63 protein-coding genes and 1 riboswitch (2 of these 64 cut by a window edge) are annotated in these 57671 nt (G+C 41.6%); of the genes, 19 read left to right on the top strand and 44 right to left on the bottom strand.

The annotated features are described in order from the left end of the window. The 3 genes from ACR65F_RS09030 to ACR65F_RS09020 form a co-directional block, all read left to right on the top strand. Positions 1-796, top strand: partial view of a bifunctional 3,4-dihydroxy-2-butanone-4-phosphate synthase/GTP cyclohydrolase II gene (locus ACR65F_RS09030; protein ID WP_440504156.1) — the 3' portion only. It extends 398 nt beyond the left edge of the window; only the last 796 of its 1194 coding nucleotides appear in the window; its start codon lies off the left edge, out of view; it ends in the stop codon at positions 794-796. Between the two features lie 12 nt (positions 797-808). Beyond that, positions 809-1276 (top strand): 6,7-dimethyl-8-ribityllumazine synthase, encoded by a 468-nt coding sequence (ribH, locus tag ACR65F_RS09025; RefSeq protein WP_440504154.1) that lies wholly within the window; start codon positions 809-811, stop codon positions 1274-1276. A gap of 129 nt (positions 1277-1405) precedes the next feature. Continuing rightward, complete coding sequence (locus ACR65F_RS09020) at positions 1406-1807, top strand: GNAT family N-acetyltransferase (RefSeq protein WP_440504153.1); 402 nt, start codon at positions 1406-1408, stop codon at positions 1805-1807. A gap of 57 nt (positions 1808-1864) precedes the next feature. On the opposite strand, the gene ACR65F_RS09015 is transcribed toward ACR65F_RS09020, so the two are convergent. The 4 genes from ACR65F_RS09015 to ACR65F_RS09000 form a co-directional block, all read right to left on the bottom strand. After that, on the bottom strand, positions 1865-2371 hold the full coding sequence (locus ACR65F_RS09015; protein ID WP_440504152.1) for a QueT transporter family protein: 507 nt from the start codon (positions 2369-2371) through the stop codon (positions 1865-1867). 153 nt (positions 2372-2524) lie between these two features. Further along, positions 2525-3280 carry a 3-oxoacyl-ACP reductase gene (locus ACR65F_RS09010; protein WP_440504151.1) on the bottom strand — a complete coding sequence of 252 codons (756 nt, stop codon included), beginning with the start codon at positions 3278-3280 and terminating at the stop codon, positions 2525-2527. Positions 3281-3335: 55 nt separating this feature from the next. Further along, positions 3336-3557, bottom strand: coding sequence for a DUF2829 domain-containing protein (locus ACR65F_RS09005; RefSeq protein ID WP_039041437.1), 222 nt, complete (start codon positions 3555-3557; stop codon positions 3336-3338). A gap of 21 nt (positions 3558-3578) precedes the next feature. Next, a complete protein-coding gene (locus ACR65F_RS09000; protein ID WP_039041436.1) occupies positions 3579-3953 on the bottom strand; it encodes a winged helix-turn-helix transcriptional regulator in 375 nt (124 codons plus the stop codon). A 137-nt stretch (positions 3954-4090) separates the two neighbouring features. On the opposite strand from ACR65F_RS09000, the gene ACR65F_RS08995 reads away from it, so the two are divergent. Then, positions 4091-4717 carry a nitroreductase family protein gene (locus ACR65F_RS08995; protein ID WP_039041435.1) on the top strand — a complete coding sequence of 209 codons (627 nt, stop codon included), beginning with the start codon at positions 4091-4093 and terminating at the stop codon, positions 4715-4717. Between the two features lie 296 nt (positions 4718-5013). Here ACR65F_RS08995 and ACR65F_RS08990 read toward each other — a convergent pair whose 3' ends face one another. Then, a complete protein-coding gene (locus ACR65F_RS08990; protein ID WP_440504149.1) occupies positions 5014-6462 on the bottom strand; it encodes an NAD(P)H-binding protein in 1449 nt (482 codons plus the stop codon). Between the two features lie 166 nt (positions 6463-6628). On the opposite strand from ACR65F_RS08990, the gene ACR65F_RS08985 reads away from it, so the two are divergent. The 3 genes from ACR65F_RS08985 (at position 6629) to ACR65F_RS08975 (ending at position 8705) form a co-directional block, all read left to right on the top strand. Continuing rightward, positions 6629-7489: a GNAT family N-acetyltransferase gene (locus tag ACR65F_RS08985; protein WP_440504147.1), complete on the top strand. Its 861-nt coding sequence runs from the start codon at positions 6629-6631 to the stop codon at positions 7487-7489. Position 7490: 1 nt separating this feature from the next. Then, a complete protein-coding gene (locus ACR65F_RS08980) occupies positions 7491-7781 on the top strand; it encodes a DUF2087 domain-containing protein (protein ID WP_440504146.1) in 291 nt (96 codons plus the stop codon). 84 nt (positions 7782-7865) lie between these two features. Beyond that, entirely contained in the window at positions 7866-8705 is an 840-nt protein-coding gene (locus ACR65F_RS08975; RefSeq protein WP_440504144.1) for an alpha/beta fold hydrolase, read from the top strand. Positions 8706-8713: 8 nt separating this feature from the next. Here ACR65F_RS08975 and ACR65F_RS08970 read toward each other — a convergent pair whose 3' ends face one another. From ACR65F_RS08970 to ACR65F_RS08950, 5 genes are all read right to left on the bottom strand, one after another. After that, entirely contained in the window at positions 8714-9628 is a 915-nt protein-coding gene (locus tag ACR65F_RS08970) for an aminoglycoside phosphotransferase family protein (RefSeq protein ID WP_440504143.1), read from the bottom strand. 66 nt (positions 9629-9694) lie between these two features. Beyond that, a complete protein-coding gene (locus ACR65F_RS08965) occupies positions 9695-10009 on the bottom strand; it encodes a DMT family transporter (protein ID WP_039041430.1) in 315 nt (104 codons plus the stop codon). Continuing rightward, complete coding sequence (locus ACR65F_RS08960; protein WP_440504142.1) at positions 10009-10350, bottom strand: DMT family transporter; 342 nt, start codon at positions 10348-10350, stop codon at positions 10009-10011. Before ACR65F_RS08960 ends, ACR65F_RS08965 begins: the two co-directional genes overlap by 1 nt. 60 nt (positions 10351-10410) lie before the next feature. Then, positions 10411-10507: riboswitch (guanidine-I (ykkC/yxkD leader) on the bottom strand. Between the two features lie 130 nt (positions 10508-10637). Further along, positions 10638-11360, bottom strand: coding sequence for a GNAT family N-acetyltransferase (locus ACR65F_RS08955; protein ID WP_440504141.1), 723 nt, complete (start codon positions 11358-11360; stop codon positions 10638-10640). A 37-nt stretch (positions 11361-11397) separates the two neighbouring features. Continuing rightward, positions 11398-12015: an NUDIX hydrolase gene (locus ACR65F_RS08950; protein ID WP_039041428.1), complete on the bottom strand. Its 618-nt coding sequence runs from the start codon at positions 12013-12015 to the stop codon at positions 11398-11400. A gap of 251 nt (positions 12016-12266) precedes the next feature. Here ACR65F_RS08950 and ACR65F_RS08945 point away from each other — a divergent pair, with 251 nt between their 5' ends. Together ACR65F_RS08945 and ACR65F_RS08940 are read left to right on the top strand one after the other, a co-directional pair. Next, a complete protein-coding gene (locus ACR65F_RS08945; protein ID WP_440504140.1) occupies positions 12267-12806 on the top strand; it encodes an ECF transporter S component in 540 nt (179 codons plus the stop codon). 119 nt (positions 12807-12925) lie between these two features. Beyond that, a complete protein-coding gene (locus tag ACR65F_RS08940; protein ID WP_039041426.1) occupies positions 12926-13321 on the top strand; it encodes a hypothetical protein in 396 nt (131 codons plus the stop codon). Positions 13322-13367: 46 nt separating this feature from the next. On the opposite strand, the gene ACR65F_RS08935 is transcribed toward ACR65F_RS08940, so the two are convergent. From ACR65F_RS08935 to ACR65F_RS08890, 10 genes are all read right to left on the bottom strand, one after another. After that, positions 13368-14075 (bottom strand): AAA family ATPase, encoded by a 708-nt coding sequence (locus tag ACR65F_RS08935; protein WP_039041425.1) that lies wholly within the window; start codon positions 14073-14075, stop codon positions 13368-13370. A 32-nt stretch (positions 14076-14107) separates the two neighbouring features. Then, positions 14108-14614: a hypothetical protein gene (locus tag ACR65F_RS08930; protein WP_440504139.1), complete on the bottom strand. Its 507-nt coding sequence runs from the start codon at positions 14612-14614 to the stop codon at positions 14108-14110. A 120-nt stretch (positions 14615-14734) separates the two neighbouring features. Beyond that, positions 14735-16369 (bottom strand): hypothetical protein, encoded by a 1635-nt coding sequence (locus ACR65F_RS08925; protein WP_440504138.1) that lies wholly within the window; start codon positions 16367-16369, stop codon positions 14735-14737. Continuing rightward, positions 16362-17156 (bottom strand): ABC transporter ATP-binding protein, encoded by a 795-nt coding sequence (locus ACR65F_RS08920; RefSeq protein WP_440504137.1) that lies wholly within the window; start codon positions 17154-17156, stop codon positions 16362-16364. Before ACR65F_RS08920 ends, ACR65F_RS08925 begins: the two co-directional genes overlap by 8 nt. A gap of 97 nt (positions 17157-17253) precedes the next feature. Next, positions 17254-17475, bottom strand: coding sequence for a hypothetical protein (locus tag ACR65F_RS08915; protein ID WP_440504136.1), 222 nt, complete (start codon positions 17473-17475; stop codon positions 17254-17256). Between the two features lie 17 nt (positions 17476-17492). Continuing rightward, positions 17493-18002, bottom strand: coding sequence for a YoqH family protein (locus ACR65F_RS08910; RefSeq protein ID WP_440504135.1), 510 nt, complete (start codon positions 18000-18002; stop codon positions 17493-17495). 123 nt (positions 18003-18125) lie between these two features. Next, positions 18126-18635, bottom strand: coding sequence for a methylated-DNA--[protein]-cysteine S-methyltransferase (locus tag ACR65F_RS08905; protein WP_052245693.1), 510 nt, complete (start codon positions 18633-18635; stop codon positions 18126-18128). Then, positions 18598-19464, bottom strand: a complete 867-nt coding sequence (locus tag ACR65F_RS08900; protein WP_369795162.1) for a DNA-3-methyladenine glycosylase family protein — start codon at positions 19462-19464, stop codon at positions 18598-18600. The genes ACR65F_RS08905 and ACR65F_RS08900 overlap by 38 nt, the downstream gene beginning before the upstream one ends. Positions 19465-19515: 51 nt before the next feature. Beyond that, positions 19516-20043, bottom strand: a complete 528-nt coding sequence (locus ACR65F_RS08895) for a bifunctional transcriptional activator/DNA repair enzyme AdaA (RefSeq protein WP_440504238.1) — start codon at positions 20041-20043, stop codon at positions 19516-19518. 54 nt (positions 20044-20097) lie between these two features. After that, positions 20098-20868, bottom strand: a complete 771-nt coding sequence (locus ACR65F_RS08890) for an isocitrate lyase/PEP mutase family protein (protein ID WP_440504133.1) — start codon at positions 20866-20868, stop codon at positions 20098-20100. Between the two features lie 226 nt (positions 20869-21094). On the opposite strand from ACR65F_RS08890, the gene ACR65F_RS08885 reads away from it, so the two are divergent. Beyond that, positions 21095-21424, top strand: a complete 330-nt coding sequence (locus ACR65F_RS08885) for a DUF3889 domain-containing protein (RefSeq protein WP_039041457.1) — start codon at positions 21095-21097, stop codon at positions 21422-21424. Between the two features lie 50 nt (positions 21425-21474). On the opposite strand, the gene ACR65F_RS08880 is transcribed toward ACR65F_RS08885, so the two are convergent. The 3 genes from ACR65F_RS08880 to ACR65F_RS08870 form a co-directional block, all read right to left on the bottom strand. Further along, a complete protein-coding gene (locus tag ACR65F_RS08880) occupies positions 21475-22113 on the bottom strand; it encodes an O-methyltransferase (RefSeq protein WP_440504131.1) in 639 nt (212 codons plus the stop codon). Then, complete coding sequence (locus tag ACR65F_RS08875) at positions 22100-22426, bottom strand: hypothetical protein (RefSeq protein WP_440504130.1); 327 nt, start codon at positions 22424-22426, stop codon at positions 22100-22102. The genes ACR65F_RS08880 and ACR65F_RS08875 overlap by 14 nt, the downstream gene beginning before the upstream one ends. 245 nt (positions 22427-22671) lie before the next feature. After that, the gene (locus ACR65F_RS08870) at positions 22672-24210 is read right to left on the bottom strand and encodes a malate:quinone oxidoreductase (RefSeq protein ID WP_440504129.1); all 1539 of its coding nucleotides are present in this window, start codon (positions 24208-24210) and stop codon (positions 22672-22674) included. Between the two features lie 541 nt (positions 24211-24751). On the opposite strand from ACR65F_RS08870, the gene ACR65F_RS08865 reads away from it, so the two are divergent. Further along, a complete protein-coding gene (locus tag ACR65F_RS08865) occupies positions 24752-27751 on the top strand; it encodes an efflux RND transporter permease subunit (RefSeq protein WP_440504128.1) in 3000 nt (999 codons plus the stop codon). Between the two features lie 96 nt (positions 27752-27847). Here ACR65F_RS08865 and ACR65F_RS08860 read toward each other — a convergent pair whose 3' ends face one another. After that, positions 27848-29587: an ABC transporter ATP-binding protein gene (locus tag ACR65F_RS08860; RefSeq protein WP_440504127.1), complete on the bottom strand. Its 1740-nt coding sequence runs from the start codon at positions 29585-29587 to the stop codon at positions 27848-27850. Positions 29588-29712: 125 nt separating this feature from the next. Between ACR65F_RS08860 and ACR65F_RS08855 the strand changes: the two genes are divergently transcribed. The 3 genes from ACR65F_RS08855 to ACR65F_RS08845 are packed head-to-tail and all read left to right on the top strand — an operon-like array spanning position 29713 to position 34483. Further along, a complete protein-coding gene (locus ACR65F_RS08855) occupies positions 29713-31134 on the top strand; it encodes an ABC transporter permease (RefSeq protein ID WP_440504126.1) in 1422 nt (473 codons plus the stop codon). A gap of 13 nt (positions 31135-31147) precedes the next feature. Next, positions 31148-32644, top strand: coding sequence for an ABC transporter permease (locus ACR65F_RS08850; protein ID WP_440504125.1), 1497 nt, complete (start codon positions 31148-31150; stop codon positions 32642-32644). Positions 32645-32671: 27 nt separating this feature from the next. Continuing rightward, positions 32672-34483 (top strand): ABC transporter substrate-binding protein, encoded by a 1812-nt coding sequence (locus ACR65F_RS08845; protein WP_440504124.1) that lies wholly within the window; start codon positions 32672-32674, stop codon positions 34481-34483. 112 nt (positions 34484-34595) lie between these two features. Here the strand turns inward: ACR65F_RS08845 and ACR65F_RS08840 are convergent, their stop codons facing one another. The 7 genes from ACR65F_RS08840 to ACR65F_RS08810 form a co-directional block, all read right to left on the bottom strand. Then, the gene (locus tag ACR65F_RS08840; RefSeq protein WP_039041412.1) at positions 34596-35363 is read right to left on the bottom strand and encodes a 3-hydroxybutyrate dehydrogenase; all 768 of its coding nucleotides are present in this window, start codon (positions 35361-35363) and stop codon (positions 34596-34598) included. A 17-nt stretch (positions 35364-35380) separates the two neighbouring features. Continuing rightward, positions 35381-36145 carry an SDR family NAD(P)-dependent oxidoreductase gene (locus ACR65F_RS08835; RefSeq protein WP_039041411.1) on the bottom strand — a complete coding sequence of 255 codons (765 nt, stop codon included), beginning with the start codon at positions 36143-36145 and terminating at the stop codon, positions 35381-35383. Then, positions 36142-37092 carry a 3-hydroxyacyl-CoA dehydrogenase family protein gene (locus tag ACR65F_RS08830; RefSeq protein ID WP_039041410.1) on the bottom strand — a complete coding sequence of 317 codons (951 nt, stop codon included), beginning with the start codon at positions 37090-37092 and terminating at the stop codon, positions 36142-36144. Before ACR65F_RS08830 ends, ACR65F_RS08835 begins: the two co-directional genes overlap by 4 nt. A 78-nt stretch (positions 37093-37170) precedes the next feature. Continuing rightward, positions 37171-38487, bottom strand: a complete 1317-nt coding sequence (locus ACR65F_RS08825; protein WP_039041409.1) for a GntP family permease — start codon at positions 38485-38487, stop codon at positions 37171-37173. Between the two features lie 32 nt (positions 38488-38519). Then, the gene (gene hisD / locus ACR65F_RS08820) at positions 38520-39797 is read right to left on the bottom strand and encodes a histidinol dehydrogenase (RefSeq protein WP_039041408.1); all 1278 of its coding nucleotides are present in this window, start codon (positions 39795-39797) and stop codon (positions 38520-38522) included. Between the two features lie 157 nt (positions 39798-39954). After that, positions 39955-40941, bottom strand: a complete 987-nt coding sequence (locus ACR65F_RS08815; RefSeq protein ID WP_440504122.1) for a LacI family DNA-binding transcriptional regulator — start codon at positions 40939-40941, stop codon at positions 39955-39957. Between the two features lie 189 nt (positions 40942-41130). Beyond that, positions 41131-42324 carry a DUF4317 domain-containing protein gene (locus ACR65F_RS08810; RefSeq protein ID WP_125101089.1) on the bottom strand — a complete coding sequence of 398 codons (1194 nt, stop codon included), beginning with the start codon at positions 42322-42324 and terminating at the stop codon, positions 41131-41133. 263 nt (positions 42325-42587) lie between these two features. Between ACR65F_RS08810 and ACR65F_RS08805 the strand changes: the two genes are divergently transcribed. Then, entirely contained in the window at positions 42588-43010 is a 423-nt protein-coding gene (locus tag ACR65F_RS08805) for an organic hydroperoxide resistance protein (RefSeq protein ID WP_039041405.1), read from the top strand. Positions 43011-43094: 84 nt separating this feature from the next. On the opposite strand, the gene ACR65F_RS08800 is transcribed toward ACR65F_RS08805, so the two are convergent. Genes ACR65F_RS08800 through ACR65F_RS08790 form a run of 3 tightly spaced genes read right to left on the bottom strand, consistent with a single transcriptional unit; the run spans position 43095 to position 44852 of the window. Continuing rightward, positions 43095-43436 carry a hypothetical protein gene (locus ACR65F_RS08800; protein WP_440504120.1) on the bottom strand — a complete coding sequence of 114 codons (342 nt, stop codon included), beginning with the start codon at positions 43434-43436 and terminating at the stop codon, positions 43095-43097. 14 nt (positions 43437-43450) lie between these two features. Then, entirely contained in the window at positions 43451-44353 is a 903-nt protein-coding gene (locus ACR65F_RS08795) for an anti sigma factor C-terminal domain-containing protein (RefSeq protein ID WP_440504118.1), read from the bottom strand. Then, positions 44340-44852, bottom strand: a complete 513-nt coding sequence (locus tag ACR65F_RS08790) for an RNA polymerase sigma factor (RefSeq protein ID WP_440504116.1) — start codon at positions 44850-44852, stop codon at positions 44340-44342. Before ACR65F_RS08790 ends, ACR65F_RS08795 begins: the two co-directional genes overlap by 14 nt. 199 nt (positions 44853-45051) lie before the next feature. On the opposite strand from ACR65F_RS08790, the gene ACR65F_RS08785 reads away from it, so the two are divergent. Beyond that, positions 45052-45543: a hypothetical protein gene (locus ACR65F_RS08785; RefSeq protein ID WP_125101094.1), complete on the top strand. Its 492-nt coding sequence runs from the start codon at positions 45052-45054 to the stop codon at positions 45541-45543. Positions 45544-45615: 72 nt separating this feature from the next. On the opposite strand, the gene ACR65F_RS08780 is transcribed toward ACR65F_RS08785, so the two are convergent. From ACR65F_RS08780 to ACR65F_RS08765, 4 genes are all read right to left on the bottom strand, one after another. Beyond that, a complete protein-coding gene (locus tag ACR65F_RS08780) occupies positions 45616-46365 on the bottom strand; it encodes an alpha/beta family hydrolase (RefSeq protein WP_440504114.1) in 750 nt (249 codons plus the stop codon). Positions 46366-46395: 30 nt separating this feature from the next. Then, positions 46396-47013 carry an NUDIX hydrolase gene (locus tag ACR65F_RS08775; RefSeq protein WP_440504112.1) on the bottom strand — a complete coding sequence of 206 codons (618 nt, stop codon included), beginning with the start codon at positions 47011-47013 and terminating at the stop codon, positions 46396-46398. 240 nt (positions 47014-47253) lie between these two features. Continuing rightward, the gene (locus ACR65F_RS08770) at positions 47254-48030 is read right to left on the bottom strand and encodes a TatD family hydrolase (protein ID WP_440504110.1); all 777 of its coding nucleotides are present in this window, start codon (positions 48028-48030) and stop codon (positions 47254-47256) included. A gap of 51 nt (positions 48031-48081) precedes the next feature. Continuing rightward, on the bottom strand, positions 48082-48657 hold the full coding sequence (locus ACR65F_RS08765; protein WP_440504109.1) for a TetR/AcrR family transcriptional regulator: 576 nt from the start codon (positions 48655-48657) through the stop codon (positions 48082-48084). A gap of 145 nt (positions 48658-48802) precedes the next feature. Here ACR65F_RS08765 and ACR65F_RS08760 point away from each other — a divergent pair, with 145 nt between their 5' ends. Further along, positions 48803-49561 carry an SDR family oxidoreductase gene (locus ACR65F_RS08760; protein WP_440504108.1) on the top strand — a complete coding sequence of 253 codons (759 nt, stop codon included), beginning with the start codon at positions 48803-48805 and terminating at the stop codon, positions 49559-49561. Between the two features lie 261 nt (positions 49562-49822). On the opposite strand, the gene ACR65F_RS08755 is transcribed toward ACR65F_RS08760, so the two are convergent. Further along, on the bottom strand, positions 49823-50899 hold the full coding sequence (locus ACR65F_RS08755; protein WP_440504106.1) for a helix-turn-helix transcriptional regulator: 1077 nt from the start codon (positions 50897-50899) through the stop codon (positions 49823-49825). A 234-nt stretch (positions 50900-51133) separates the two neighbouring features. Between ACR65F_RS08755 and ACR65F_RS08750 the strand changes: the two genes are divergently transcribed. Both ACR65F_RS08750 and ACR65F_RS08745 read left to right on the top strand, forming a co-directional pair. Next, complete coding sequence (locus tag ACR65F_RS08750) at positions 51134-52318, top strand: YhgE/Pip domain-containing protein (protein ID WP_125101100.1); 1185 nt, start codon at positions 51134-51136, stop codon at positions 52316-52318. A gap of 47 nt (positions 52319-52365) precedes the next feature. Next, entirely contained in the window at positions 52366-52905 is a 540-nt protein-coding gene (locus tag ACR65F_RS08745; protein ID WP_039041394.1) for a PadR family transcriptional regulator, read from the top strand. Positions 52906-53052: 147 nt separating this feature from the next. Here ACR65F_RS08745 and ACR65F_RS08740 read toward each other — a convergent pair whose 3' ends face one another. The 5 genes from ACR65F_RS08740 to ACR65F_RS08720 all read right to left on the bottom strand — a co-directional run. Beyond that, a complete protein-coding gene (locus ACR65F_RS08740) occupies positions 53053-53886 on the bottom strand; it encodes a MetQ/NlpA family ABC transporter substrate-binding protein (RefSeq protein ID WP_440504105.1) in 834 nt (277 codons plus the stop codon). A gap of 16 nt (positions 53887-53902) precedes the next feature. Next, positions 53903-54565, bottom strand: coding sequence for a methionine ABC transporter permease (locus ACR65F_RS08735; protein WP_440504103.1), 663 nt, complete (start codon positions 54563-54565; stop codon positions 53903-53905). After that, complete coding sequence (locus ACR65F_RS08730; protein WP_052245690.1) at positions 54558-55304, bottom strand: methionine ABC transporter ATP-binding protein; 747 nt, start codon at positions 55302-55304, stop codon at positions 54558-54560. The genes ACR65F_RS08735 and ACR65F_RS08730 overlap by 8 nt, the downstream gene beginning before the upstream one ends. A gap of 145 nt (positions 55305-55449) precedes the next feature. After that, complete coding sequence (locus ACR65F_RS08725; RefSeq protein ID WP_440504101.1) at positions 55450-55968, bottom strand: YehS family protein; 519 nt, start codon at positions 55966-55968, stop codon at positions 55450-55452. 455 nt (positions 55969-56423) lie between these two features. Then, positions 56424-57671, bottom strand: the 3' portion of a protein-coding gene (locus tag ACR65F_RS08720) for an MFS transporter (protein ID WP_440504099.1). Its footprint extends 18 nt past the window's final position; only the last 1248 of its 1266 coding nucleotides appear in the window; its start codon lies beyond the right edge, outside the window; its stop codon occupies positions 56424-56426.

Genomic DNA, 57671 nt, shown 5'->3' with positions numbered 1-57671 from the left:
CGGAGTGCTCAGCAGAGTAGGACACACCGAGGCTTCCGTCGATTTAGCTAGACTGGCAGGAAGTGAACCTGCTGCGGTCATTTGCGAAATTATGAGCGAAGATGGTTCGATGGCTCGGGTCCCTGAATTGCGTGATCTAGCAGATTCAGAAGGGCTGAAACTAATTAGCATCGAAGATCTGGTGCAATACCGACTTGCCAACGAAACGCTCATTACGCGTGAAGCACAGGTCATATTGCCGACGTCATTTGGTCTATTTAAAATGATTGGCTATACCGAAAAAATGACTGGCAAAGAACACGTCGCTCTGGCTAAAGGTGATCTGACGAGCGCAGAACCTATACTGGTCAGAGTCCATTCCGAATGCTTAACCGGGGATATTTTCGGTTCATCCAGATGTGACTGTGGTCCACAGCTTCATGCAGCTTTGCAACAGATTGAAGACGCGGGGCGCGGCGTCTTGCTTTACATGCGTCAAGAAGGTCGAGGAATCGGACTCATTAATAAGTTGAAAGCGTACGAATTGCAGGAACAAGGACTGGATACCGTCGAAGCAAATTTGGAACTTGGATTCCCCGACGACTTACGAGACTACAGAATCAGTGCTCAAATCCTACAAGACTTAGGAATTGCTGACGTGAGATTGCTGACGAATAACCCTAGAAAGTTGGATGCCTTAGTGGAGTATGGACTGACAATCACAGAACGCGTTCCAATCGAGCTCCCTGCACTTCCTGAAAACAAACGATATATGGAAACGAAAGTAGAAAAACTCGGTCATTTATTGACCCTATAGGAGGCAGTCAAAATGGGAACTGTATATGAAGGTCATTTAGTTGGTACAGGATTAAAAATTGGTATTGTAGTTGGTCGGTTTAATGAATTCATCACAAGTAAGCTACTTTCCGCTGCACAAGATGCATGTAGACGCCATGGCGTTTTTGAAGAAGATATCGATCTGGCATGGGTGCCGGGTGCTTTTGAAATTCCGATGATTGCTAAAAAGATGGCTGACTCCGGTAAATACGATGCGGTTATCACACTTGGAACTGTTATTCGTGGAGCAACCCCTCACTTTGACTATGTTTGCAACGAAACTGCTAAAGGTGTGGCAGCAGCTGGAATGCAATCTGGAATTCCCGTCATCTTTGGAGTGCTGACAACGGACTCTATTGAACAATCGATCGAACGCGCAGGAACAAAAGCCGGCAACAAAGGATGGGATGCAGCGGTATCTGCAATTGAAATGGCGAACTTGAATAAGCAATTTTCTTAACAACGTCGGCTGAATTCTTTCAATTGCGGGTTATGTTGTTCTGAAGTAGGATATAAGAATAACTAGTGGGATTGATGCTTATAAAGATTGAGTCACTTATCCGCTACTTGCTGAGGGAGGAATTCACAAATGTCACTCACATATACATTTAAAACAGATCAGTTAACGAAAGAAAATATCCAACAATTATTTCTGTCTGTAGAATGGGAATCTGCTTCTCATCCAAATGATTTGTACAATGCTATTCTTAACTCTCATTCTGTTGCAACTGCATGGGACGGCGGCCGGCTGATTGGACTCGCGAATGCAATGTCTGATGGATCTATGGCTGTCTATTTCCATTACGTCCTTACAGACCCAGCCTATCAAGGGCAAGGCGCAGGTAAAAAGATTATGAAGATGATGTTGGAGAAGTATCAAGATATGCACACGAAAGTACTCGTTTCGTATCCAAAAGCGGTTGGATTTTATGAGTCGCTTGGCTTTGAACCGGAAGAAACCAGTACACCGATGTATGTATTTTCAAGCTAATCTCATTCATAATTAATGAATAAAAAACGCATCCCTGTACAATCGGGATGCGTTTTATCATTTTGTGAAATCTATTTTTTTCGCTAAAGCGAGCATGATACTGCCGCCGACGGTCATTGACAAGAGTTCGCCAGCGCCTACCGTGAACCATGTGATCCAAAACGGCGCGCCGTACAATAGGGTCAACTGTCCTGCAACGGTGAACATGGAAACAGCAAAAATCACGGCAGTCCAGACAAACTTCATTTTGTCTGACTTTAGCTTTTTTGTAGCAGCCCGGCTAATGAGCAGCACGAGAAACGTGGCCACTCCGCCAATCGGTACGTCTAGAAACCAAGTTGGCGAGAAGAAGTTCGCGAGTACCACTCCTGCTGTCACAGCGATAATATATCGCTTGTGGAACAACGCCAAGTAGTTGAACATCTCCGACAGCCTTAACTGGACTGCACCGAAACTGATGACTGCAAGCGTGAGCGTGACAGCGACATATAGTCCTGCCACTACCGCCATTTTCGCAAGTTCACCGACCGCAATCCGCGGACGCTCTTTTGCGAGTAACGTCATGTATAGTCCTCCTTTGTAAAACAGCAAAGCTGCTGTTTTAGTAATAACTGCGACCAAAGGAAGAAGAAGCCGATTGCTTCGTCAAAAAGTGTCGGAGTGCAAGCTAAAAACCTGCTTGCCTAGTATAGCAGAATTCATTCATCCTGAAAATGGTTACTTCGCTGTCCAGCCGCCATCAATCGGAATGACCGTTCCATGAATGTAATCGGAAGCAGCTCCGGCTAAGTAAAGCGTCAACTTTGCGACTTCTTCTGGTTGCGCCCAGCGACCTGCAGGTGTTTCCTCTGCGACCCACTCTGCTATTTTTCCATCCCCATCAAAATCAGCAGCATTCATGGGTGTTTGAATGGCGCCCGGTGCAATCGCATTTGCCCTGATTCCTTCCCGACAATAATCGAGATCGACTTGTTTTGTATACCCCACCACTGCATGTTTCGAAGCGGTATACGCTGCCCCACCACCACCTCCAACGAGACCTGCGATGGAAGCCATGTTCACCAGCACTCCTGATTTCTTCTCGAGCATATGTGGCAAAATCGCATTCGTTACGAAGAACATCCCTTTTACATTGGTGTTCATGATTCGATCCCACAACGCTTCATCGGTATCTAATGTTTTCGCAAACCCATCGAGTACACCCGCTGTATTGCACAGAATATCGATGTGATTGAAAGATGCGATTGCCTGACTTACTGCCTCTGTAACATCAGCTTGATTACTCACACTTCCTTTGCTATATCGGAAGTGTTCTGTATGTAAGCTTGCTAGCTTTTCTAACCCATTTTGATCACTATCTAACGCGTAGACTGACGCACCTTGCTCTAGAAATGCATGTGCTTGAGCATAGCCGATTCCTGAAGCAGCACCCGTGATGAACACCGTTTTCCCCGCAAATTCTCTTTGTGCCATTTTTGAATTCCTCCATTCAAAAAGCCCATGATTGCTCATGAGCTTTTGCGTTTACTTATTCTACGATTGCCCAGTCTTCCGCTAACAAATCGCATACTGTCGGTGTAAACATCGTGTAACCTTCACCTGTTACATTAATAACGAAATATGGATTCATCTTTTCCCCATCCAACGATTCAGCTTCAACAAGTTTTACGTAGAGCTCTGCGCCACCCCAACCATTCCGAATAACTTTGTCGCCTGCTTTTAGTCGCGGTAAAATCTCTTCAAATGTCATCATTCATTCATCCTTCCAACTTTAAGATTCGTTTTCTGCTTTCGACTGCGTACATCCGCCATTCGCTTTCACCCATGTCAAAATGGTGCGAATGATTGGATCGAATGCAATTCCTTGTTCCGTTAGTTCATATTCAACTTTACGAGATGACGGTAACGTTCTCTTCACTGCAAAACCGTGGGCTTCCAATTCTTTCAATCGTTCTGTCAGCAGACGGTCTGAAATGCCTTCAATTTCCGCCGCTAATTCATGGTAACGTTTCGGTCCGTCCAATAGATGATAAATGATGATTCCCATCCACCGTTTCCCGATAAATTCTATAGTCGCGTGAAAGCTATCACAAGCTACATGCCCGTTTTGTTGTGTAGATTGAATAAGTTCGTCGGTTTTTTTCATCATCAAAACCCCTATTCTTAAGTTAATTCCACTTTACCACAGTCATAGTTGACAAACAAGCTTACCAATAGTAAGCTGACTTATGTACTTACTAAAGGTAAGTTGAATTCACATTTATCCACAAAGGAGTTTTTCATTTGACAGAACTATTCGCACCACTATCAGAAGTCATTCACGCTCGTAAATCCGTTCGAAAATTCGACTCGGAATATCAGATTGCACCTGAAGTAATTGAGGAAATGCTACAAGAGGCAACACTTGCCCCTTCTTCAAGCAACTTACAGCCTTGGCGTTTCATCGTCATCCAAGACGACCAAGCTAAAAAGAAAATTAAAGAGTTCTCATTCAACCAAGAGCAAATGGAAACGTCTTCTGCCATCATCGCTGTGATCGGTGATACAGAAATGTATCACAACATCGATGAGATCTATTTATCAAACTTGAAAGCGGGCAATATCGACGAAGTAAATGTCCAACGACTAATCGATAATGCCAAAGCCCTTTACCCGAACGCTCCAACAGACGCTCGTTTGACGATTGCCGCGTTTGACGCTGGACTCGTTTCGATGCAATTGATGTTAATTGCAAAAGCGAAAGGCTATGACACGGTCCCAATGGGTGGTTTCGACAAAGCTCAATTTGCTAAAGAATTTAACTTGGAAGATCGTTACGTTCCACTCGTGCTAATCGCACTTGGAAAAGCAGCTGCACCTGCATATGGTTCGACGCGTCTGCCACTTGAGAAAATCACGACATTTGTATAAGTGTTAGACAAAACGCATCCTCACTCTGGGTGCGTTTTTTTGTTGTAGTATGGCAGTTGATTTAATTAGATAGTAGCTTAAGTACTTCCCTTTATAGCTTTAAACCAGATGAATTGTATCTCGTTTCCGATTAATTCCTCCCTATTGCCGATTAGTGGCTTGATTATGCCGATTGTTCCTTCCATATTGCCGATTACTCACGGGACTTTGCCGATTCTAGCGCCGATATTACCGATTCAACATTTCCACACAAAAAACTGCCCACTCCGTCAATCGACGATGTGGGCAGTAGAAATTTATTGAGTATCTTCAACCGTTAAGTTTCTAACGTACTGACGATCACGCTCACTGATGCTCAACCGGTGCATATGCTTTCTAAATGCACTCATGACAAACGCATGCATATTCGCTTGCGTGACGTAGTACACAAACCACGGAAGAGATGGCAAGTAATCGTGAATTGCGATTATCGCTTCACTCGCTCCAGGTATTTTACGGAACTCCATCCGTCCCCGCTCATTCGCTTGATCATCCAGCAGGAATCCTCCTGTTATGTAATACAGCGCGCGGTCTTCGGTACTACGTTCCCCAGAATACGATAATTTTAAGAGTGTACGATTTCCAAGGAGTCCAATTCTACAATTCAAATCGCTGTCTACCGTAGTTTGGACCCATGGATTCAAGAACGTCTCTAACCATTTTACGTAATAACGCGCAACTTCATCCGCCGTCCATCCATATGGCAATTCAATCCGCTGGACCGAGCGGACGTCTTGCTTCAGTGGACCTAATGTTGGTAAAAGAGCTGTGGATCGTTTGTCTTTCTTAGCATCCGCATCCAGCGCGATTTGAGCTGCTTTCCTAAACGCAGTTTGTCCATCACTAATCCCTTCTACAGTATGACTCTTGTGGATAACCATCGGATGTTTCAAGCTTTCCACAAGTGGATAAACCATCTCCTTTGGGGTATTCGTTACTAGTCTAAGCCATAATCTCGAAAGGGTTAATGAGAAAAATGGAACATCGAGCATCTTGGGATTCTTCCCCATCACACTTGCAGTCGCTTTCATCATCGTTCGGTACGTCATCACATCTGGTCCACCCACATCGATGGAACGATCTTTCAAGTCAAAGTCCATAATTATAGAGGTCAATGCTGTCAATACGTCTTTCAAAGCGACAGGCTGTGTTTTTGTGTTCGTCCACTTCGGCAGGATCATGATCGGCAATCGCTTCACAAGCTTTGATAGTATTGGAAACGAAGAACCTTTTGGCCCGACAATTAAACCCGCTCGGAGTGCAGTCACCGGAACATCATATGCACGCAATATACGTTCCACTTCCAATCGACTCCTCAAGTGCTGGGACAGTTTCGACTCGTGCACCTCTGGAATAATCCCGCTCAAATAGACGATTTGCTGAATGCCTTGACGTTTTGCAGCTTGTGCAAAGTTATCCGCCAAAATCACATCCATATCTTCAAAGTTTCCTTGCGTCAGTTTTGCAGATTTCATCATCGAATGGACTAGATATACCGCAATGTCTGCGCCTTCTAAGCCTTTTTCTGCATCCTTCATCGAAAACAAATCACACGAGCGCCACTTCACATCCTCAGTATCTTTGCGTCGTCCGCCGTTTCGGGATAATCCAATAACCTTCGCTTTCCCTTTTAAACACTCTAGCAAGTTATGCCCGATATATCCGCTTGCTCCCGCTATCGCTACTACTGGCTTTCTTTCTGCCATACAATCCGCCTCCTTGGTCGTTCCTTTTATGCTTTCTGTACCCTTGCACACGTTTCCCTAAGCCCTCATCGCGCTTCTATCTAATTTGCAAGAATTTTCATATTAAGTGATTGAAAATCCTCCCTTCTATGCGTATACTCAATTCATTACGAGAAGGGGTGCCTCTATGAAAATAGTGAACTTTGACGATCCATTAGCTTTTGCCGCCAAGGCGGAACCGATTTTATCAGAAGATGAAGATGTTTTTAGCCTATTCAATGGCGTATTGCAGTCCATCAAAGCAGGTATGATGGAAGAACCGTTCATGGCAACTGCAGAACTGGAAGGCAACGTGATTGCATTGTTCCAAATGACGCCACCTTTTCCGCTCAACATGATTTTCACGGATGAACAGCATATGGATTCGGCAATCGATGGTCTAGCTGATTACTTACTGTCTCATAATATTCCCCTTCCTTCCATCATCAGTTTGAAACCATGGGCGGAGCGATTCGCCGATAGATGGACTGACAAGACCAAGCAATCCTCCAAAATCATTATGGATCAAGGCCTATATCGGTTGGATAAGGTGGATGAAACCCTCGAGAAAAGTCCAGGAATACGCAGGCTTGCCCAAGAGGCAGACAAACCATTGCTTGAAAAATGGCATCTCGGATTTATAGAAGATACCAAGATGCCCGAAGTGACCCCTGAACAAGCAACCGAATGGGTAGAGCGTACTGTTCAACGACAGGAAATTGTCCTGTGGGAAGACGATGGAATTCCTGTGGCATGTGCAAAACAAGCAAGACCGTCTCAAAACAGTGTCTCCGTATCCTTCGTTTACACACCACCTGAACACCGTAGAAAGGGCTATGCGCGAACACTCGTTGCCGACTTTTCTAAGAATTTGTTAAACAAATACCAATTCTGCATGCTCTACACAGATATGATGAACCCAACATCTAACAAGATTTATCAAGAAATAGGATACCGGAAGATTGCAGATTCTGTGCAGTTAGGGTTTGAAGTGAAGGAGAATCGTTGAAGTGGATAAACGATATGGCATCACGCCTGAGGACAAAGAAAAAGTATTGGCGAGCTATTTTAAAGATGGATTCGACCAACCCATTCAGACCTTTCCAAGCAAAGAAAAGCGTAAAATCATTCTACTGCAACAGATTATGACTCACTTTGAAAAGGAAATAAACTATACCGAAAAACAGGTAAACGAACTCCTAAAACCAATTTACGTTGACTATGTATCCATTCGAAGATATCTAATTGAGTATGGATTTATGGACAGAACTTCTGACTGCACACTGTATTGGGTGAAATAGAAAATTTCAATATAGGCAACAAAGAGAAGATATGCAGTCGTCGTGTAAAGTGATGTAAGTACTCAGGAGAAAGGATTGAGAACTATGTGGAAGCAACAAATTATTACGACAGAACGCGGTGATTTCGAGCTATTCACGAAAGGAAGCGGTCAGCCCCTTTGCGTCACTCACTTATATAGCGAATTCAATAAGAATGGCAACCTATTTGCGAATATCTTTACAAAGAGTGCGACAGTATATCTTGTGAATTTGCGCGGTTGTGGAAACTCTTCGCCACAAAGTGAAGACTATACGTTAGGAATGGACGATGCAGTAAAAGACTTGGAAGCAATACGCAAGTCTCTATCCATAGAAAAATGGATTTTCGCAGGTCACTCTACTGGTGGAATGCTCGCATTAAAGTATGCCACGCAATTCCCGGAAAGTTTAGTGAAAATTATTGCTGGTGGCTTATGCGCTTCGTCAGACTATATGAAAGACAAGGGGAGTATATATTGTTCCCAAAATCCAAATAACACCCGCTTACTTGAAATATTATCCATCCTTAAAGACACTACATCCACATTAGATCAACGACGTGCTGTCGGGAAAGAGTGGTCACTCATGTCCCTCTATAACGAGGACACATATGATGAAATGCTTAGAAGACCAAACAGCGGAAAGACGGTACCTGCACGCTTAGATTACTTCTCCTATGAAGAACTGCCAACGTATGATATAAGAGCTGCACTTACGGATGTTTACGTTGAGGCTCTTATCTATTCGGGTCGTTATGATGCTCAATGTCCTCACCATTTTTCCAAAGAAGCGGCAGAACTGATGCCCAATGCCACGATGACCACGTTTGAATATAGTAATCACTTTCCCTTCATAGAAGAAGAAAAGGAATTTGAGAGATTTGTTCAAGATGAAGTATTTTCATAAAACGCGCTTCAACGAATAGTTTCCTCCAAAAACTCATTAAACCAATGAGCACACTGCAACCTTACGATCCAATCCGGATGCTTATCTTCAACGAACCAGCAAGCATAGAGCATTGACATTGCAATTGCCGCCTTTAATACACGCTTCTTATCGAGTACAAGCAATTCGCAGATTCGTTCAACCCGGTAACGTAGGAGCGCTTTTGGATCAGGCTTTTCCATCAAATGATTCAACATGAATTGCACGAGGTCGAAGCAAGGATCACCTCCAACTCCCTTTGGGTCAATCGCGAGCCAACCTCTCTCTTGACTGTATAAAATATTCTCGTGATGTAAATCACCATGCAGCAAACCGAGAGTTTCGGTAGTCTCCTGCAATTCGCGGAAGTAACAAAGTGCCTGCTGAACCCTCTCGTTCGGCAGGTCTCCATCTTTATACCGATGCTGCTTTTGGTATTCTTCCAGGGATACTGCCCAATCCGTAATGAGCGGTAACTCACAGTCCTCTGGCAAATCACAGCGAAGTTTCTTCCATACACTTATGAATTCCTGGACAACTGCCTCTTCGTCAGAAAGATCACATAGCATCTGCCCAGGAATAAGCTTTTCCAATAACATAGCTCCACTTTCCCGATTCTCATTCACCAATCGTGCACATCCATGGCCATTGTAGATCCTGAGAGTTTCCATCTCGTTACAGTAGTCCATATCTGGCACTCCTAGTTTTAACATGTAAGGAGTTCGTCGGGAGTCTACCACGTTCGTCACATAGTTATAAGAGAGATTGTGAATCGGTTGCTCAATCGTCAATCCCCAGTGTTTCGCAAAGTAGTTCACTCGCTCTTCCAACGATGCAAGCCACACCTCTCCCTCTGTTCCAAAACTATTTAGTACTCTCTGTTCAAACTCAATGGGTAGCTTCATACACGTCTCCCCTTTCCCTTTAATCGAGCTAGTAGTTGATAGACTTCCGCCTGTAACTCTACTCTATCAAGACACCAGCTTTAATCCCACTGCCGCCGCTAATACCATTCCGATGAACAATAGACGCTTCCACTCTTTCGACTCCCCGTAAACGAGCATTCCTAATAACGCCCCACCGGATGCTCCGATTCCTGTCCAAACGGCGTAGGCAGTACCCATCGGCAACGTTTCCATGGCATTTGCTAAAAATAGAAAACTCGCACCAAATCCTGCCACTAACAGAACGACTGCCTGCCAATTCCGATCCTTGTGTAGCTTACTGATCATTAACACACCAAACATTTCAAACAACCCTGCCACCACCAATGAAACCCACGCCATTATGATTCCACTCCTTCTGGTTCAGCGTCAGGAGTCACTACTTTCAAACCGATCACTCCTGCTAACAACACCATAATTAAGATCATCTTCACAATTTTAAATGGTTCTCCAAAAAATACGATATCTGAAAAGACTGTTCCTGCAGTACCAAGGCCAACAAAAACGGCATATACCGTTCCGACAGGTAGTTTTTTTCCTGCCATAATCATCATATAAAAGCTGATGACGATGGCAATAACTGTCCCAGTCCACTCTAAAACTCCATCCGCATGCTTTAACCCGACTACCCAAAACACTTCAAATACCGCTGCAATGACGACTTTAATCCAATTTGCATTCAAGTCAATGACACCTCCATATTTTTCAACAGACAAAAAGCCCGAGAGATACTGAAAACAGTAATCTCCCAGGCTTTTATCCTTCCGTGACACAGCAATGCTGTGAGTTTTCTCTCGGTCCAGACTAACAGTTCGTTACGGAACCCTAGAAAACATTGATATACAATTAAGTCTCATTATACTTACTCAACAAGTTTTTTCAAGTATTGCACTCTTATCCGTTAAGGGAAATAAGTTCATAGCTAGGCATATCCAACTTCGTTACGTATTCTTCTTGGTCAACCAATTTTTCAATCAGTACTCTGTCGATCGATCCGATAAATTCCTTTGCGATCTCTCAACACACAACCGTTTTTCTCGAATACACGTATCATTGCATCATTCGCAGCATCCGTACTCCCTACATAGTACGTTGCCCCGAATTCTTTTAAAGCGTCAAGGGTATGTTGGTGACAGACTGTTCCCATCCCCTTGCCTCGCCATTCAGGTAAAATACCAAAGTAGAATAGCCTACCTTCATCCATCGTACCCGATTCAATATGCGGAATGCTGATGCCAACTGGCTCGCCTTCTTTTTGGAAAATCATGCAATGAGATCTCCAATTCGGACCTAGTTCCAGTTCAAAAGACTCCATGATTTGCTCAATTGTAAACAGCTTGTTTTTATTGGCAGAGCCACTACGACATTGCTCATATAAGTTTGCAAAAGTTTCTTCGCTCATTTCACAGGCGGCTAATACAATTGAAGAAACATCCGATTTTTGAATATGGATTGTATTTAAATCAAGGGTGTATTCGACGATTACAGATACCTTATGAAATCCTTTTTTAAGCAACCATGTCTCGTAGGTCTCATCCATCAATAATGATAGGTAGTCCACTTCCTGGTGATTCCAGTCTTTCAAAAGCTCATTGAAAGCTACTTCATAGTCGTGTTCACTTACCTGGGCTTGTTTCACCTGGTCTACTAACCAATACTCTTTTTCTTTCTTAATGGTGCTGAACAGTTCCATCTCTACCCCTTCTTTCTGCTAAACGTGTTTTCATGTCCTAGTCAATCCATGTTTCTTTATAAGGATTGCGATTGAATTCAAAAAGGATATGTATCTGTTCTGCTGTATTGCGCTTCACAGAAAGTTCCGGGAGATTGTTTTCAGTGAAGAACCCGATTTCCGCTGTCTCAATTCCAGTGATAGGTTGTCCCCCAATAATCTCGCATTGAACGAAGACTTTATAATAGTGAAACGCTTGGGGTATCGGTGAGTACTGGTTCATATCCATCAACGCCACTAATTTTTTCGGTTGAACTACGTATCCTGACTCTTCTCGTATTTCTTTCATCACATTTTCTGCAGCAGACAAGCCGATTTCACAAAAACCACCTGGCAATGCCCATTTGTTGTCGTGTGTTTCTTTCACAAGTAAGATTTGATCGTCTTGAAACACTACTCCCCTAACATCTATCTTTGGCGTCGGATATCCCTTCTCCTCTTTAAAAAGGTCTTGAATATTTTGCATTTCAGATTTTGAATGAGACGCCATAATTTCCGCACTAATTGTCCGCAATTCCTCATAGCGTTCCCGATCGAATGCATCGCTTGAAAAAGTCAGTCCTGCCTGTGAAATCGATTGTATTCGTTGTGCCCATTCCAACCATTTGTAGCTCATCTCATTACCTCCTATTTGAGCTGTCTGTCTTAATACTTATCTTGGAATCAATGATAGATTACTCCGCCATTTCTTACCACTAATCGAATGTAAAGAGAGTAGACTAAATCAGTTCGTTCATTCTAGAGGTACACCTTCTATAATCTAACCCTTTCGATTCGTTCAAAAGTGAACCTTTCCATTAGACCAGTCCTTTGCTAAAGTTTAGCAATACTGCAACAAACGCAGAAATGATGAAGGGGTCATGAACAATGAAAGCTGTTGCTACAACTACTAAAACGAAGTCTAGTACGTTTGACATGATTTTATCCGCTATGGGAATTGCACTTGTATTTGTTGCTACACTCTTATTAAATATTAAATTGCCGATTACAGCCAATGGAGGTCTGGTGCATCTTGGTACAGGGATGCTCTTTATCTTCTCGATTCTGTTTGGTCCTAAAAAGGGCGCCATTGCCGGAGCGTTCGGAATTGGCCTGTTCGACTTAGTCTCAGGATGGACTCTATGGGCGCCAATCAGCCTGGTGGCTCGTGGTTTGCAAGGATACGTCGTAGGAAAGATTGCGTGGTCGAATGGGCGTAAAGGAAATAGTACGACGTTTAACGTAATCGCTATGACCGTTTCTGTGCCTGTGATGCTTGTTGGATATTATATAGGAGAAAGTATTCTCTTCAAAAGCTTGGCGGTTCCACTCGCTTCAATCCCGGGGAACCTTGTCCAAAATGCTGTCGGAATCGCTGTTGCCATTCCAGTTTGTGTCCTACTTAAGAAAGTTGCAGTGTTCAAGTAATGCATTACAAGCCAAGTTCCGATCTAATCGAAGTTTGGCTTTTTAAATTGGGAACGATGGGAACCTTATGACATCACTAACGTATAAGTAGAAACAATTTGTGAAGGAAGGTTTTCTATTTGAAGAAAATGCGCAGATGGGACCTGACGTATGTTGTACTAATTTTATTAATTGGATTTAGCTTATATAGCTCAATGCATCACCCCATGGAGTATGAACTTGTAGATCCTTCTAAACTGCCTGATCATGTGCAGCGCGGTCTGAAGGAGTTACCAAATCATGATGCATTTAGTACATACCGACACGGAGACCATACGTATATCGTGTATCACTTAAATGAGCCGAACGCATACAGCTCACTCGATCTCAAAGCACATAAAAGGTTCAGTCAACCAATTATTACAGCCACCATCACTCATGCCGTTGACGATCCCCTCGTAGAGAGTGCAAAAGCCATCAAATTAAAAGATCTTAGTGAAAAGGGATTTGAATTTCAAGTAGTAGATAAACGCTGAGTGAATAAAAAAAGGAATTCAAAGATGAATCACACCTCAACATACATCATTCTTCAAATAACTCTTTTAAAAACTTTTCTCTATGATCTAAGAAATATTTCGTCACTTGAACATGATGAGTCTGCTCATAGTCAATTGCTTGGATTGCCCCTCCATCGAAGCTTAGAATAGATGCCCCTGGATAGCCAAGCAAAATAGGAGAATGCGTGGCAATGATGAATTGACAGTTTTCCTCTTCTACAAGCTCATGGATAATCCGCAAAAACGTTAATTGGCGCTGAGGGGATAATGCCGCTTCTGGTTCATCCAACAAATACAGCGCTCTGCCGTCAAAACGATTTAGGAATAGGGACATAAACGATTCCCCGTGCGATTGATGGTGCAAGGACTTTCCACCATATGCATCATAAGAACCCATTTGGTCCACATGGGATGCAAACTGATAAAACGATTCGGCTCTCAGAAAAAATCCATTCGTCACTTTCGGCATCCATGATAGTCGCAAGTAATCCGAAAGATCACTCCCAGCTGCGTCCACTTCATACTGATTGTTACGCCCACCACCCGCAGTATTAAAGCCGCACACGTCCGCAATCCCTTCAAGTAACGTTGACTTCCCTGATCCATTTTCTCCAACAAGATAAGTAACAGGGTGCGTTAACTCTAGTTCAGTCAACGACTGCACAACCGGTATGTTGAAAGGATATCCCTTTTTCCGTTCTTCATTTAGAAGCGTAACCTTGTTTAAAAACACGCAATTCCTCCTTTCCATTGGTGATAGCCACATTAAATATTTGGAATGAAAAACATGGTAATGAGCAGGACAAGCACGGTGCAGTTCGCCGAATAGACGATTAAGTCTTCCGACGTTCTCACCTTACCGTAGCGCTGAACTACCGATAAGACAAATAGATACATTAGAGTTAAAAAGTATAATAGGACTACATCGATCTTCCGTTGCTGATCTTGAGTGATCGATGAAAATACCGTGAGTCCCAAAACAACAAATCCAATTATCGAAAGTACTAATACTACTCCTAAGATAGCAGGAAGAACCCTCCAGATTTTATGCGTGAAAAACTGCGTATTCTTACGGTCTTGCCAGTACAATACTGCTGCCATACTCCAAACCGTAACAATGATGCAGACAAATGTAATCGCAATGGAAGGGTTCATCCAACTCGGTAGACTTTCAAGCCACTCATGAATTGAAATTATGTAAAAATGCTTGCTTACCAAGCCTGCAATCACCACACACAGTACCCCTAATTGATAGCCTGTCCACTTCGACAAGTGATTCACCCCTTTTCCCCTTATTACGAAAGAAAATCGGAAAAGTTTCGGTGCACGTTAGATTCTTCTTGGAATCCCCAAAATAGACCTACCCAGCTTAATTAGCCAGGTAGGTCCATGTTACATATATGCTGTCTTTCGCTTAATCGGAAGAAGCACCTTCCAACCAACTAGACATCCAACTACAATCACGACTAAGTAAATCGGAGTTCCATATGGAATCTTTGACATCAGGATATGGACTCCTACGAAAACTCCGATGAGCAGCATGAGGATAATCTGCTTTGCTGTTCCCGATTGAACAGACTCACCCATTGGAAGTGAAAACGGGAATGTACCTTTTGCCCCTATTGCATAGCAGATGACTGCATACAGGACAGCTGAAAACAGTACGATAACGAGATCAGGAACAATGCGCCAACCGAAGAAAACCGTGAATATAATGGCCTGCAGGAGATACACCGGTAAAAACAACTGCGCTAGACTCGCTTTTAAAGCGGCTCGTTTCACACGCGATACGTTTGTTATCGGAGCGACCGCATAGATCCATGCCCCTTTGAATTTACTTGAATAACTCAGCATCACTGCAAGTGGACCAATGATGAGAAATCCAAAGTAAATCATGAAATACATATTGGAGGTTATCATGTCTTCCCACGTTCCATCTGATAAAAAGATATATAAAAAGAGGAATGGTGCGACAAAGCCAATACCTAACGATGGATACACTTTCAGTTTAAAATCGCGTTCACGCTTCATCAGTTGCCACGAAAACCTGAAGCTTGCACGCTCTTCACTATTTCTGCAGAGCACCCTCTCCCAGAATTTCATCATCACAGCGTGTTTTTGTTTTCCGCCTCTTGCTTCTGACATTAGCTTCTGAAGGTCACGTTCAAACAACGGCATTTTACGAATGTACATCCAAATCGCAAAAATGGGAATGATTAAGGCAGCAATTGAGAGTACAATAAGCGGTTTGCTTGTATTGCCCCCTAGCAACCATTCAAAAGGTGCTGCAAACCATAGTGGCGGAATCAGGAAATGCCACCAGCTGAACTCATACGAAACGGTTAGACCTACGAACTCAAACGAGCGCATCAAAACTTGATACCCTACAAAAACACCGACTGACAATAGGATTTGTACGTAATTGATCATATCTTTCAGTCGTTCACCATCGAATACGCGTAGCATCACCATGTATGTGATCGCAGTAAGTGCAATAATGAGCAGCATCAGAAAAATCATCATTACAAGGAACAATAAGAAGAACGAAATCCCTTTGGATACAAGGATTACGATGGAAGGGATACCGAGTAATGATAACGCGATCAGTGTCATGTATATACTGACATGAACGAGCTTGGCAGCATTCAGCGTTCGATCATCCACCGGAACAGCAGCGAGCAGAATACGATCCCTTACATCCAGTAGCACGCTAGAAAAGTCCGCAATAAGTGACGTCATAATCATGAACATCGCAATTCCGAATACAATTCCCATCTGGAGCATCACACTGTCGCCAAAGAATAGGAAAGGAATTGTTGCTAGCCCGTATAGCACATACAATCCAAGTGATTTTAGAAACTGGTTGCCTTCTTTCAGTTTCGTTTGTGAAAACACAACAGGGATGCGCCGTTCATCCATTGTCAGTTTTAGCCCGACAATTGTCCGCATGGAAGGATAGTCAATCCCAAACGCTTGGAAGAGCCCCTTAAACACATCCATTACACGTAACGAACGGAAGTTATCCATCCGTTTCACCACCCGTTACGAGTTCTACAAAACGCCTCGCTGTTTGCTGATGTTCGTTAAAACCTGTCAGCTGATTAAATAGCATTTCCAGAGATCCTGCTTCACCTTGACCTTTTAATTCATCAAATGACCCATCGGCTGCAATTTTCCCGTTGTATAAAAGCACAATTCGATTACTGATTTTCTCTACGACATCCATTATGTGTGAGGAGTAAAAAATCGTTTTTCCACTCGCAGCAAGCATTGCCAAAATATCTTTGACGACCATGACGCTATTGGCGTCGAGTCCACTCAAGGGTTCATCTAAAAATAAAATATCTGGATCATGAAGTAAACTTGAGATGATCAGCACCTTCTGCTTCATGCCTTTGGAGAAGGATGAAATCCGAGTATGTAGGACGTCTTCGAGTCCAAGTTCAGTCATGAGTTGCTCGGCTTTGTGTTCCACCGTTGCTCTTTTCATCCCATATAGTTCTCCCACGAACGTCAAATATTCCATAGGTGTCAGCGTATCGTAGATCTCTGCATTCTCCGGCACGTAACCTATCCTACGTTTAACGTCCTGGTCTTCGTTTCGTAAATCGTTTCCAAAGATCTCGACCGTCCCTTTGTAATCTTGAATCAGTCCAAGTAAAATTTTCAACGTTGTACTTTTCCCAGCACCATTCGGTCCGATGTAGCCGATGATCTGCCCTCTAAAGACATCCAACGAAATTCCGTCCAAAACACGTTTACCAGGGTATTCCATCGTAAGGTCCCGCAGTGAAATAATTGGATCTGTTTGCATTTGGCATTTCCCCCAAACCGCTCTATTTACTCAAGCGTAACAAGATGTAAGGGAAATTCCAATTGTTTTTTGAATAATAGGGAATATAGAGATAGTTTTAAGAGGGAGTTTGGTGGGAGTGGGTGGGTTGAACGTGGAAACGGGCGGGTTGACCGCGGGAACGGGCGGGTTGACCACGGAATCGATCGGGTCGACCGCGGAATCGATTGGGTTGCTCACGGGAACGAGCGGGTTGCACTCCGAAACGATCGGGTTGACCGCGGGAACGAGCGGGTCGCCCCCCGAAACGAGCGAGTTGACCCCCAGATGAGCCGATCAAGCATCCTATTAAATAAATCAGTTACAGTTGCTAATAGTGTTAGTTAGAACACTAGGACCAAGCTTATCTGTTTTGGTATTCGAGAGACGTACTTGTACTACCGCGTTTTTCATGTCCGCGGTGATCAAGTCAAATCGGCCAGCCCAACTTGGACTATATTCCTCCGGGGTGGGATAAAGCTTGAACCGCCAGCTGATTTCTTCCGGTATATACGCAAATCCTTCATAGCTATCGTAATCGCCATAAGAAGAAGGTTCAGGGAGATGTACAGCAAGGATACTGATATTCGTTCGTGCAAAACTAGGTGGATTTAATTGCACTTTGTATACTAATGCTACACCTTTCGCGTTCTTAAGTTTTTTATCAACTGGCTCCAAAACCAGACTGCATGGCTCTTTAATTCCATTGGATGACTTGTCTTTTTCTCCTATCAACGCCTGTACCTCTGGTGGTTTTTCAAAAGTTACAACGAAAATAGCCATTAAACTGAACATCAGCATCAAAAACACCAAGTGGCCAGCTTTCATCTAATTACACCTACCTCATTTTTAGAGGTAGTATTTCCTTTTAACTTTATGATATGCGCGTGAAATCAAACCTGGCTACCGCACGAATCCCATCAAACAGGCACATCTCACGGCACACTAAAATCATTGCTTATATTTTTGTTCATGGGCAAGCAGCCATTCTTTCCGCCACAAGCCACCTGCGTATCCAGTCAACGTTCCGTTCGATCCGATAATTCGATGACAAGGAATGATAATGCTCAGTTTGTTTTTTCCATTAGCCGTACCCACTGCGCGCACTGCTTTTTCGTTGCCGATCGAACAGGCGATATCTCGATAAGACGCGGTTTGTGCGTAAGGAATATCCGTTAGTGCTTGCCAAACGTTTCGTCTGAATTCGGTTCCCTCATTCATATAAGGAACCGTAAATTCTTTACGCGTTCCGTTAAAGTATTCATCCAGCTCGTTGTAGCAGTCTTTGACTACTTGAAAGGTTGAATCTGTTAGCCTTTTCCTGACAACGTCGGAATCTGTAAATAAAATCGAAACAATCGCTTCCTCAGTTCCCACTATTTCAATTACACCAAGTGGCGATTGATACTCCACTTTATCCGTGTCAGTCAGACAATGATTGCCATAGATAGAATGTTGCATACGCTTCATAACCTCCCCAATTCTTCGAAACTTCCTTGATTTCCTCTACAGTTGGCTTACGTTCAAGTTTCAGCTCGCGTTTTAGTGCATTTTGAAGACCGACATCAGCAATAGGAAACGCAGAGGCATGATGCAAGCATTTCATCATTACATAGTTTGCACTCCAAGCTCCAATCCCTCGCAGACTCAGTAACGTCTCTGTCATTTGCTGAACGCCTTGCTGAAGTAACATCTGTTTTGTTAATTGACCATTCGCTATAGCCTTTGCGATGTCAATAATATATTCGGCCTTTCTTCTTGTAAATTGAAGGTCAATCAGTTGCTGTACTTGTAAGTTTGAGATGACGTCTGGTGAGGGAAATAGCCAATATGTGATCCCCTCAAAAGACAAACTTTCACCAAATCGTTCTACAAAACGCTTCTTCAACGTATATGCAAATGCTAAATTGATCTGCTGACCGATAATAGCCCAGGTAAGTGCTTCAAACAAGTCTGGAATCCCTATGATTCTTAACCCAAAATGAGTCGGCACAATTTCCTGTAATACCTTATCTTCTATCGACAACAAATAAAAATCACGTAAGTCACGATCCAGATCAAACCATTCCCTGATATAAGCTACAACTGCTCCTTGAACATTCTTGTTGTGTACATTAAGTAGTAAATGTACTAAAAGGACATGGGATTGGTAGCTGATTTTACACAACACAAATTCCTGATCGATCTTAATCAGTTTATATAAAAAGCTATCTCTAACTTGGTGCATCACTTCTTGCTCAGACCTCGTTAAAAACACTAAACATTGTTGGAAATCAAATTCGTTAGGCAGTGAAATTTTTATAATTGACTGTTGTATAGTCTGATTTATATTAACCGCTCCTTACTGTTCTTGCCGACGGTACTCACTTGGAGAACAATTAGTTACCTTGCGAAATGATTTGTAGAAACTCGACGGACTCTGAAAACCGACATCATAACAAATTTCTAAAGTCTTTAGATCTGTATGAACCAGTAGATGGGCCGCTTTATCCACTCTGATTTTTTCCAAATAGGTGCGTGGTGTCTCTGCGGTTTCTTGTTGAAATAATCGTTCAAGATGAAAAGGACTAATTCCTACATGATCAGCAATATTTTGTAACGTCAACTTTTGTTTATAATGATTGACTAAAAAAGCAGTTACGTTTTTAATGAGCTCTGTGTGAGGAGAATGCTCAACTTCTGGTTTGCATCTTTTACAAGCTCGAAATCCGGCTGCTTCAACTTCCTTGATGTCATGGTAAAACGTTACATTTATTTTTTTGGGCTTTCTTGATTTACAGGAAGGCCTGCAGTAAATTTTAGTTGTCTTTACAGCAGTAAAAAATAGCCCGTCGTAAGTTTGATCACAAGATATAATTTTTTCCCACATTTCGTCAAAAGAAAGATTACTCTGTATCACTTTTGAATCCCCCCACTTCTTGCATTAGTGCTTATATAACAATTCTGTATCCATACCTTTTACTAACTGCGTTGCATTCTTTTCGATAGATGCAATGACTTGGTCTGAGAACGCATTCCCGAAACTAAATCGTGTTACACCGATTTCTTTCAGTTTCTCACAATTCGTCAATCCGGGTACAGATAATACATTCAAAGACACCTTTACGGTACTTGAGACTTCTTTGATTTCATCTTCATTTACTAAACCTGGCACAAATATTCCACTAGCTCCACTTTCTACGTAAGCCGTTGCCCGTTCAATCGTCTCTGATATGGCCATATTCCTTTGTAAATGGGTATCTGTTCGCGCATTAATAAAAAAGTTTTTGAAACCATTTTGATCGAGTGCTGTCCTCATTTTAGTTAAAAGTCGACAGTGATCTTTAATTTCTCTTAAGCCGTTTTTTGTTTTCAATGAATCCTCTAGATTAATGCCTGCTACCCCTACATTTGCCGTCTGTAATACATGCTGAATAATGGTATCCTCCGCTTCGCTATATCCTGCTTCAATATCTGCAGAGACTGGGACATTAACATTTTCTGTAATCGCTTGGATAATCGCTAAATGTTTTTCAAAGGGAATACGTTCTCCATCTGGAAATCCCAACGTATTTGCAATCCCCCAACTTGTGGTCCCAATTGCTTTAAATCCTGCCTTCTCAAGAAGTAAAGCCGATAAAAGATCCCATGCATTTCCTAAGAACAAGAGATCGGACGATGTATGAAGTTCGTTGAATTCTTGAATTTTACTCATGCTATTTCCCCCTAGTTGTGATGAGACTTATTTTACTAGGTGTGTTTAATCAATTCGTCTTCAATCTTGCTCTTATGGTCTACAGACAAAAAAAGAAAAACGTAGCGTCCGTAACTTCTTCCTAACAACGATGCAACATGGTTTGTTTGCCGGGAACTTCATTATTCCTAAAGTATAAAACAAACAAAAAAACGCACCCTACTCAAAAAAGGAGTGATGCGTTTTGATGATTAAAATTGCGATTGCTATCGGACTTTTCATCGTCTCTTATTCACCTCGTGCACCAATTGCTGAGGTGGTACAGGAAGATGCTCCTGCCTATGCTAAGTGGTCGAGACTAGCCATTAAGCAAACCCAATCAGAGTATCCGAAAGCCAGTATTATTGACTACTTATATATGGGAAGCGCCGCGAATAACGGCTCCACTGTTGCCACGTTCCGCCTCTGGTTGCGTGAAGGGAAACGAGAATACGGAGTTGTCGTTCGAGTGACGTATGTAACGGAAACTGAAAAACTGGAGAGTGTAAAGTTTCACGAGATCGTACCGCCTGGATGAAGTCAGAAGGAATAAATTTCTCTTTTCAGTTTCTATAATTTGAGGCGGGTTTACCCAATGACTCTCGCAACAGTCACCCCATCACCAATTGGAATTAGAAGAGATTCCAGCTGAGGGTGATTGGCTACTGTTTTATTGAAATGCTTCATGAATTCCGTATAGCGTTTTGGTTTTGCATCTGGGTCTGCAATACTGCCACCCGCAAGTACGTTATCCATTACAATCAATGCACCTGGTTCTGCTAATTCCAGGCAGCTGTTCAAGTAGTTTTCGTAGTTTTCTTTGTCCGCGTCTATGAAGAAGAAGTCAAAGCGTTTTTGTTCGTTAATAAGTTCTTCTAACGTGTGTAGGGCGGGACCCGTCCGGTAAGAAACTTGATGACCAAAACCTGCTTTGGATAAATTTTTATGTGCGAGGTTTGCGTACCTTTCTTCTATTTCAAGTGACATTAAAGAACCATCTTCACCGAATCCCCTAGCAAGACATATGCCACTATAGCCGCCTAACGCTCCTATTTCCAGGACTTGTTTTGCACCGGAAATAGACACAAGCATTGTCAAAAGCTTGCCGGACGAAGGGGAAACTGAAATAGATGGCATTCCGTTTTCTTGTATAGAAGTAATTACATTTTCAAGCAACGCATCCTCTTTAGTAAATACTGAGTCGATGTAGTGATTAATCAACTTCACTTGAATTCCTCCCTCTTGTATCTTCTTTAGCAATGACCATCGTTTCGTCCTCTTGAATTTCAAACAGTTGAGTGAATTCGTCCGTCATCATGTCAATTGCCTTCAGTTCTCCGATAAGTACTTGCTGGATAGATTGAAACTCTGGCTGATCCAATTGTTGCTTAATCGTCGCTCGTTTCCTTTTTAGCATTTCAGCAAACGCAATTGCTTTTCCGCGACGAAATGTCTTAGCACCGCCATGATGTCCTCCTCTATGACGTCCCCCTCGTTGTCTTCCCTCTTGATGAAAATCAGCAGATGATTCTTCTTTCATGACATTCACTCCTTCCCATACGATAAATGAATTGTATCACTCATTGTATACAAATGTATACAAACATGAAAACACCTCTAATATAAATCCATTTCAATTGTTCTTTCTGTACATCTTACTTGCCCCGTCTACAGCCTGTCAGCAATTAAAAAACACTAGATGCAGTATTTCTAAAAAGGAAAAAACTCTTGCAGGGAGGCTTCTAGAAGAAACCTTGCAAGAGTTTTTTATTGGATCACTTATGATTATTCTTCGATTTTAGTTTGCTCTTCTGTTTCAACAATCTCTACAACCGGAAGTGCATTGTTAAGTTTCAATGACTTCGCAGTTGCTTCTTTCACATCATGAAGCATTTCTGGATTTTCCACCAATGCTACACTGTATGAAGGAATCATCTCTTTGAATTTTGCTTCCCATTCATTTTTACGTTCTGGGAAACACGTGTTCAGGAGATTGATCATGACGTGAACTGCTGTTGAAGCTCCTGGGGATGCCCCAAGCAATGCAGCGATCGAGCCATCGGCTGCGTTGACCAATTCAGTTCCGAATTGGAGTGTTCCTTTTCCGCCAGCCTCGGTTTCTTTGATGACTTGTACGCGCTGACCCGCAACGACGACATCCCACTCATCGACCTTAGCATTCGGGATGAATGCACGTAACTCTTCAACTTGCTGCTCTTTCGAAAGCATAAGCTGTTGAACAAGATACTTTGTCAGCGACATCTCTTTCATACCTGCAGATAACATATTGACGACGTTGTTCGGTTTGACAGACGATAGTAAGTCCATCATCGAACCGGTTTTTAAAAACTTCGGTGAGAAGCCAGCAAACGGTCCGAACAGCAACGACTTTTGGTTGTCAATATAACGCGTGTCCAAGTGAGGGACTGACATCGGAGGTGCACCGACCGAAGCTTTCCCATATACTTTCGCGTAATGCTTTTCTGCAACTTCCGGGTTATTACATACTAAAAACAGACCGCTAACCGGGAAGCCGCCGATTCCTTTACCTTCAGGAATACCTGACTTTTGTAGCAAGTGAAGGCTTCCGCCGCCACCGCCGATGAAAACAAACTTCGCAGTGTGGCGTTCGATTTCTCCGCTCACCAAATTGCGAACTTTCAGCTCCCAACGCCCATCACTCTTCCGTTTCAAATCCTCTACGCTACGTCGGTATTGAATATCAACATTTTCACGTTGTAGATGATCGAATAACATATTTGTGAGCGCGCCGAAGTTAACATCTGTTCCAGCATCGATTTTAGAAACCGCTATAGGCTCGGTAGATGTCCGGTCTTCCATCATCACAGGAACCCATTCTTTTAACGTTTCACGATCTTCTGTGTACTCCATATCTTGAAACAGTGGATTTTGCTTCATCGTTTCATAGCGTTTCTTTAAAAACGTTACGTTGTCCTTACCTTGCACATAACTCATGTGTGGGAGTGGACGGATGAAGTCTTCGGGATTTTGAATTCTTCCGTTCTCTACTAAAAATGACCAGAACTGCTTAGATACTTGAAACTGTTCGTTGATTTTAATCGCTTTGCTAATATCAATGGAACCGTCTGCCTTTTCCGTTGTATAGTTCAGTTCACATAATGCTGCGTGACCTGTACCGGCATTATTCCATTCATTCGAACTCTCTTCCCCTGCACGGTTAAGCTTTTCAAACACTGTGATATTCCACTCTGGAGCTACCTCTTTCAGCATCGCTCCGAGCGTGGCACTCATAATGCCGGCGCCAATTAAAATAACGTCTGTATTCGTATCTCTGTTGCTCATTTGACCCATCCTTACACACTGAATTTGCAAAAAAAATGACAGAATACTTACCGGCACCTTTTTTGTCTAGTTGTTCCTTGTTTAACTCTATACGATTGGATTGATTAATAAATACACATGATATACCTTCCCAATTATAGACTAATTCAAAGAGATACAAAAGAGAGATGTTTGGAATATCCACTGAATTCCCTGTACACAGAAATTCAATTACAAAATCCGCATAATATATAGAAGAAGACATTAAGTACTCGACACCTACTTACTCAAAGTGTAATAGCAAACTGATTGTAGTTTATTTACTACGAATAAAAACTGTACGTCCTTTATTTTCTAAGGTGACGTGCAGTTTTTTACGTCTGCGCAAAACAGCTTATACATGAAAAGTAATGTTTCAAGACACTAAAGAATAGTCTTGAGAATGAGATGAGTCGATCCTCTTCTACATCTAAAGGCTGAGACAGATTCAGACTTATAGACGTCTGAAATTTCAAAAATCGATGCTATGTTATAGATAGTAAAAGCAAAAGGAGGTCTTGCGATGCGTATTTTAGAATATATCGTAAGAAAAAAAGTATTAGTGGGTCTGCTATCTGTTTTGATTATCGCTCTTGGAGGACTCGCTGTTCTTCAATTGGATAAGGAAATTATGCCATCTGTCGGAATGGATGGTGCTTATGTCAACGTCGACGCTGGTGAATTATCTGCGATTGACGTAGAGCGGACGATTACCACTCCACTTGAACAAAAGATCCAGGCAATTGAAGGCGTACAAGAAATTCAATCCAAAACCCAACGAGGAGATAGCACTTTACAGATCACATTTGACCGTGGACAGGGAGAAGAATTATCCAAAGAAGTCCATCAAGTCGTAACTGAACTAAAAGCCACTCATCCTGAGATTAAAGAAATCTCTTCTAGTCAGTATGGTGTGAACCAAGGCTACGAGTTCTATATGGATGTGACCGGCGGAGATATGAACTCAATGTCTGATTTCGCAAAAGAGGTCTTAAAGCCGCGACTTGAAGGCTTGAGTGAAGTCGCTGATGTGAATTTGTCAGGAATGCCTGAGTCTGAAGTAGCCATTCAGTTTAAGCGCGATGAACTGATCCAACACAAGTTGGATATTTCTCAGGTAATTAGCATGATAGCTGAAGCGAATTCAGAAGCGACATTTGGAGAATTGACGGACGGGAATGACCAAGTAACTGTTAGATGGGATACAAAGTTGGATAGCGTGGCGTCCATTGAACAACTAGAAATTCCGACATCCACCGGAACAATCCTTTTGGAGGACATTGCAACGGTTTCCTTAGTACCTCTTGAAGGTTCATCATTCGTTTGGAAAAATGGCACGCAAGATTTAGTGTTCGTGCAAATCAGTCGCGCTGCTAATGTAAACCAAATCGACATGGCAAAAGCAGTTCGTGCGGAAGTCGAAAAGATCCGGGAAGAGGGTCTTATCGAAGGCTTCACCCTAAATGAGATGGTTGCTCAGGCAGACTTTGTTCAGGAGTCGATTACAGGTGTTTCGGTCAATATTTTGATAGGAAGTATTGTTGCAATTGCTATTCTACTGGTTTTTCTGCGCAACATTCGTGCAACACTCATTATCGGGGTATCCATCCCCACTTCGGTTCTTCTCACTTTTTTAACCGTCTACCTATTAGGTTATAGTCTTAATATGTTGACCCTTATTGGGTTAGGATTAGGAATTGGAATGATGGTCGATTCATCCATTGTGATCCTGGAATCGATTTACCGCCAGAGAGAGCTCGGACTCGGAAATATGGAATCGGTTCTTACTGGAACGAAGGAAGTCGCTGGCGCCGTTTTTGCATCCATGTTGACGACAATCGTAGTGTTCTTACCTATCGGATTCATTGGTGGCGACCTTGGTCGGCTCATGATTATCTTATCAATCGTCGTTGCCATTACATTAATCAGTTCCGTCATTGTCGCTTTTACGGTTATACCGACTTTATCCGAAAAGTTTTTGCGACTCAAAAAGAGGGATACGACATCAAAGGAAGGTTTCATCACGAAAAGATACAGTGCCACCATTTCATGGATCGTCCGAAAAAAGAAGCGCAGTATTCTCGTCATTGCTCTGTTTTTTGCACTCTTCGTCGGCTCTCTCTTCTTCGTACCTAAAATCCCGATGACCGTGATGCCGGACATTTTCAACAGATATACAGAAGTCGTGATTGAACTGGAATCCGGTATTGATGCGCAAGAAAAAGAAAAAGTGATCGCTACTGTGAATGAACGCCTGGAAGCCATTCAAGATGTTGAATCTAATTATCTCTTGGATACAGATGGCTTACTCGTTGGAATCATTAATATGACGAAAGGCGATAAAATTCAAAACGGACAAAAAGAAGTTAATGAAGAAATTTTGAAAAGCATACGTGAATTGGTGCCCTCTACCCCAATCAATAGTGTTCAAAGTGCTATGGATGGTTTGGCGGGATCCCCCGTTCAAGTGATTATTAAAGGAGAAGACTTTGACACGTTACAAACCCTATCAAATGAGTTTAAACAAAAGCTTGATGCTGTTGAAGGAATTGTAGGAATTACGGATACTCTACAGCATGCTTCACCTGAGCAACTCATTGTATTGAAGGAGAAAGCAATACAGGATGCGGGCTTGTCTACGCTACAAGTGAAACAATTCCTTGAAGAGACCTTTGTTTCTACACCTATCGGACAAATCACTTTTGCGGATCAGTCAGTTCCTTTAGTCGCAAGTTGGGATTCAAAAACAACTACTCCAGAAGACTTGCTCCATTTAAAGGTCCCGACGACGGATGGCGAAAAGAAATTGTCCACCTTCTTAGATTTAAAAACGGTTCAGACTCCAAACGAAATTATGCATAAAGATGGTGAGCGTTATATTACAGTATCTGCAGATATTGAAGGACGAGATTTAGGAGCTATCAATCGTGATATTCAAAAGGCTTTGAAGGATTTCAACGCGCCTAATGGATATTCCGTTGGAGTCGCCGGAGATATCGAGCAGCAACAAGATTTGATGATGGAAATGATAGTTGTATTGGCCATTGCATTATTCCTCGTGTATTTTGTCATGGCTGTACAGTTTAATCACTTAGGGCACCCCTTCATCGTCATGTCCATCATCCCAATGGCAATAATCGGTGTCATTATCGGGTTGGCCGTCACACAACGAGAACTGAATCTCTTGTCAGGTATGGGAATCATCATGCTCATCGGTATCGTCTTGAACAATGCGATTTTGCTCATTGATCGGACAAATCAGTTACGTTCAGAAGGAAGTTCTGTTGAAGAAGCACTCGTTGCAGCAGGTACACAACGAATACGCCCCATCCTCATGACAACATTAACTACTGTTGGCGGTATGTTGCCCCTTGCACTCGCATCTGGTGTCTCAGGGAACTACCAAGCGCCCCTTGCAACAGTACTCATTTCGGGATTACTATTTGCGACCGTCATTACATTGTTGCTTATTCCTTCGGTGTATCGAGTGTTTACTGTTAGCAAAACGAAAACAGAAACTTAATGAAATTAAAAGCCTCATTCAGCCTAATACTTAGGCTGAATGAGGCTTTGTCATGTAATGCATCACTTAACTGGTCTTACTATTGTTTTTTAGATGTCACTCTATTCCTTGAGCAACCCAATGCCCTTCCATTACTTCTACCAGTTTTGTATTTTCCACATTGAACTTCCTATCTGCTTCATCCTTTTTGTTGAGTTGTCGGTGTTTGTTTGCTCCCACTTTAGGGTCTGGAATCGGAATAGCGGCTAACAAGGACTTTGTATATGGATGCAACGGGTTATTATATAACTCTTCGCTTTCTGCCAACTCGACAATCTTCCCTGCGTACATAACCGCTACCCGATCACTGATGTGCTTCACCATGGACAAGTCGTGGGCTATGAATAAATAAGTAAGTCCAAGCTTATGCTGTAAATCCTCCAGAAGTTTTACGATTTGTGTTTGGATGGATACATCAAGTGCAGATAATGGTTCATCACAGACGATGAAGTCTGGCTCCACAGCTAAAGCTCGTGCAATTCCAATTCTTTGGCGCTGGCCACCAGAGAATTCATGGGGATAACGCATCGCATGCTCAGGTTCCAAACCAACCATCATCAGCAATTCTTCAACCTTTTTCTTGCGCTCTGCTTTGTTCTTACTCATCCGATGAATATCTAGTGCTTGCCCGATAATATCAAGTACTTTGAAGCGTGGATTCAAAGAGGAATATGGGTCTTGGAAAATCATTTGCATATGTTTTCTCATACTCTTCATCTCTTTTGAAGTAAAACGGTTGATGGCCATTCCTTGGTATAACACTTCTCCATCCGTCGGTTCGTCCAATCGTAAAATTGCACGACCCGTTGTAGACTTCCCAGATCCTGACTCGCCCACAAGGCCAAGTGTTTCACCAGGCCGAATGTGAAAACTAATATCGTCAACCGCCTTAGTCAATCCCTTTTTTCCACTATCGAAGTGTTGCTTAAGAGATGTTACTTGAACAAGAGGAATCGTCTTGTCAATTCCTTCTGGTAATTGAGATACACGTTTCTCCTTTTTCTTTTCATCAAGTCGGGGTAGTGCATTTAATAACTTTTTAGTGTATGGATGTTTTGGACTTTCAAACACCTCAATTGTTGTTCCGGTCTCCACAATTTCGCCTTTCTTCATAACTACGACATGATCACACATTTCCGCTACTACTCCCAAATCGTGAGTGATCAATATAATAGAAGTGCCAAAACGTTGTTGAATATTTTTCATGAGATCGAGTATTTGTGCTTGAATGGTTACATCTAGTGCAGTCGTAGGCTCATCTGCAATTAGTAATGCGGGCTTACAAGCAAGCGCAATTGCAATCATAACCCGTTGACGCATCCCACCCGAAAATTCATGGGGATATTGGTTATACCGAACATCACTATCTTTAATACCAACCAAATTTAAAAGTTCTATCGTTTCTCTTTTTGCTTCTCTCTTGGATACGTTCATATGTTTCATAATACTTTCGCATATTTGTTTTCCTATTCTTTTAGTCGGATTTAAAGAAGTCATAGGATCTTGAAAGATCATCCCAATCCCATTTCCCCTAATACTCTCCATTTCCTTCTCTGTCTTCAAGTTCAGATTTTCTCCTTGAAATTCAATAATCCCCTCTTTCATATACGAAGGCGGGGAGGGCAATAAACGCATGATAGAACGTGCGGTTACGCTTTTTCCACTGCCTGATTCTCCTACAATACCAAGGGTTTCTCCTTTGTTAACCTCAAAACTCACACCACGTACAGCATGGAAATCTTCATCTCTCATCGTAAATGAAACGTGTAGATCTTTTACTTTTAATATGGGTTCCACAGGAAATCCTCCCTCTTTTGTCATCATTGGTGAATCTCAAGAATAGAATTGACAACCAATAACTACTTGATTATAGTCTAGTATACCGATAGGAATTAAACAATATAAAAAGGTGGTGGATTAATTTGGCGTACACTATTACTTCACTTCTTCAGAAGTCTTACAAAGAAGCCCAAGGAAAAACAGTAGTTCAGGTTCTGCTAGTTCTGGCAGGGCTTCCTGTTCATCTAGTCATATATTTTATTTACTTGATTAGAAAAAAAGACCAAACCCGCGATACTGTGTTGAATGACATACGGGTGGAACTGTCAGACAAACAATTATCTGATCAATGGCATTCTGATTATGTAGATCAGCTAGTTCGAAAACGAACCTTCTTTCAGGAGAATGTTAGCGATAAAGAAATACACGAAGTAGCTGAAAAGCTAGTAGAAGAAAGGAAGAAAGAAGAAATTACGCGGCGTACTGATGATCATCTCAATCAGAATGGAATACAGAGAACTACGTATTCGGTTTACTTTCAATCCCTCTTAGAAAGCCGCCATTTTTTACTTTACACCTTGCTTCCCGGGGTTCTTATGTACTCAATCCTATTGCTAATCAGCAATCCTTTTCTAACCTATATCGCAGAGAGACTTATCCAAAGTGTGCTTGTCATTATAGGAGTCGCGATTTTGGTGTTTACGATTCTCTATATCTCACCATTCGATCCCGCCTCCAACATTCTTGGAGAATCGGCGACACAGGAACAAATTACAGCGTTCAACCAATTACATGGCCTCGACCTATCCTATTGGCAACAACTATGGAATGCGTTAAAAGGTATTGCTACTTTCGATCTAGGATCTTCATTTGCAGGTAATGAAGATGTCGCAACGAGCATCGCCAACAAATTCCCGGTTACGTTAACGATTGCACTGTTCTCGGTCATTATGGCAGTTATCATAGCAATCCCAGTCGGCATTCTTTCTGCAACTCGACCGAATTCGTTTCTGGATTACTCGTTCATGTTCATTGCATTAATCGGCTTGTCCATTCCGAACTTTTGGCAAGGACTTATCTTCATTCTAAATTTCTCCATTAAGCTCAATTGGTTGCCAGCTACGTATAGTCCTAGTAATCACCTATCTATGATTATGCCTGTCGTCGTTCTTGGAACTGCCCTTACAGCTTCTATTGCGAGAATGATGCGCTCATCGTTACTTGAAATTATTCACGAAGACTACATCATCACAGCACGAGCTAAAGGACTTTCTAAGAGTCAGATGTTATGGAAACACGCTGTCGGAAACGCTATGATCCCTGTCATCACTGTCATCGGGCTATTGTTTGGAGGCATGCTTGGAGGTGCTGCCGTTACGGAAAAGGTCTTCAATATTAGAGGAATTGGAAGTTACATCGTTGATAAGCAATTCATTCCCGATATCCCCGCCATCATGGGCGGAGTTGTCTATATTGCAATTACTATCTCGTTAGTCAATTTACTAATTGATATTTTGTACGCATTCCTAGATCCACGAATTCGCTCTAAGATAAACCAATCGTAAAGTAGGTGAAAGCATGAAAGATTCCTCAAACAATCGACATGCGTTAGTCATATCAAAAGATTATCCTCAAGCTAATTTCACATGGATTCTCTCGTTAGCACTCGCTGCAATCTTTTTATGGAACAGTTTCCCAACTAAAACGGATGAGCTGAATCCGTTTGTATTCGCCCTGTTCTGCGCCTACACGTTAACGTCCATATTTCAGCTATTCATCACTAGAAAGATAAAAAAGGATCTGCTTCATGCAGGGGAAATTCACAAAACAACAAGACGTTTAGGTTATGTCCAATTAGCAAGTTTACTGACGGGTAATATTTTTGCAGCTGCTTTCGCTTTTAACTTAATTAATAAAAGAAAGACTCCTGAATACACGTTTGCGGTGTATACGCTCCTGACTCAACTAGCTGTCATCGCTATAAGCTCAGTAAATCTATTTAAACCTTATGTCAGCGATACGTTTCTTATCGCTATGGGGAGCCTTCTTCTTATTGCTCTGTTTCACCTAGTAGCGCTCATACTGACAGTCCATTACGTGAGAGAGTATTCAGCCCCGCGTTGGATGTCTGTCCTTGCTGTTGTTTTAATGGCGACAGCTGTTACAGGAAACTTATTTGCTTTACTTCTAGGTTGGAGCCTATTCATGAAGTCTAGACGCTTCGATTCTTCCCGACTGTCGAAATGGAATGTGATGTGGGAGAAAATCACTCGGAATTCTACTGCGGTCCTAGGCATGTTTTTCATTCTACTCATGCTTACCATTTCTATCACGAGCCGATTCACGTTCGACTATGCACTTGCTGTAGAAAATAACTACAGTGCTATTTTACAAGCTCCCAGTCTCGTGTATCCGTTTGGGACGGATAACTTTGGACGCGATGTGTTTTCAAGAATTGTGTTTGGTGCCAGGATTTCATTGCTCGTGGGCTTTGCATCTACGATTCTTCCAGGCCTAATTGGAGGATTCCTTGGTGCAATTGCTGGATATTACAGTAATCGCATCGACAACTGGATTATGCGCTTGCTCGATATCCTATATTCGATTCCTGGTATCTTACTTGCAATCGCCATTATTGCTGCATTTGGAGCCAATACAGTCAATCTGATTATTGCGCTAAGCGTTGGTGGCATTCCAACATATGCACGTACGATGCGAGCGAATGTCCTTATGGTTTCAAACTACGATTTCGTCGATTCTGCAAAGGCATTAGGCGCATCAGACTTTTCAATACTGTTTAAACAAGTTGTACCCAATTCACTTGCTCCTATGATTGTAAAATCCACTTTAACAATTGGTGGTGCAGTCATCGCGACAAGTAGTCTAAGTTACTTAGGACTTGGAGTCGAGCCTCATATTCCAGAATGGGGAAATATTTTGAAAGTCGGTAGTACGTATCTTGAGTCGAATTCGTATCTCGCAATTTTCCCTGGACTTGCAATTATATTGCTCGTTCTCTCATTCAATTTCTTGGGTGATGGATTGCGGGATGCGCTCGATCCTAAGCTCGACTAACAACTAAAAACTTGGAGGGATTCATCTATGAAAAAGAAACTGTTAACACTAACCATACTGCTCGTTCTCGTGCTTGCAGGCTGTGTCAAAACTAAATCTGAGGTCGAAAGTGAAGGTAAAGAAGAGGACGGCAAGGGTGGCTTGAATGAAAAAGTGCAGATTGAAGTCCTCGGAATGGGGTCAGGCGAAGAAGACTTAAATATTGTGCGTGACCAGCTCATCAAAAATGGTTTTGACGTCAAACTGAACATTCAACCGGATTATGGAACCTTTTCAGCACAAAAAGATGCTGGAAACTTCGACCTTGCACTTTCGAGCTGGACGACAGTTACAGGTAATCCTGACTATGCCGTACGTGCGTTATTTAAAACTGACGGCGCGAATAGTCTTGTGGAGGACGCTATAGTAGATGAATTAATCGACCAAGCAAGTTCGGAAACCGCTGACGAATATACAAAAACATACAAGCAACTTGAACAACAACTCGTTACAGAAAAGGCATTCATCGCACCTCTCTATAACTCTTATAAAGCACAAGGAGTAAACAAAGAAGTGTTAAATCCAGATACCGTAAGACTTTCAAAGTCACGTGCAATCGCATGGGAAACCATTGACTTTAAAGATGCTGCAAAACGCACAACTGAACCTCTAGTGACGCAACAAGCAATAGGCGATTTGACTTCGCTGGATCCCATTAAAGGGAATGATGGTTCTATTAATACACTCAACACAAATATGTACGTACGACTTGTCAACTTAACAGATGAAGATGAGGTCGTATCAGATGGTTCACTTTCTTATAACCATGCGATGGCTGAAGGAAATTCAGACTACTACTTCATTCTTCGCGATGACATTAACTTTGCATCCATTTCCAATGAGAAAGCGATTGACACGGGAGAACGTGTCGGTGCAGAAGATGTTGTGTTCTCACTGGAACGTGCAAAAGACAAAGACTCTGTGCCTGATCACCGAACGTATAGCTTACACGAGCGTATTAAAAGCGCTGAAATTGTTACCGATTTAACAGAATTGAAGAATGCAAAACAATCCGGTAGCGAAGAAACCATTTTAGAGACACTGGAAAATGGGCTTGATACGAAACTATCCGGAGTCGTTGAAAGTAAAACAAAAGCTGACAATAGTAAAGGAAACTATCAAGTGGTTAAAGTAACAACAACTGAACCATTCCCCCAAGTTTTAAATTACTTGGCCCATCAATCTGCAGGGATTGTTTCAGAAAAACAAGTGAAGAGTATCAACACGTATGATGTTGCATCCTTCAACTTAGATAAGGATATTCCATATGGAGATCAGCGCACAGTAACTGAAGGTGCAACTTATAACAACCATCTGTATGCAAGTGGACCTTATATACTTGTGAAGAAAAACGATTACCAAGCAGACTTCGTTAAAAATCCAGGCTATCGTACGGGAAGTGATTTTGAACCTAAGATTTCAAACATAACTGTACGTTTCATCGATGACTCTGATAGTGCTCTGTCGGCATTACGTAACGGTGAAATTCACCTCTTTAATGGAGTTCCGGAAACGAAGTACGACCTTGTTGAAGCAGACGATAACTTGCTACTACAAAAGAGCGACAGCAACGCTGTTACTTACTTGCAGTTCAACACGGCCGGCCGAAAAGTTTCAGAAAGTGAAAACTTACGTAAAGCTGTACTATTCTCCATCAATCAAGATGAGTTTTTGAACTATTATCAAGGTAACAAGAAAAAAGCTTATTCGACTGTTAGCCCACTCGTGGACACAGGAAACGAGCTTGTAGCTGATTCTGATAAGGTAAAAGAGTTCTTGGAAGCCTATCGTAAGGAATAATTGAAAACCGCACTCCAACCTGAGTTTCCAGGTCGGTGTGCGGTTTTTCACTTTCATATATGCTTCAAGGATCCTCTTTCGTTTACACGAATTCGAAATGAGTTACACCCGATTACTGAGCCGTATATCCACCATCTAAAACAATCGCTTGTCCAGTAATCCCTTTTGCAGATTCACTCGACATGTACAACGCCAAATCAGTGATTTCTTTGACGTCAATCAATCTTTTCTGTGGCACAAGTGGATACAAAACTTCTTCCAATACTTGCTCCACTTCAACATTTCGAGTTGTAGCAAGATCATTGAATTGGTCACGGACCAGTTTCGTATCTGCATACCCCGGACAAATTGCATTCACGGTAACACCATCTGTTGCAGATTCCAATGCAGCTACTTTTGTTAAGCCAATCACGCCATGTTTCGCTGAGTTGTAGGCAGCTTTCCCTGCAAATCCTATAACCCCATTAATCGATGCCATGTTAATAATGCGGCCAAACTTCTGTTTTTTCATATATGGCATTGCGTGTTTAATGGCGATGAATGGTGCCGTTAGCATCACTTTCAAGAGCAGTTCGAACTTTTCAGTTGGGAAGTCCTCGATGAACGACACGTGTTGTAGACCTGCGTTATTCACCAAGATATCTATTTTTCCATAGGTTTTCACAGTGAATTCAATTGCAGCTTGAATGTCTTCTTCTTTCGTGACGTCACAAACGATTCCCGAAACATCTCCACTTAACTGAGCGACTGCTTCATCGATTGCTTGTTGACTAAGATCTGAAAGAACCACTTTTGCTCCGGCTTCTGAAAAGGCTTTTGCAATATCAAAGCCGATTCCTCGAGCCGCTCCTGTAATGAACAAAACGTTGCCTTCTACCATTACTTCATCCCCTTAAGTTAAATTGCCGTCCATCCGCCATCTACTTTAATGGTTTCTCCTGTTACAAAGCCAGCCATATCGGAAGCTAGATAGAGTACAGCTCCAGATATATCCTTCGGCTTTGCCAATCCATTTAACAAGATCCGCTTTTCTACATCTTGTTTAAAGGCTTCATCTGTAAACATTTTTGCCGTCAACTCAGTTTCAATGAAAGTTGGGGCAACCGCATTTACCGTAATGCCATGTTCTGCCCATTCAACTGCCAACGCCTTCGTCAATTGAACGAGCCCGCCCTTACTTGCACAATACGCCGCACGCTTATAATACCCAACAAACGCCATTTGCGAAGCAATGTTAATAATCTTACCACTTTTTTGTGCAAGCATATGACGAGCTGCTTCCTGGCTGCTAAAGAAGACCGACTTCAAGTTTAAATCGAGTACAGTGTCCCAATCCGATTCTGTCACGTCCAATGCAGGCTTCGCAATGTTTACTCCTGCATTGTTCACTAACACATCAATCGTTCCAAAGGTAGTTACAACTGTTTCAACCAGATGCTGGATCACTGCTAGAACACTCAAATCTCCAGAGATCCCCATGCATTTTGGGTTAAATACTTGTAGCTCACGTACAGCTTCATTGAGTACTTTTTCATTACGACCAGTAATGATTACATTGGCATTCAACTCTGCAAATGTGAGTGCAATATCTTTTCCTATTCCCTTACTACCACCTGTAACGACAACAGTCTTCCCTTTAAGTTCAGAGAAATAAGAACTCATTTCCTCTCCTCCTCACGGTTATTCCGATCATTTTTCAAGAAATGGATGAGTGTGCGTTCACGCTCTTCATTGACCTCTATAGATGTCTTCTCATCCCATTCATAAAAACCTTGTCCGTTTTTATCACCTAAATGTTTCTCACTTACAAGGTGAGTGAGTGTTTCACCAGATTGTTGAGCTGTACTTAGCTCGCTGAATAAGTAATTTGAAATCGCTGAAAACACATCCAGTCCACCCATGTCTGCCGTCATTAATGGACCTGTTACCGGCAAGCGGCGCCCTATGCTATATGTAACTGCAGCGTCAATGTCTTCTTTCGTTGCAGCTCCAATGTCCAATAAATACTGGGCTTCCCGGAACAATGCATATTGAAGACGATTACCTATGAAGCCCGTGATCTCTTTCTTTAGCAGAACCGGTTTCTTATTCATCTGTTCAAGAATTTGCATCACTTTCTCAATGGTTCGCTCGTCTGTATGCTCACCCTTTACCACTTCTACAAGAGGAACTAAGTGAGCAGGGTTCCAAAAGTGTGTGACAATGAAGCGGTTCGGATGCTTCATCTCTTTTGCAAGCTCACTCGGTTTAAATCCGGATGTATTGCTAGCAATAATACATGTGTCACTCACTAATTCTTCTAGCTTTTTATACAATACCCGTTTCAGTTCGATTTGTTCAGGAATCACCTCAAAGATGAAATCCGAAGTAGAAACCATCTCTTCTAAAGACGTCGATAACTCGATATTCCCGCGAATTTTTTCTATTTTCTTCAAATCGATCAGTTCGTTTTCCATCATCACAGTTAACTTATTTTGTAATCCTGTTTTGGCCGTTTCAAGATCAGCTTCATTTATCCCAATAAGTTTTACCGGAAATCCTTCCCATGCCGCCGCTAACGCGATTGAATGCCCCATTGTTCCACAACCTATTATTGAAATCTTCTCCATTTAAACCACCCCTTATTTTTGTTTAGTAAACGAGAGATACCCAACAAACCATTAGCCGGTTTGTTGGGTATTGAACTCTTACAAGCCTATCGAGAATAAGATGACTGCCAAAGCGGCACCAATGAGTGGTACGACAACAGACAAGGCTCCAAATGCTGGATACGCGTCTTTATGCGTTTCACCTGCAATGGAACGGATCGTTGTCACAACGTATCCTCCTTGTGGCAGTGAATCCAATGACCCTGAAGATATGGCTACTGTACGGTGTAACGCATCTGGATCGACACCTAAATCCATATAATGCGGTGCCAGAAGTGGCAAGGCAATCGCCTGTCCACCCGATGACGAACCCGTAAGTCCAGCGATAACGGCAACTGCCAGTGCCCCCCCAATAAGCGGGCTCCCTGGGATGTCTGTCATTACGCCAACCGCCGCTTCAAAAGCAGGTGTCGCTTTTACCACACCCCCAAAACCAACGACTGCGGCTGTGTTGGCGATTGCAATAACTGCCCCCATTGCACCTTCACCAACCGCATGCCCGAAGTTCTGAAAGTACTTTTTATTGATCAAATACGTTGCTAAAATACCACCGCTCAAAGAAATAATTAATGCAGACGTTCCAAGTGATTTGTGTAAAATCAATGTAATTCCAAGGACAACGACTAAAGGAATCATACTAAGTAATGGATTCGGAAGTTCTGTTCGCGTATCCGCTTCCTGATCCGTGTCTCTAGCAACAAATCTTTCACCTTTAGCAACCGCTTTAGAAATCATTCGTTTCAACCACCAGTATCCAAACAAGAACATGAAGATTGCTACAAAAAAGCTGACTTCCCAACCTGCGTATGGTGTTGTGCCTAAAAACTCAATCGGAATCCAGTTTTGAATCTCTGGAGAGCCCGCAGATGTCATCGTAAATGTTGTTGAACCGAATGCCAATGCAGCTGGTATGAATCGTCTTGGCAGATTGGCTTGTCTGAATAGACTCAAAGCCATCGGATAAACAGAAAATGCGACAACGAACAAACTGACACCACCATATGTTAAAACAGCACAGGCGATGACTACTGCTAAAGCTGCTCGTTTCATACCGATTTTGCTAACAATCCATTGTGAAATACTATCAGCGGCACCACTGTCTTCCATGACTTTACCGAATATGGCTCCCGTCAAGAACATCAAGTACCAGGATGCGATGAACCCCGTAAATCCGCCCATATAGTTCGTTAAGAAATTTACAGCTCCCTCTTCCGCTAACTGTGGGAAGAGAGGAATGCCATTTAACACGGCGATAAACAGTGCAGTTATTGGTGCTGCAATGAGGAGATTCATCCCCTTCATTGTCAAAAAGATTAATATTGCTAGTCCCCCAAAAAGACCAATGAATCCTAACATAGTAAAACCCCCAATTTCCCCAAGTGTACGATTTAGTTTTTACCGTACCGTTCTACTCTAAGGAGTGCTTGTTTCGCATGTCCTTCAAAGTTTTCCAGCTTACAAAGACGTGCTGCGTATTCTCCGATATAAGCACTAGCTTCCGGCTTCACTTTTTGATACGTCACGGTTTTAATGAATTTGCCTACCCACAGTCCACCAGTATAACGTGCTGCCCCTTTTGTCGGCAGCGTGTGGTTCGTGCCGATTACTTTGTCCCCGTAAGCAACGTTCGTTTCAGGCCCTAAGAACAGGCAACCATAGTTCGTCATATTTTCCAAGAAATAATCTGGATCCTCCGTTAGAATCTCTACGTGTTCAAACGCAAGACGATCAGCTTCAAAACGTGCTTCTTCAATTGAATCGACGACTAATACTTGGCCATAATCTTCCCATGAAACACTTGCAACATCTGCAGTCGACAACGTCTCCAACTGACGTGCGATTTCTTCAATCGTTTCGTAAGCGAGCTTTTCAGAAGTCGTGATTAATGCTCCTGGAGAAGTTGGTCCGTGTTCACCTTGACCCAGAAGATCGGTTGCGATCATTTCTGCGTCTGCTGTATGGTCTGCAACTACTAACGTTTCTGTAGGACCTGCAAATAGGTCAATTCCAACCCGTCCGTATAATTGACGCTTCGCCTCTGCGACAAATGCATTACCCGGTCCAACGATCATGTCTACCGATTCGATAGTTTCTGTTCCGATTGCCATTGCTGCCATTGCTTGAATGCCACCGAGCAAGTAGATTTCATCTGCTCCAGCTAAATACATAGCTGCAATTGTTGCGTGTGGAATTTCACCATTGATCGGCGGTGTACATGCAATTACTCGTTTCACTCCAGCAACTTTTGCAGTCAAAACACTCATGTGTGCAGAAGCTACCATCGGATAACGGCCACCAGGGATATAACATCCAACACTATTTACAGGAATATTTTTATGACCTAAAATAACTCCTGGAATGCTTTCAACTTCTACATCATTCAAAGAATCCAGTTGTGCTTGTGCAAACGTCTGAATGTTTTTTTGAGCAAACTTAATGTCTTCAATGACACTAGAAGGGACTTGTTCAACGATTTCTTGAATTTGAGCATCACTTAAACGGAATGATTCAGGAGTCCATTTATCGAACTTCGCCGATAGCTCTCTTACCGCTTGATCACCACGAGTCTCTACATCTTTTAATGCACCTGCAACAATTTCAGACACCTTAGTATCATTTGCAACTACTTCTTCTTGTGACTTACCTGCTTTAATTACTTTCACCATAATTACGCCTCCTATTTTTAAACCGCTTACATTCCGATTTATAAAAAAATTATTTACACACCTATTCTCATTTCACGGAGAGTTCTTACACTTGCATACGTATGCAAGAAACTCTATGAGAAAAGATTATTCCTATTATTCATTTTAGTCAACACTTTTATGTAGTTTTTCTTTCAACGAATTTTCCATCCACCTCAATAATTTGTGCTAAACCGGTATAGGACATGATTTCTGCCAATAAATAATTCACAGTTTCCTCTATCATTTCTTCAATCGGCTGTTCCCAAGTCGTCAGTTCATATGCGGGCCAAGAAGCCATTTCAATATTATCAAATCCAACAACTTTTGTGTCTTGTGGAATACGAATATCATTTTTCCGAAGCGCATCAATTACTCCTAGCGCCATAATGTCATTAGCTACAAAAAATGCTGCCGGCAATCGCTTTTCTTCCAGGACAGTCATAGCTGTCTGATAGCCACCCTCATATGTGTAATTTGAGTTATATTTCCGATATGCGATTCTCTGTCGATCGAGAACCTCACAAAAACCTTTTTCACGCTCAATACTCGTAGATGTGTGTTCATCTCCAGTAATCAACACCAGCTCCGATGCACCTTTTGAAAGTAAGTATTGCGCAATCGACCGGCTCGCACTTAAATTATTGCAGCACACTGAATGGAACTCTCCTGTGCCTAGCTTTCTATTAAAGAAGACGAGTGGAATATGATTTTTCTTAAACTCTTCCCCTACCGAAAACGACATGGTTGCATCAGTGACTACCACACCCGCCACATTATAGTTCAATAACGTCTCGACATCCTCTTTTTGGATTTCATCATTGTTCGTATAGACAAACAAAATACTGTATCCATGTTGCTTAAATATTGAACTAAACCGTTTCAACACTTGCGCATAAAAAGGGTTTTGAACGCCTTTCATGACAAGACCAATAATATTTGACTGATTCGTTATGAGACTTCTCGCGTATACGTTAGGACGATAGCCAAGTTCTTCCGCAGCCTCAAGAACCCGCTTCTTCGTCTTTTCTGAAACAGAAGCTCCTTCAAAATACACCCTCGAAACTGAAGACTGGGAGACTCCTGCCAGTTTAGCTACATCCTTTGCAGTTACCGTTTCTCTCATTACGCTCATTCCTTTGAATTCGATTTCGCATCACTACCGATACCTTTACTTTATATTACTAGTTTTTTGAATTCAATAGTCCAAAACTAAAAAAACTGATTGCATTCATGCAATCAGCCTTTTTGCATCTTCCATTACGAATCTGCTATGCTCCTTCGTTTGTTGTAAGATGCTAACTTACCTACACACTTACGATTCAAACAATTCTTCTTCCATCAACGTAAATCCTTCAATCATCGTATCTTCTTCTACCTCGATTAAGAGACAGCGTTTGCCGTTGTAGTTAACTTGTTTCACGTATTTTAAATCTTGTGGGCTGATTGAAATATTTGCGACTTTCGTGCTGATTTTTATAGATTTTGATGTGTAACTCGGGACAACGTGGCTCGCTTTCAACTCATAGGATTCATCTTCAACTACAGATTGGAATGCCTGTTGTACTTTTTCGGTATCGACGTCTTCTGCTCCACTCAATTTCAATACGCGTTCCAATTCTTTTGTATCCAATGTCGGGACGTAATCCTCATCTTCACCTTCGTCTTCCACGGTCGTCATTCGGTTGAGTTCATCATAAACGTTGGCCAGCATTTTGGTATTGACTTCATCTCCCACAACGTGCTTAACAATTTCTTCAAACACTGCTTTGTCATCTTCAGCCGTCATGATTTCTTCGCCATCTAGCACATTCTCGATAAATTGATAATCCGGTTTGTTCGCCTTACCCGCAGCATACAAAATGTGATTCACATCCGCTGCATTATCCGTAAAACAAGGGAACAAAAACCCACCAATAGGCGAGGCTAATTTGACGACAGGATCAGTCATCTCGCTGGACTTAAACTCTCGTTCGATAAAGTCGAACACGAGTGAACTTTTCGGTAGTTCGGTGTGATTCATGCTACAAAGAATGAAAGGTGTTGTATACGCCTCGTCCCCTTCAGCCATTTCCAACTCTTCCAAGTTCTTTTTCGTCGGTTTATAATACTTCCCCCGAATGAACGTAATGACCAAGTCTTTTTCATACTGAGTGTCCTTGACCATTTTCTGTGCGATCAACTGCATGCTTTCTTTCCAATCATCCACTTCTTTTGTATGGAGTCCTGCGTACAAGAGCTGTTGGGTATTGTCTGTCTGCCCTTCTTTTACTTCCGCAAATCGCACCTCGAATAGTTTCATGGCGAGTTTTCCGCCTAACACCTTTTTAAAGTTCGCTAAAAATAATTCTTGTTGCTCCAGCTCCATTAACCCGAATGCTTGGCTCTCCTCGTGATAGATTTCATCGCTTTCCTGGCGAACGTAAACATTATAAATGTCTGTAATCATGAGTAAATCCGTATCTACTTTAAATTGTTTACGAATATCAGCAATGTCTTTTTTATTCATATAAAGTCCCTGCTTTCTATCTTTAAGATCGATTGTTTTGGATCTGACTTAGCTCACATCCAACATAGAGTGTTCAAAGTTCAGCACTCGCTTTTGACTCTCTTACATTATAGCAATAGTTGCGTACATGGAAGAAATCTTGAGGGTTATTGAAGACTTGAATTAGGCATTAACAATACCTATCTGTTTCCTATGCTTAAAAACTTGAGCATAGGGTAAACACTATCTATCGTACTAAATAGAAAATAAGGAGAAGTGATATCATGTCAGAAACACTATTCACAGCAACTGCAACTGCAAACGGTGGACGTGAAGGACACGTTCAATCCTCCGATAATGTCGTAAGCTTTGATACAGCAATGCCCGGAACTCCTAGAGCTAAAAAACTAGAAAGCTCAACAAACCCTGAGCAATTGTTTGCTGCAGGTTATGCAGCATGTTTTGACAGCGCACTGCAATTAGTCGCTGGCAAAGAAAAAGTAAAATTCGAATCTGAAGTCACTGCAAATGTCAGCCTCCAGAAAGACGAAGCGGACCAAGGCTTTAAGTTAGCCGTGAAACTTCAAGTTAAAGGTACAGGTATTGAAAAAGACCAGCTGAAAGAGTTAGTCGAAAAAGCTCACCAGGTCTGCCCATACTCAAAAGCGACGCGAGACAACATAGAGGTTTCTCTGGAAGCCCTATAAAAATTCATTAGCACAAGAAATCCCCCGAAATGTAGAGTACCCATTTCGGAGGATTTTTTCATTCTATTTGGGACGATAGACGTCTTATTTACGAATACTGAAAACCAATGCAATTAGAATACTGACACTGAAAATAACGATTGGAACTGTGAGTGTCCAAATATTCGCTAACGTGATGAATGCAATGCAAACGCCAATTGCTCCAAGTAATGCCGTTAAATAACTAGTTTCCCTCTCATTCTTCATAGCTCGATACAGGATGATGACAGGAATGTTAGATGCAGTAAGCAACAACAAACCAAACAATACATCTATTGAAAAGATTGAAGTTGCTCCAAATAAAAAGAAGGATATAATACTCACGGCACTTATATTAACTGCAAGCGCTGCAATGATGAAGATGACTTTTCGAACTATGTTAGACATGACATGTTCCTCCTCTAGTTGTGCACACTTGCTCCGATTGATATATTTTTTACGAAGTCGAGTTGTTGTAATTGTTGTAAATCATTTGCTGATCCTGTAACAACAGCACCAATTACTTCTGGAGATTCACGATCAATTGCTTCTTGAACTTGCATCAGAATCTCTTTATCTGTTCCTCGATTTTTGGAAATCGAAAGTTTCAAATCCTCTTGAAAGTGTTCTGCAGGATTTTCGAAACGGGCTCCACTTTGATCTACTGTAGAAATGCCGACAACTTCATCCTCAGTGAAAATGGGTTGCTCTTTTTGCATCGTCTTCACTTCATTTTCGTCAAATACATCAAGCCATAGCCAAGAGGGTGTAAGTGATTCAGGGAATTGAATTTCAAGTTCTTCGGGAGTGAAGGATCTGCTAAATGACAGCGCCACTTCATACAACGTATCCTCTTGAAGGGATGTTAAGTCTTTGTTGTATTCCTTATACACCACATTTGGATGCATGAACGTCGTCACCTTCTTCCCATTCGTTCGAAACACTCCATGTTCACTGGAAACGAACGCATCTACCGTATTATTTTTGTGCTGAACGGTTTTCAGTTCGACAGGGATACCATCTACTAACTTGTAAACTGGAGCAGTCGCACTCGATCCTAGTAACTTGGGGTGTTCTTGCCATTGACCGACATACATATTTGCTCCGAACACCGTGTAATAGGTTTCCACTTTTGCTGTATCTTGTGTCAATAGATAGGGGGTGATCCACCACTTGATGATGACTAGAAAAGCAACTGTTGAAAGTACTAGAATTAAATTGATGACCACGTTCTGTTGAATGTTCTTCCGTTTTGCTTGTTTAAATAGATTGGTTGAATCATCATGATTAAAGATTGCATCGAGATCGTTATCAGAATTTCTCATCGTTTTCACTCCATTTTTTCTTGAATGCAATGCGTGCCCTGTATAAAGAGGTTTTGACTGTATCAACTTTCATATCGAGCAGTGATGCGATTTGTTCATAGGACATTTCAAATTCATATTTAAACAACAGTAAATTACTAAAAGCAGGAGTTAACTCACCTAACACGTGCTGAATGGCCGCTCTGCTTTCTTTACCGAGTAAAATGGACTCGCCATCTTCTATCGACAGCAATTGCTCAATTCCATCTGGCTCGATGTACATCACAATTTCCCGATTCTTCTTTTTGCATAACGTAAAGTATTCGTTTCTTGCAACACGGAATAGCCAAGAAATCGGATTCTCCATCGTAGTGTGGATATTATTGACGATGGCTTTCGTAAATGTGTTCTGCCCAATATCCTCGGCATCTGGGAGAGAGGAACCGAGCTTCATCAAGTAGTTTTGGATAAACAAATATTTATCTTTGTATAGCATCGATAATAGGTCTTCTTCTGTCATGTGTCCGCTAAGCTCCTCTCTCCTATATAACAATCGAATTCGCAAAAGGTATACAGCCATTTCAAAACTTTTATAAAAAAGAGCAAGCCGCAACTGGCTTACTCTTTTACAGTACTATTCGTATCCTAGGATTCACTAAGTTGGAATGCAGGCATACTCTATGTAGACGTAACTCAAGCATATAGTGGGGGGAATTGAAATGATAAACTATCAAGCCTTTGCTGGCATCGTGACTGCCATTAATGACTTTTCTATCGGTCAGTATAACGAGGTGGGCTGTTATAAGCTAATGTCAGTTGATAATGGTTATGGAAACGTAGTGAATTTTGTAGTGGCTCCGACAACTTACTTTGTCGATCACGAAGTCGTATCAGTCGGGGATCAGGTAACAGGATTTTACGACGGTGATGCACCTGCGCCTCTTATCTTTCCACCCCAATTCAATGCGTTAATTGTAAGCAAAAATGTACGAGGACAATTTGTGAAAGTCGATCATTTTGATGATCAGTTAGTAAGCAGTGATCACACGTTACAGCTGAACATGAATCCAGCTACTAAAGTCGTCCTGCAGAATGGGCAGCCTTTCACTGGAAACCTGGCCAATCGAGATCTACTTGTCGTATATGGTGCAACAACTCGGAGTATCCCTGCTCAGACGACGCCTTATCAAATCGTTGTGTTATGTTCGTGATTTAAGTGTACCCTGCATGTGGATGAACTTTCTGCATGCAGGTTTTTTGCATTAAGGTAAGCAAGATTCTCTTCACTCGCTCAGTTCTCCCAAAAATTCCACAATGTATTTAACGGTGTCTTGAATTTGCTGATCCCCTGACAACGAAGAGTCTCCATCGCCTTTTTGATGACCATACTCTCCAAAACCACCGTGATTCCCACCTTTTATTTCGATGAATTCCGCATCATTGGGCATGATTTCCTTTGCATTTTTCACTTTCTCCAGATCTGCCACCTCGTCGTTGCTTCCCCAAAGGGACAACACGTTTAACGATGACTTGCTCAAATCAGTCTTACTTTGAGGATAGGATGCAAGTAACACAAGCCCTTCTACATTCTCATGATCCAGCACATAATCGGACGCCATCACACCACCTAATGAGTGGCCACCAATGACCCACCTTTTAATCTCAGGATGGTTACTTATAATCTCATCCGCATGATTGGGAGAAAGAATCGCTAAGTTAAATCTCAAGTCTGCAAGAATAACAGGATATCCTTTCGCTGCAATTTCTCTTGCCATCGTTGCGTAAGCAGGTGCCTCCACTTTCGCGCCAGGATAGAAAATAAATCCGATATCACGCGTCTCGGAAATCGGTTCAAATAGAATATCTCCTTCGTCTTTAACTATTAACTGATCATCTGTTTCTAAGCTTTTCTTTGCAGATGGAATTGCCTCATAGGAAGTACTGACGAAGATGAAGAATCCAGCTATCGCAATCAGCAGTAACGCTGCAATTCCTACAAGGATCTTTACTGTCCATGACTTCTTTTCTCTCATTTTCATGGCTCCTTTATGTGAGATACTATTTTATTTAATCAAATCGATAAAGTGCTTTAATATCCGAGCAGTCAATCCCCAAACAATATACTCTTCATATTCATAAAACCATTCTTCCTGTGAACGCTTTCCCCATTGGTACTGCTCACCATTGTAGATTTTATCGAACGGGAAGTCAGGCAAGGGCGCGGGTTGAACCGGCACTCTGTGAAGAACAGGTTCATGGTCAAGTAACCACTTCAACGGAATTGCAAAGACTTCTTCGACTTCGTCCTTATTAAATGAGTGGATAATTTCATTGTAGTCACACACCGCAACAAAGGGATAGACGACAAACGAAGGAGATGCAATATATGGACTCAGCTTTCCAATAATGTTGACGGTATCTGGATCGATCCCTAATTCTTCATGCGTTTCTCGCAATGCAGCATCCATTGGCGAAGCGTCTGCCAAGTCAATTCGACCTCCTGGAAAACTACTATCTCCCGGCTGTTTACGCATTGTCAGGGAACGCCTCTCAAAAACTACATGCCACTCGCCTGATTCTTGAACGAGCGGCACCAATACCGCCGCGCGAAATGCAGTTTCTTCTCCAATGAACAATGACTCATTGTCATTTAGTTGTTTCTTCCAATCCTCCAAGAACATAAAGTTTCTGCACCTCCATGCTTTCTCATAACGTTATCGTATCATTGGAGGGTGAATAATTAAAGAATCTCAAGAGAAGCTATTTCCAACCGTTTGTTTAACTTACAACACGTAAGAGAATTAGGGTGAAGATATTCTCCCCCGACAAAAAAGCACGAGATCATCCAAGTGAAATGATCTCGTGTTCCGTATGATTACAGTTTAAATTGATGTGCCAATCTATTCAGCTCTTCACGACCATTATATCCTATAAAATTTCCGGGTTGTCTCATAGATTTGTCGATAAACTTCTTCTACTCTCATCCCCTTAATATCTGCGATTGTTTCTATACTATGGTGCATCATGGATGGATGAGTCATCTTCTCTGCAAATCGGCCTATAAATGGCCAAGGTCCATCTGTTTCCACCATTAGTTGCGACAGTGGGGTTTGTTTGACTATATGTTGAATCTCTTGTTCATACGTAACATCGGGCGTAACCGATAGAACATACCCATTCCGAAGAACACGCTCTAGAACTGCGTCATCCCCTTTAAACCAATGGAAATGCGCCTGTGTGATGTGATAGCTTTCCAACATGTCACATACAAGCTCAGCATCTTCGTAAATAGCATGTAACACGATGGGTAAATCACAGTCTACCGCTTTGTGCATAAAGCGCTCAAGTAAATTCACATAAGGCGCTACATCTATCTCCGGCTCCTCCTGACGCAAATAATATGGAAGACCTACTTCTCCTATTGCAATAAGACAGTCATGCTTATCATCAATGAGCTGCATAATTCCTTCAAGCTCCCTTTCACTCGGCAGCGACTGTTCTGGATGATATCCGATAGCAGGTTTAACCCGACTGTCCATTCGAGCAAACTCCAACTGCCTAAGTGAAGAAGCTAAATTGTTTGAGACTGCAATTAATGATTCAACAGACGTTGCTTCTAATTCTTCTAGAATTTGGACACGTTCATAATCCTCATACATATCTAAGTGGATGTGTGCGTCAATTACGTTTCGGTTCATGAGTTGTCACCTGCTTTTGTAATTTTTCATTTAATCATAAACGGAATGCAATCAAGTACCCTTGGAATTACCTGATTGTATATTTACGATTTGGACGAGTTGTCGGTTTAAATAATCAGCGCTATAGATGAAATCCTTATGGTACCAATCAATGATGATTCCAATGATGGCATTCGCCTGATAAGAACAGTGCAGCTCGCGGTCAATTTCTTCATGCAATATCGCTTCTTGATCCTTAAGCAATAATTGTTTGATTTCTTCAAACAATAAATAATAGTACAGTAATGGGACTTTCTTTGAAAATACAATACGGTAGAAGTGCTGATATTTTTCAATGTGATGGAAAATACGTATTGTATCAGGATTTAATTCTTTTGTTTTCAATACAGTCACATGGCGATACGGTTCTTGATAGGATCTCGCCAAATCGGCAGTGATTTCTTTAAAGTACTCTTCAAATAGATCCTCCACTTGAGTATAGTGCAAATAAAAAGTACCTCTGTTCACCTTTGCTTTTCTACATATTTCTGATATAGAAATGGTGTCCAAGCTCTTTTCATCTAGTACCTCCAACAAAGCGTTGTGCAATGCCTCTTTTGTTTTTATCACACGCAAATCTGTCCGCATCCCTTTTCACCTCTTATTGAACAGCTTTTAATAGTTCTGTTTCTTAATGAACAACTATCAACTATTTGATTATTGTAAGAACTCACACTCAATACTATAATTTTATTGAACAGGTGTACAGTAAAATCAGAGGAGGCAGATTCAAATGAGATTAGAAGAAAAAGTAGCCATCGTCACTGGAGCAGCATCCGGTATGGGAAAAGCAATTGCTGTAGGGTACGCAAAGGAAGGTGCGAAAGTCGTAGTGTCCGACATCAACATGGAGGGTGCTCAAGCTGTGGTAGAAGAAATTAAAGCTTTAGGTGCAGAAGCGATTGCAGTTCAAACAAATGTGGTATCTGAAGAGGATGTGCAACGGCTATTCGATGAAACAAAAGAAGCATTTGGTAAATTGGACATCCTTGTAAACAACGCCGGTATCATGGATGGGATGGAGCCTGTTGGAGAAGTTTCAGAAGAACAATGGGAACGAGTTTTCTCTGTGAACACTACGGCCGTCATGAAATCGATGCGCATTGCGGTCAACCTATTTATGGAACAAGGACACGGCGCTATCGTCAATAACATCTCTGCAGGCGGGCTTTACGGTGGTCGTGCGGGAGCTGCGTACACAGCATCAAAGCACGCAGTCGTCGGTCTAACAAAAAATACGGCATTCATGTACGCAGACAAAAACATTCGCTGCAACGGGATTGCCCCGGGAGCCGTAGCGACCAATATCAGTACTTCCATGAAAAATATAAGCGAGTTTGGCGCACGTCGCCAATCACTTGGTATGTCCCTGAACCCGCGCGTCGGACAGCCTGAAGAAGTAGGAGAGTTGGCCATCCTCCTAGGATCGGATGCTGCGAGTTTCGTGAATGGACAGGTAATTGGTGTAGATGGAGGCTGGACTTCCTATTAAGGAATTGGAATTGTGTAGGCGTGTCTTTAGAACTTGAGAATAGTCTTGAATGAGATTAGTTGAATCAGACCCTTTTTAAAGACCAAAAGACCCGTGCGTTGCGGTCTTTTGGTTTACTCGTGATACGGATTATTTTATTAGTAGTACGTACGAGTTAAACAGAAATTTATATTTTACTTTGCACGATCTGACGGTTTACTAATCCACTGGTACAGCTGCACTCCTTATGCGCTTCTTCTAAACAAGCTCAGTGATATTCCCTTACTGTGCTCTATTTATCAGCTCTATATACTGAGTGTCTCCATACCCGATCATCGGGAAAACCTCAAATAACCGCTTAAGCAATTCGGATTGAGACAATTGTTTATTTCTTGCAATGTATTTAGTAACAGGATTGTTTTCTGTCTGCATTTCTAGATACAACTCGATTGCCTGGTACAACACAGGCAGCACTTTATGTTTCGGCTTCTTGTGATTCACAAGCACGTCTTCATAGACTGAATAATAGGTTCCTAAAGCAAGTTCAGTTTGAGTTACTTTAAATTCGTCCTCTCTAAAACTATTTAAATACACCGTACCTTTATAATCCGACTGCTCAAGATACGCAAGAACGGTTAGAAGATTCATCTGACAAAACATATCTTCACCAAACCACAAAACTATATAATTATAGTTTTTCTGATTGAGATTTATTAAAGGTTGCATTACTTTAGAGATGTAACTTTCCATAGAGACATGATGTCCTAAAGCACGTGTTTCAATGAATGTGGAATCGAAAATTGGAATTGTCGTTTCATGGACACACATCGCTTCATTAAATGGGGCATAATCGGAATTTCCCATCAGTTTTTTATTTTTGAACTCCTCATACATGACTTCCCCATTTAAGATATTCAACACATCCCGGTCAAATAATTCACTCTTTTCACTATGCAAGTTTGCTACTTCTGTTTCTCTACGAGTATTCATACTATCTCCGTCCTTTCCTGGATGAATTATTAGTTTGGCAATTGATTGAACTGGCATTTGATGGCGTTGAAAATCTCTTGGACTCACACCAAAAACTGATTTAAAAGCTCTGCTATAAGCCTCTTGCGATGAATAGTTGTAATCAACAGCGATATCGATGATTTTACGATTCATTACTAAATCTCCTGTAGACAAATATAATCTTCGAAGCAAAATGTAACGCCGCACACTAATACCGGTTGCTTGATGAAACTTAAAAGAGCAGTAGTATGTGGAATACCCCATATGACTTGCTAACTCGTCCAATGAGAACTCCCCTTGTAAGTTGTCTTCTATCCAATCAATCATTTGCTGAATACACTCATTCAATTTCATCACTCCTGATTATCAGTATACGCTGTAGCTAGTCCATTCATATGATAGTTGTTGTGCTGATTTAGCACTTTCACATTTCACTTGCTACAAATTCCATCTGATCCTTATCCAATCAAAATAGTTGACTTCCTAAGGAAAAAGAATAAAATGATGAGATACTTTAAACAAAGTACTTTTTCTAAAGTCCTTAAGTTAAAGTGTATATTGAATTGGAGAGAGGAAAAACACATGAAATTCACACAATTTCTAAAAACAAGAGGTTCCATTGCCGCCATCATTATGGGGGTATTCTATGCGATTGCCATGCTAGGGGTCTTCTTGCCAGGTTATACGGCTATTCCAGGAAATATTGATAAGTTACCGATTGCAATCGTCAATGATGATGCAGGTGACTATGGGGCAAAAATTGCTGATCAATTACAAGAAAACTTACCTTTTAAAGATATAGAAACAGATATCAAAAACAAACAGGCACTAAAGGATTTAGAAAAAAATGATTTAGCTTTAGTCGTTCATATTCCCGAATCATTTTCTTCGGATATGCAAAACGGTGAGACATCATCTAGTATCGACTTTACAATTAATGACGCAGGAGCAACAGTCATTTCTTCTTCTATGAAGTCAGTCGTTACAGAAATTAATAATCAGCTGAGTGAGCAATTCTCTCAACAAACTGCACAAAGCGTTTTGATGAATTTTAATGTACCTGAAAAGCAGGCCGCTGAATTAGCCGAGAAAATTGAAACGGCTTATGTCGGAAACGTGGTAACCGTTAACAAAATACCAGATGGCATGCATAACAATATGCTTCCTATGTTCCTAACAATGGCGAGCTATATCGGGGCTATGATTGGATCCATGCAATTAGTAGAAGCTTTTAAAGAAAGCCGTGGAAAAGCTAGCAAGACGCGACTATTCATCTACTTACAATTGACGGCTCTTTTAATAGCAGTGTTATCTTCACTAGCCGCTACAGGAATCACCTATTTAGTGAACCAACCTGATGGAAGCTTATTCTTGAGTATCGTAGGTCATCAAACTCTGATCTACATGGCAAGTTTCAATTTCACAGCGATTCTAATTTTCTTATTTGGATCAGCTGGTATGATTCTCAATATCCCACTAATCTTCGTACAGACTTTAGCAAATGGGGCAGTCATCTCACGTGATATGATGTACAAGCCATATGAATGGGCGAGTCATATCACACCTATGTATTATTCAGTACAAGGTTACTTAGCAGATTTATATGGAAGCATTAGTCCAAGTCCATTCCTTTGGTCTCTAGCTGCAGTTGGTTTAGGTGCAATGGTCATAAATATCATAATCGTTGCGACCGTTCACAAGTCCAAACCAACTGACAAGTCCGCAACAAGGACTGAAATCGAAGAAATTACTAAAGTGTTGTCTTAATCATGTTATAATAAGAATAATTTATTCTTATTAAAGGGGCATTGCGAATGAGCATTCAAGTGTTTATATTAAGCAAACTAATGATAGGAAAAACCTATCCTTATGAGCTGAAAAAACAAATGTCTGAACCCATTCCATTGGACGAATTAGGTGGAATCACAGAGAGTAAGCTGTACTATCACTTCGATGCTCTGGCAAAACACGGTTTAATTGAACCTGTTGAAATCATAAAGGAAGAACATCGACCGGATAAACAAGTATTCGCGATTACGGCTAAAGGCCGTGAAGAGTTCCCCAAAAAGATTTATAAGTTATTTGAAGCTGCCAACGACATTAATGACATTGTAATCGGCTTAGCTAACATTAAATACGTTGATTCTGAAAAAGTAGTAATCCTTTTAAAAGAGAGATTGGCCCATTATAAAGCGCATTGGGATCGTATCATGAATTTTGAAAACACTACTCGTAGAGACAAAAAAAGTGAAAATCTCAATGAACTGCTTATTGGATACTTTACAACAAAGTCTGATCACACCATTTATTGGCTTGAAGAAGCCATTAAACAAATTGAACAGGGCAACCTATAAAAGGGACTCTCCAGAAAGTCAGTGAGAACTGATTTCTGCGAAAGTCCCTTTTGTTTGTTCAGATACAAAAACAATGTGGAAAGAACGGAATTGGAAAAGGCTTTAAGAGACAGGGATCCCCGCTCTTAAAGCCTCTTTATGTTTTAATCAGAATGCTGGAATTGCCGTTTCGTCGTAGTTGTCTTCCAAAAACTTACGGACCTCATCGGAAGTCATTGCTTTCGATAACTTTTGAATCGGTTCCGAATCTGCATTATCATCACGGGCAATTAGCGTGATTGCAAAGTCATTTTCGACGCCTTCAGTTAGGAGTGCATCGCTTTTCGGCGTCAGGTTCAGTGGTGCTGCATAAGCGGGGGTCATGATGACTGCATCTGCGTCATCATACATTCTCGCAAGCATCAGTAAATCCACTTCTTTGAACTCGTAGTTCTTCGGATTCTCTAAGATATCTGCTTTGGTATAGTAAGGTCCATTTTTTTCTTTTAGCGAAATGATGTCTTGCTGTGCTAGTAATGCTAATGATCGGTCAATATTTGAAATATCATTTGCAATTGCAATGCTCGCACCCTTCGGTAATTTGCCCATGGTGTCGTAGTCTTTTGAATAGACGCCATAATTGGCAAAATAGATGGGAGTAATCGGAACCAGTTTCGCATCATTGTTGCGATTGAACTCTTCCATATACGGAACGTGTTGGAAGAAGTTTGCGTCTACTTCTTTCGCAGCAAGTGCACTGTTCGGTTGAACGTTATCCCCCAACACAACTATTTCAAGGTCAACGCCTTCTTCCGCTAATTTCGGTTTAACCAGTTCAAGAATCTCCGTCATTGGTGGAATTAATGACGCGACTTTCAATGTAACAACTTCGTCTTCTTTTGCCGGAGCCTTTTCAGGTTCATTGGCAGAATCCGATTTACTACAGCCTGCTGCTACTACAAGAATCATACTCAACGCTAAAAATAAAAGAAGTTTTTTCATTGTTTTCTCCTGTTCTTTATCTTTTGTCTATCCATCTAGATACAGACGTCCCCGTAAATTGGATGAGCTGTACCAGAATGATCATGATCACAATCATATAGATCATTAAATCTGTCTTAAACTGCTGATAGCCATAGCGGATCGCAAAATCACCGATTCCTCCGCCTCCTACCACTCCCATAATAGTCGAATAAGAGATGAAGCTAATGATAGAGGTCGTTAATCCGAGGACGAGTCCGGAACGGGCCTCCACGTAAAGAAACTTAAAGATGAGTTCTTTCAAAGAAGCGCCCATCGAAATCGCCGCTTCCATCACACCTTTTGGCACATCCAATAACGCTTGTTCCACTAAACGAGAGTAATGAGCAATCGCGATGATTGAAAGTGGCACAGTTGCAGCTGCGGTGCCGATTGCTGTTCCAATCAGAAGTCTGGTAAAAGGAATTAAGAAGACGACTAACAATAGAAACGGAAAGGAACGGACCACATTCACTAATAAGTTGACAACCGAAAAAACAACCTGATTTTCAAAAGCTTGTCCCCTACGACAAAGGTATAACAACGTTCCCACAGGGAGCCCAATTAGAATAGCCGCAAGGATGGAAACCCCCACCATGATGAACGTTTCTCCAATCGCCTGCCAAATTTCAGCTTGGTATTGAACGAGTACTTCAGGCATCGCGATCACCATCTTTCATGAGCTGTTCTACAAAGTGATTCGCAGAGCTTTCCGTCGCCTGAATGCCTTTAGGTGTAATGGACAACGTATCATGGACAGTCCCTTCCGTAAGCACAGTTACACGGTTGCAGATGCTTTTAATGACCTCCATCTCATGACTCACAAGGACAATGGTGACCCCAAGTCTTTGATTGATATCCGCTAAGACTGTGAGGATTTCAGCGGTCGTATGGGGATCAAGAGATGAAGTGGGTTCATCACATAACAGCACATGCGGGTGGTTCGCAAGCGCTCTTGCAATCGCAACCCGCTGCTTTTGACCGCCACTTAGTTGCGCGGGATACTTGGCCTGAAAGCTTTCAAGTCCAACAAATCGCAGACACTCCAAGGCTCGGTTCCGACGTTCATCTTTAGGATACTTTGCGAGTTCAAGTGCGACAACCACATTTTCGTACACGGTTTTATTGGCCACTAAGTTGAAGTGTTGAAAGATCATCCCGATCGATTTACGAGCTTCCCGAAGTTGCTTGGCGTTGAGTGCGGTCAACTTTTGGCCGTTCACCTCAACTACTCCATCATCTGGTGTTTCCAACAAGTTCATGAGTCGCAACAACGTCGACTTTCCTGCACCACTTGCTCCAATGATGCCATGGATATCACCTTGTGCAATCGAGAGTGAAATGGGTTGAATGACTGGAACACCGGTAAAACTTTTACTAACATTATGTAGTGAAATCAAAGATACTCCCCTCTCTCTAGTTGAAAGGTGGCTGCAACCTTCATGATTATAGCTTATCACGTATTCGCTGTCATATTATCTGCAGAGCAACTAAAAAAGGTAGGCTCCGATAACGATTCGGGGCCTACCTAGATTGTCATATGTTTTATGCTCGGTAAATTAAGGCCAATCCTTTTAGGAAGTTTCTTGCGTACCGATCGCCGCACTCTTTATAATTCCGATGTCCTTCTTTTCGAAGAACCGCACTCAATTCACTTTTTGACACCGTGACACCTACGTCATTTAAGATTTCAATCATTTCCTCACTAGTTAAGGAAAGTGCAATTTTCATCTTCTTGAGCAAGATATTATTTACGTTTCTATTGTCGGCTGTCATTAAGAACTGATTTTTGAGAGTCTCAGGAGTTTCCTCTTGCGGTCCTCTTTTTAATGTTACACACCCGTTTAAAAATGACTCTAATGTCGTGTTGTCGATCATTTTAATGTACTCTTCGTCTGGCGTTTCTCCATCCGCACTAACTTTTGACTTCGATAACATGTCTTGGACTTCTGTCTTTGTTGTTTCGATTCCGCCTAGTGCGAAAATCTCAACCATTTCTGCGTCTTTTATGTCGAGTGCGTATCTTAGTCGAGTTAATATATCGTTATTATTCAATATGCTCACCTAAACCTTTCTAATTCGTACAGTAAGTATTAGTATAATGCTTTTTCTTATTCATTGCTTCCCCTTGCCATCCCAATGCCGAATTTATCTCGGCATTTCAACTATTATTAGAGTGGTTGAACTCCTAATTCAGTTAGTAGTGATATTAATTTCCCTCATCTATTCTTGACATGCCTAATCAGCGACTGTATACGTCCAATAGCGCTCTTTGCATTGTTAACTATTTAAAGAATAAAAAAAAAGAAGTTAGCGATAACTTCTCGTTGCTAGTTCTTTATTATATTTACGCAACTTTATGCACTCCATAAAAACTAAGGACATTTCCGCCTAAAATAAGGATCGCCGTACCTCTTTTTAATAAAGTCCACCTTTATAGGAATGCACGAGGATTCTTAATTAGGTAAACACCGTATGGCTTATCCATATACTTTGCTTAAAAACACTTTAACCTATTATTAATTCCACAATCCTGCTTTTTCAAATTTCTTTTTTCCTTTAAATGCGAGGATAATGGCTCCCACATTCAAGAGAAACATTATAAAAATTCCATATAGCACATAAGTGTAACTACCTGTAATTTCAAATATAAAACCGTATCCAGGTAACGCAACAATACCTGCAACTGCCAATCCCGTTATAGCAAGTCCATAAATTTGACTGAACTCTTTATTACCAAATAAAGCAGTTGTCAAAAGTGGCCCTAATGTTCCAAGAGATGCAATAACAAATCCATATAGGCCAGTAGCTAGTGTAAACATTATTGGGTTTTCAGGAACTATTATAAGAATTCCTACTGGAACTAACCCTAGAAGCATGGCGGAAATCGCTGTATTCTTCACTCCTATTCTATCACTGAGAAAACCGAAGAAGATCGCTCCAATTACAATACCTACCGACCATGCGCCCATTGCATTACCCGCAAACTTGATATCATAACCCAACCCCATTGCGAAAGGTGCAACATGTTGGTTAAAAGCAGCTATTGATGTTTCAAAGAAGAAGAAAAATAGTAAATAATAAAATACACTTGATTTTTTTGCTATGGCAGCAGTAACCCCGCTATTTGTTGTTGATTGAACTTGAATCTCTTCATTTGGCTGAACTACATCCTTACCATATGGCTCTAAACCTTTATGTTGTGGAGCCTTTCTAATCGTTAATAACACAACAGGAATAACAACCGTCATTACACCTAACCCTAAAATAATATACGTATTTCTCCAACCCTCACTTGCGATTAAGTTACCTGCTACCGGTTGAAGAAATGCTCCTATTAAGCCTCCAGCTCCCACCATAATACCTATAGCCACGCCTTTGTGCTTTTCAAACCAATTATTAATAAGTACAGGACCCGCCAATTGTGTTACAAATACAGATCCCATTGCCATAGGTATAGCAAACAAATACCATCCCCATACGGAGTTCATTAACCCAAACATTGCAAAGGAGCCTGCCTCCAAAATTACAGCAGTCACTAAAATTATTCTAATATTATATTTTGCAATCATCTTACCTGCAATCGGTAGTGATATCATGGTTACAATTGATGAAATACTAAAGTACAATGTTAAACTTCCCATTCCAATCCCTAAATCTTCTGTAACCGGAGTTAAAAATAGTCCACCAGTTGTCAAAATACCACCTTTTGCAGCTCCGACCATTACAACTAACCCTACTAATACCCACCAAGCATAGTGGATTTT

Source organism: Sporosarcina sp. SAFN-010 (genome assembly GCF_059415065.1).
The sequence above is the reverse complement of the archived record's forward strand: the minus strand, read 5'-3'. Positions and strand labels throughout refer to the sequence as shown.

Excerpts from the sequence above, each read along its gene's own strand:
- ACR65F_RS08895 (WP_440504238.1), bottom strand. The coding sequence starts at position 20,043 with ATGTGGGAAAAAATTATATCTTGTGATCAAACTTACGACGGGCTATTT.
- ACR65F_RS08985 (WP_440504147.1), top strand. The coding sequence starts at position 6,629 with ATGAAAATAGTGAACTTTGACGATCCATTAGCTTTTGCCGCCAAGGCG.
- ACR65F_RS08800 (WP_440504120.1), bottom strand. The coding sequence starts at position 43,436 with ATGTCTAACATAGTTCGAAAAGTCATCTTCATCATTGCAGCGCTTGCA.
- ACR65F_RS08760 (WP_440504108.1), top strand. The coding sequence starts at position 48,803 with ATGAGATTAGAAGAAAAAGTAGCCATCGTCACTGGAGCAGCATCCGGT.
- ACR65F_RS08825 (WP_039041409.1), bottom strand. The coding sequence starts at position 38,487 with ATGTTAGGATTCATTGGTCTTTTTGGGGGACTAGCAATATTAATCTTT.
- ACR65F_RS08775 (WP_440504112.1), bottom strand. The coding sequence starts at position 47,013 with ATGTTCTTGGAGGATTGGAAGAAACAACTAAATGACAATGAGTCATTG.
- ACR65F_RS08735 (WP_440504103.1), bottom strand. The coding sequence starts at position 54,565 with ATGCCTGAAGTACTCGTTCAATACCAAGCTGAAATTTGGCAGGCGATT.
- ACR65F_RS08845 (WP_440504124.1), top strand. The coding sequence starts at position 32,672 with ATGAAAAAGAAACTGTTAACACTAACCATACTGCTCGTTCTCGTGCTT.
- ACR65F_RS08875 (WP_440504130.1), bottom strand. The coding sequence starts at position 22,426 with ATGAAAGAAGAATCATCTGCTGATTTTCATCAAGAGGGAAGACAACGA.
- ACR65F_RS08965 (WP_039041430.1), bottom strand. The coding sequence starts at position 10,009 with ATGGCGTGGGTTTCATTGGTGGTGGCAGGGTTGTTTGAAATGTTTGGT.
- ACR65F_RS08850 (WP_440504125.1), top strand. The coding sequence starts at position 31,148 with ATGAAAGATTCCTCAAACAATCGACATGCGTTAGTCATATCAAAAGAT.
- ACR65F_RS08955 (WP_440504141.1), bottom strand. The coding sequence starts at position 11,360 with ATGGAACTGTTCAGCACCATTAAGAAAGAAAAAGAGTATTGGTTAGTA.
- ACR65F_RS08790 (WP_440504116.1), bottom strand. The coding sequence starts at position 44,852 with ATGACAGAAGAAGACCTATTATCGATGCTATACAAAGATAAATATTTG.
- ACR65F_RS09015 (WP_440504152.1), bottom strand. The coding sequence starts at position 2,371 with ATGACGTTACTCGCAAAAGAGCGTCCGCGGATTGCGGTCGGTGAACTT.
- hisD (WP_039041408.1), bottom strand. The coding sequence starts at position 39,797 with ATGGTGAAAGTAATTAAAGCAGGTAAGTCACAAGAAGAAGTAGTTGCA.
- ACR65F_RS08890 (WP_440504133.1), bottom strand. The coding sequence starts at position 20,868 with ATGAGTAAAATTCAAGAATTCAACGAACTTCATACATCGTCCGATCTC.
- ACR65F_RS08865 (WP_440504128.1), top strand. The coding sequence starts at position 24,752 with ATGCGTATTTTAGAATATATCGTAAGAAAAAAAGTATTAGTGGGTCTG.
- ACR65F_RS08770 (WP_440504110.1), bottom strand. The coding sequence starts at position 48,030 with ATGAACCGAAACGTAATTGACGCACACATCCACTTAGATATGTATGAG.
- ACR65F_RS09005 (WP_039041437.1), bottom strand. The coding sequence starts at position 3,557 with ATGACATTTGAAGAGATTTTACCGCGACTAAAAGCAGGCGACAAAGTT.
- ribH (WP_440504154.1), top strand. The coding sequence starts at position 809 with ATGGGAACTGTATATGAAGGTCATTTAGTTGGTACAGGATTAAAAATT.
- ACR65F_RS08970 (WP_440504143.1), bottom strand. The coding sequence starts at position 9,628 with ATGAAGCTACCCATTGAGTTTGAACAGAGAGTACTAAATAGTTTTGGA.
- ACR65F_RS08905 (WP_052245693.1), bottom strand. The coding sequence starts at position 18,635 with ATGCAACATTCTATCTATGGCAATCATTGTCTGACTGACACGGATAAA.
- ACR65F_RS08945 (WP_440504140.1), top strand. The coding sequence starts at position 12,267 with ATGAAAGCTGTTGCTACAACTACTAAAACGAAGTCTAGTACGTTTGAC.
- ACR65F_RS08745 (WP_039041394.1), top strand. The coding sequence starts at position 52,366 with ATGAGCATTCAAGTGTTTATATTAAGCAAACTAATGATAGGAAAAACC.
- ACR65F_RS08750 (WP_125101100.1), top strand. The coding sequence starts at position 51,134 with ATGAAATTCACACAATTTCTAAAAACAAGAGGTTCCATTGCCGCCATC.
- ACR65F_RS08920 (WP_440504137.1), bottom strand. The coding sequence starts at position 17,156 with ATGCAAACAGATCCAATTATTTCACTGCGGGACCTTACGATGGAATAC.
- ACR65F_RS08815 (WP_440504122.1), bottom strand. The coding sequence starts at position 40,941 with ATGAGAGAAACGGTAACTGCAAAGGATGTAGCTAAACTGGCAGGAGTC.
- ACR65F_RS08785 (WP_125101094.1), top strand. The coding sequence starts at position 45,052 with ATGATAAACTATCAAGCCTTTGCTGGCATCGTGACTGCCATTAATGAC.
- ACR65F_RS08740 (WP_440504105.1), bottom strand. The coding sequence starts at position 53,886 with ATGAAAAAACTTCTTTTATTTTTAGCGTTGAGTATGATTCTTGTAGTA.
- ACR65F_RS08910 (WP_440504135.1), bottom strand. The coding sequence starts at position 18,002 with ATGAAAGCTGGCCACTTGGTGTTTTTGATGCTGATGTTCAGTTTAATG.
- ACR65F_RS08950 (WP_039041428.1), bottom strand. The coding sequence starts at position 12,015 with ATGAGCTACAAATGGTTGGAATGGGCACAACGAATACAATCGATTTCA.
- ACR65F_RS08780 (WP_440504114.1), bottom strand. The coding sequence starts at position 46,365 with ATGAGAGAAAAGAAGTCATGGACAGTAAAGATCCTTGTAGGAATTGCA.
- ACR65F_RS08885 (WP_039041457.1), top strand. The coding sequence starts at position 21,095 with ATGATTAAAATTGCGATTGCTATCGGACTTTTCATCGTCTCTTATTCA.
- ACR65F_RS09000 (WP_039041436.1), bottom strand. The coding sequence starts at position 3,953 with ATGAAAAAAACCGACGAACTTATTCAATCTACACAACAAAACGGGCAT.
- ACR65F_RS08810 (WP_125101089.1), bottom strand. The coding sequence starts at position 42,324 with ATGAATAAAAAAGACATTGCTGATATTCGTAAACAATTTAAAGTAGAT.
- ACR65F_RS09020 (WP_440504153.1), top strand. The coding sequence starts at position 1,406 with ATGTCACTCACATATACATTTAAAACAGATCAGTTAACGAAAGAAAAT.
- ACR65F_RS08805 (WP_039041405.1), top strand. The coding sequence starts at position 42,588 with ATGTCAGAAACACTATTCACAGCAACTGCAACTGCAAACGGTGGACGT.
- ACR65F_RS08795 (WP_440504118.1), bottom strand. The coding sequence starts at position 44,353 with ATGAGAAATTCTGATAACGATCTCGATGCAATCTTTAATCATGATGAT.
- ACR65F_RS08925 (WP_440504138.1), bottom strand. The coding sequence starts at position 16,369 with ATGGATAACTTCCGTTCGTTACGTGTAATGGATGTGTTTAAGGGGCTC.
- ACR65F_RS08870 (WP_440504129.1), bottom strand. The coding sequence starts at position 24,210 with ATGAGCAACAGAGATACGAATACAGACGTTATTTTAATTGGCGCCGGC.
- ACR65F_RS08840 (WP_039041412.1), bottom strand. The coding sequence starts at position 35,363 with ATGGTAGAAGGCAACGTTTTGTTCATTACAGGAGCGGCTCGAGGAATC.
- ACR65F_RS08975 (WP_440504144.1), top strand. The coding sequence starts at position 7,866 with ATGTGGAAGCAACAAATTATTACGACAGAACGCGGTGATTTCGAGCTA.
- ACR65F_RS08765 (WP_440504109.1), bottom strand. The coding sequence starts at position 48,657 with ATGCGGACAGATTTGCGTGTGATAAAAACAAAAGAGGCATTGCACAAC.
- ACR65F_RS09010 (WP_440504151.1), bottom strand. The coding sequence starts at position 3,280 with ATGGCACAAAGAGAATTTGCGGGGAAAACGGTGTTCATCACGGGTGCT.
- ACR65F_RS08835 (WP_039041411.1), bottom strand. The coding sequence starts at position 36,145 with ATGAGTTCTTATTTCTCTGAACTTAAAGGGAAGACTGTTGTCGTTACA.
- ACR65F_RS08990 (WP_440504149.1), bottom strand. The coding sequence starts at position 6,462 with ATGGCAGAAAGAAAGCCAGTAGTAGCGATAGCGGGAGCAAGCGGATAT.
- ACR65F_RS08830 (WP_039041410.1), bottom strand. The coding sequence starts at position 37,092 with ATGGAGAAGATTTCAATAATAGGTTGTGGAACAATGGGGCATTCAATC.